Genomic DNA, 54,789 nt, shown 5'->3' on the forward strand with positions numbered 1-54,789 from the left:
CGGCTGCGCCTGACCGCGCGCCGCTTCGGCTGGGGGCTGGAGGTACGCGGGGCGGGCGACGACCTACGCGAGCTGGCCGGCCTGCTCGGGCTGGCCGGCGCCCTCCTCCAGCCGGTCGGGCAGCCCGAACAGCGGGAACAGGCGGTCGACGTCGAGGAAGTTGTTGAGCGACGTGATCCGGCCGCCGGAGACGCCGATGACGATCAGCGCCCACGGCACATGTCCTGAGCCGTCGGGGTCACGCCGGTAGTGCCCGAACGCGGGCATTCCGTTGGCGGCCGTCGGCACCAGCCGGGACCCGCGGCAGCCGCTGCCGGTGCCGGCCATCCAGTCCGCGATGTGCGCGGGGCCGCGCAGCCACAGCGGCAGCGGCGGCATCGACAACGTCGCGTCCTCGTGCAGCAGCGCGGTCAGCGCCGTCAGGTCGTACGCCTCGAACGCGCGCACGTAGCGGGCGAGCAGCGCCTGCTGCTCCTCGTCGAGCGGACGGCGCGCGTCGGCCTCGGTGTCGGCCGAGGCGATCGTGGCCCGCGCCCGCTGCAGCGCGCTGTTGACGCTCGCCACCGACGTGTCCAGCAGATCGGCGACCTCCTGGGCGGACCAGGCGAGCACCTCGCGCAGGATCAGCACGGCGCGCTGCTTGGGCGGCAGGTGCTGCAACGCCGCGACGAACGCCAGCCGCACCGACTCGCGGCCGGCGACCACCTCGGCCGGGTCGGCGACCTCGGGCAGCACCCGGTCGTCGGGCGCCGGGCCGACCCAGATCTGCTCCGGGCGCGGCTCGCCGGGATGGGTGGCCGTGCCGACGCCCGCCGGGCCGAGGTCCATCGGCCGGACCCGGCGCTGCGCGCTGGTGGCCATGCTGAGGCAGACGTTCGTGGCGATCCGGTAGAGCCAGGTCCGCAGCGCGGACCGCCCCTCGAACTTGTCGAAGTTGCGCCAGGCCCGGACGAAGGTGTCCTGCACCGCGTCCTCGGCTTCGAAGGCCGAACCCAGCATCCGGTAGCAGTAGCCGGTCAGCTCCGACCGGTACGCCTCTAGTTGTGCCTCGACGGGAACGCTCGCCACCTCGCTCACCCGGCTGAAACTAGCCCACATGCTGCATGAACGCGAGTACCCCGGGCGCGCGGCGATGAGTACGCCCCGTTCGCCCGGTCCACCGGTGGTCAGGTCAGCACACCCGAGGAGCACCGATGACCACCACGCAGCGCGACGAGACCCACGCCCCCGGGCGGTACGCCGACGTCAACGGCGTACGCCTCTACCACGAGACACACGGCAGCGGACGGCCGATGATCCTGCTGCACGGCGGCCTCACCTCGGGCGAGATGTTCGCGCCGATCCTGCCCGTGCTCACCGCGAAACACCAGGTCGTCGTGGTGGACCTGCAGGGGCACGGCCGCACCGCCGACGTGGACCGGCCGCTCGACATGGCGTTGATGGCCGACGACGTCGCCGCGCTGATCGACCACCTCGGGCTGGACCGGCCGGACGTGGTCGGCTTCTCCCTCGGCGGCGGCGTCGCCCTGCACGTCGGTTTCCGGCACCCGGAGAAGATCGGCCGGCTGGTCGCCGCGTCCGCGCACATCCGCCGCGACGCCGTCTACCCGGACATGCTGGCGCAGCAGGGTCAGGTCAACGCCGCGGCGGCCGAGTACCTGAAGGACACCCCGATGTACGAGCTGTACCAGCGGGTCGCGCCGCGTCCGGAGGACTTCCCCCGGCTGCTCGACAAGATCGGCGAGGCGATGCGGAAGGACTTCGACCTCGCCGACCAGGTGCGTGCCCTGCGGGTGCCGACGCTCGTGGTCGCCGCCGACGCCGACATGGCCCCGCCGAGCCACTTCGTGGAGGTGTTCGAGCTGCTCGACGGCGGCCGGCGCGACGGCGGCTGGACCGGCGAGGGCCGCCCGGCGGGCGGGCACGCGCTGGCGATCCTGCCCGGCCTGACCCACTACGACATCGACCAGTCGCCGCTGTTCGCCGCGGTCACCCTGGACTTCCTCGACCGGGACCGCTGACCCGCGCGTGTGCCGCGTCCCGTACCGGGGTACCGCTTCCGGAGGAACACCGGTGAGGAGGACGAGATGACCGACCCCAGGTACGCACCGATCGGGCTGGCCACCGCCGGGCAACTGGTCCCCGACGACGGACAGACCGGCGGCGGTGAGGTCGTCGGCGCCGACGACGCAGCTGCCGACGCCGCCCGGGCCGGCGCCGACGTGGACCTGTCCGGGGCCGACCGCGACAGCGACGGCACCCCGGTGGGCGCCGCCGACGCCGAGGCCGACCGGCGGCGCGCCGCTGGCGAGTGACGCTCTCCGCCCCGCCGCCCGCACGAGGTGGCGGGGCGGAGCCGTCCCTCACCGGTCGACCGGCAGTTCGACGTCGGGCAGGTGCCCGAGCGCCCGGATCGCGGTGACGGCGGCGTACCCGTCGGCCAGCCAGGCGATGTCGGTGCCGGGGACCGCGCGGACCGCGTTCTCCTCCACCGCCGTACGCACGAACCCCTCGCCACGCTCGGCGACGGACACCTGCACCTGACCGAACGGCGCGAGTGTCGCCTGCCGCAGCCCGGCCACCTGATCGGCCGGCAGGTCGGGCACGTTGAGGTTGAGCACCGTGCCCGGGTCCGCCTCGGCCAGCCAGGGCAGCAGCGTCGCGGCCAGCTCGGCGGCGGTCGCCCAGTGGCGGGACTCGTCGTCCACGCTGTCCAGCACCGCTATCGCCGCGCCACCGCTGCCCGCGCTCGCCGCCGCCGGGGTGAGCACGTCGAGCGACACGGCCAGCGCGCGGATGCCGTTGTTGCCGGCGGTCAGCGCCGCGCCGACGGTGCCGGAGTGCAGGACCGCGTGGCCGGCGTTGGCGCCCCGGTTGATGCCGGACAGCAGCAGGTCCGGCACCGGCCCGAACACGCCGAGCCCGGCCAGCACCGCGATGTACGCCGGTGAGGCCGCCACCGCGTACGCGGGCACGTCGGGCAGGTCGTCCAGCTCGGTCTCGCCGAACACCAGCCGCCCGTCCTCGGTCACCGCGGACAGCGCCGCGCTCATCCCGCTCGCCTCGTGCTGCGGCGCGGCGACCACCACGTTCAACCCACGTTCGTACGCGGCCCGGGCCAGCGCGCGGATGCCGGGGGCGTGCACGCCGTCGTCGTTCGTCACCAGCACCCGGGGTGGCCGGTCAGCCGTCATCGTCGCCACCGTCCAGCGGGGTCAGCCGCACCCGGCCGGCCAGTTCCCGTACCGCCTCGGCCCGGCCGGTGCCCAGCCCGTGCCGGGTCACGTTCAGCGCGCCCGCGGCGGCCCCGACGTGCAGCGCCTCCCGCATGTCGCCGCCCCGGGCCAGCACCGCCGCCACCCCGGCGGTCATCGAGTCACCGGCGCCCCGGTGGTCGGCCAGCTCCAGCGGCGGGGCGTGCACCAGCAGCGCCTCGCCGTCCTCCGGCAGCGCCAGCGCGGGCTCCCCGGCCCGGCTGATCAGCACCGTCCGCGCGCCCCGATCCTGGCAGCGCCGGCCGGCGTCGCGCAGCGCCTCCACGCTGTCGTCCTTGGCCAGGCCGTCGTCGAGCAGTTCCTCGTGGCTGACCTTCAGCACGCTCACCCCGCCGTCGAGCACCGCCTCCAGGTACGGCCCGGACAGGTCGGCCACCACGGTTCCGCCGTTGGCGCTCAGGTCGGCGGCGAGCCGCCGGTAGATGTCCGGGTCCACCACACCCGGGTCGGCCGGTCCGCTGAGCACGCTCACCGGGGCACGCAGCCCTTCGGTGAGCGTCACCGTGTACAGCTCGTCGATGTCGTGCCGCACCATCGGCACGCCCGGGTTCTCGGCGATCTCGGTCCGCTCGCCGTCCCGCCGGTCGTGCACGTACCAGCCGGTGCCGGACTCGCGCCGCACCATCCGTACCGTGACGTCCTCGTCGTCGAGCAGCTTGCGGACCGCGTCGCCGACCTCGCCGCCGAGGCCCACGCACATGGTCACCGGCACGCCGAGCGCGGCGATCATCCGGCTCTGCCACACGCCCTGCCCGCCCGGGTGCAGATGCAGCTCGGTCGCTTCGCCCTGCTGCTCGATCGTCACCGTCAACAGCGGGGCCGGGGCGAACACCATCACCTTCTGGTCCATCCGCCAGTGTTGCCCGCTGACCGGCCCCGGTAATCCCCCAGGTCAGCGCGGGCGCGCGGCGGCGCGGCGGCGCCGCAGGTACGGCAGCGCGAACAGGTAGAGGCCGCTGATCAGGAGCAGGGCGAGCGGGAGCAGCGGCACGTAGGAGACCCACACGATCGGGTCCTTCTGCGCCAGCGCCACGAAGGTGATCACGACGGTCACGGTGAAGGCGATGGAGAGCCAGCGGTGCAGTTGGCGGATGCGCGTATCCATTGATGCCTACCTCCCGGCGGTGGCCTCCCCGGCGGGGAGGCCCGTGCCGGAAACGCTAGGTCGGGGCGCCCGCCCAGGGCTTCTCGATTCCTGACCGGTCCGCGCCGCCGTGCGCACGGGACCTTTGCCCGGCCGCCCTACCCTGCCGACAAGAGCAGCCGAGCCACGGGGGGCAGGCATGCAGATCATCGAACACAGCGTCATCGGCACCCGCTCGGCCGTGCTCCGGCTACGCCGGCCCGGCAGCCGGTTGGAGTTCCTGGTGTTCCCGATGCTCCACGTGGCGAGCCCGGGGTTCTACGCAGCGGTCACGAAGCGGCTCCGGGAATGCGACCTGCTCGTCGTCGAGGGCGTCAGCGGCCGGTCGATGGTCGGCTCGGCGTTGACACTCACCTACCGGGCCATGCCGGCCAACCGGCGCTCCGGCCTGGTGACGGACCCCATTCCGTACGCGTCCCTCGGTGTCGAGGTGCTCAACCCGGACGTGTCGGCGGCGGAGTTCGCCGAGGGCTGGCGGGCGATGCCGCTGCGGTACCGCCTCCAGATGTGGCTGGTGATCCCGTTCGTGACGGTGATGCAGTTCTTCGGCGGCACCCGGCGTCTGCTCTCACCGGAGATCGAGGTGAACGACCTGCCGTCGGCCGCCGACGAGCGGTACGCCGACCACGAGTTCACCGAGCACGCCGAGCGCGCGTTCGGCGGCGAACGCGACGAGCGGCTGCTCGCCGCGTTGTCCGAGCTGATCCGTACCCGGTCCTCCGAGCGCATCGACGTGGCGGTCGTGTACGGCGCCGGGCACGTGCCGGCGATCGTGCGCGGGCTCTTCGAGCTGCACGGATACCGGCCTCGCGCAGCCGAATGGCTCACCGTTCTGGAGCGGTGACCAGAGCGCTCAGGCGGCGTCGGAGCGCCGCACGAACCCGGCGACGGCGAGCGCGCTCATCGTGGTGGCCGCGGCAGCGGCGAGCACCAGGAGGGTGGTCTCCACCTGCACCGTACGCATGTACTCGCCGCCGTTCGCGGTGGCCGACGCGTAGCGCACGGCCGCGAGCGGGTTGAGCAGCACCGCGGCGATGCCGGCGGTCCAGGCCGCCCTCGGTAGCCGCTCGTCGCCGGGACGGACGGTCCTCCGGGCGGCCCAGCAGCCGAGGGCCGCGAACGTGACGAGCAGCGTGACCGGCAGCAGCCAGAGCACGGCGGGCAGCAGGTCGCGGAGGGGCACCACGGCGTCGAGCAGCTCCACCGGGAAACTGGCGCCGTCGTGGGTCACCACGCCGATCCGGTGGCGGTAGGCCGCGAGCGCGACCAGCGTGCAGCCGATGTGGACGGCGATCAGGGCGACGAGGGCGGACAGTGCGGCGCGGCGGGCGGACACCGGGCCGAGGCTACCGCCCGCGCGCTCCGGCGGGGGGCCGCCCGCACCGCGCGGTCAGACACTCAGGGCGAGATCGGCGACCTCGGCCGCGCAGCCCCAGGACAGCGTCACCCCGGCGCCGCCGTGGCCGTACGCGTGCACCAGCCGCCCGTCCGCCGGGTCGATCTCGACCCGGGGGCCGCCGTGCCGGGCCGGCCGCAGCCCGATCCGCTCCCCCAGCACCGGCGCGTCCGCGAGTTGCGGCACCAGCGCCACGCACCGGCGGCGGATCGCCGCCGCCTCCTCCGGGTCGGGACGGGTGTGCCACACCCCCGCCTCGTAGGTGCCGCCGAGCACCACGTCGTGGCGGCGCGGATGCACGTACGTGATGCCGGCCGGGTCGCCCTCGTCGCGTACCGAGACGGTCAGGCCGGGGTTCGCCACCAGCAGGACGTGCCCGCGCGCCGGGTACACGGCCGGGTCGGCGGCGAGCCGCCCGGCGGCCAGACCGGTCGCGTTGACCACGACCGGCGCGACCTCGTACGCCTCGGCGAGCGTGCCCAGCGCACGGCGGACGACCCGGCCGCCGCCCGACTCCAGGCGCTCCCGCAGCCAGGTGAGGTACGGGGTCATCTCCACCGACGGGGCGGTGAACCGCAGCAGCGCGGTGTACGGCGGCTCCGCCGGCTCGGCCGTCAGGTCGCCGCAGGCGTCGGCCCACCAGGGCGGCCCGGCGTAGCGGTGGCGCAACCACATCCGGGTGGGCCGGTCGACCACCCCCGGCACGCCGTCGGCCGCCTGGCGGCGCAGCTCGGCGTGGGTGTCCCGGGCCCAGCGCAGCACCCGTGGGTCCTCGTCGGTGTGGCTCGGGTACCAGACGGCGGCGGCCACGGTGGACACCGTGTCGGCCGGGTCGTGGGCGGTCAGCACGGTGACCCGGGCACCCAGCCCCTGGAGCGTGAGCGCTGTCGTCAGCCCGACGACGCCGCCGCCGACCACCACCACGTCCGCCTCGGTCATGTTCCGCTCCCGTCACCCGTACCCGTGTGTTCCTGCCGATGGTGGCCGCCCGGACGCCCGGTGTCCAAGACGGATCGGGCGGCGCACGGGACAAATCGCTTTGTCCGTCTCGGTTACGCTCGTGGCGTTTGGCCTTGGGGAGGTCTCATGAGTGCGGATCCTTCGATGAGCGGCGACTTCACCCGCATGCTCGACGCGACGATGGCGGCACTTCGGACGGTGGGTCCGCCGCCGGCGGACGAGCCGGAGACACCGGCGGTCGGCGAGGCCGCCGACGGGCAGGTCCGCGCCGAGATGGGACGCGACGGCAAGCTCCACGCGCTGCACGTCGAGCCGCGGCTGATGCGGCTCGGCTCCGAGGAGCTGACCGCGCACATCGTCAGCGCGGTGAACGCGGCGATCGACGGGCTGCGTACCGGCGAAAATCCGCAGGTCGCGGACATGTCGCAGTTGCGGGAGCAGTTGCAGGAGGTACGGGACACCGCCGTTCCCCGGCTCGGGTCGTTCCTCGATGCGCTGACCGAGGCGCAGGAGCGGATGGCACGCGGCGGGCAGCGATGAGCGGCGGCGGCTTCGAGGTGCACCCGCCGCTGATCCGGGCCGCCGGGCGGGGCGTCACCGACGCGGCCAAGCGGTTCACCGGCGAGCTGGAGGCGTTCGAGGCACGGATGCAGGGCTACGGCGAGCCGTGGGGCGCCGACGACATCGGGTCGCTCATCGGCATCGCCTACACCGAGGTGGCGAACTACATCTTCGACTGCGTCGGCATGGCCGCCGACGAGTTCACCGCAGCCGGCGCCGACATCGCCGGGATGGCCGACTCGTACGAGCGGGTCGACGAGGACGGCGCGGGCGCCATGCGTTCGCTGGCCGGCGGGCTGGGCTGAGCCGTGGGACTGCAACTACCGGGTGAGCTGGTCACCGCGCTCGGCTGGATCGGCTACACCTGGCCGGCCGCCGACGAGGAGAAGCTCTTCGAGATGGGCCAGGCGTGGCTGGAGTTCGGCGGCCGGATCGGGGCGGCGGCCGGCGCGGCGGACGCGGCTGCCGCGCAGGTGTGGACGCAGAACGTCGGTCCGGCGATCGCGGCGTTCCAGAAGTGGTGGGGCGGCGAGCAGAACGGGCCGGTCGTGCTGCACGACAGCATGCCCGCGGCGATGCTGCTCGGCGCCGGGCTGATCATCTGCGCGGCGATCGTCCTGGCGCTGAAGATCGCGGTGATCGTGCAGCTCGCCATCCTCGCGTTCGAGGTCGCCCAGGCGATCGCCACCGCCGTGGTCACGTTCGGCGCCTCGCTGGCCGAGATCCCGATCTTCCAGATCATCACCCGGGAGATCGTCGGCGCGCTCATCGACCAGGTCATCGGAAGACTGCTCGATGCCTAGCCCGAGGCGCGGCCGGGGCGCCGCCGCGAAACCGGCGGCCGGCAAGATCGTCCGCAAGGCGGTCGAGAAGCTGGAGAAGCCGATCGTCCGGGTCACCGGGCCCAACCGGAGCCTGCCCACCAAGGTCATCCGGGTACAGCGCCGGGACTTCCACGCCACCGCCCAGTTCCGGCGCAAGATGGCCGCGCTGAAGAAGCTCAGCGACGACGGCAAGCTCTACAAGGCCACCAACCCGGTGGCCCGCGACAAGAACCTCACCGACGGGTACAAGGACCGGATCCGCCAGAAGATCTGGGACAAGTACTGGCCGCACGACAAGGACCTCGCCAACCGGCTCAGTCAACGGCTCAGCGACTACCACCCCGACCACGTGTGGGAACTGCAGCTCGGCGGGCCGGATACCGTCGACAACCTCAAGCTGCTGCATGGTAGAACCAACACGGACATCGGCTCCCAGATCTGGGGGCAGATCCAGAATCTGCCGGACGGAACCCCGATCCGAATAGAGGTAGTGGATTGACTTCCGATCTCGCGCAGCTTCTCGCCGAACTCCGCGCCGACCTGGCCGCGGACGAGCCGGCCAGTCTCGCGTACGGGCAGATCGGCGACCCGGCCGACGAGGGCGACGTGCCGGCGGAGCTGCCGGACGGCGTCCGCGAGTTCCTGCTCGTGGCCGACGGGCTGCGGGCCGGCGCGTTCGAGCTGGCCTCGACCGGCCGGCTGCCCGGTGTCCAGTACTTCCTCGACTACGCGCCCGACTTCTCCCCCATCGGCCAGGACAAGGGCGGCTGGCTGGTCGTCGGCACACGCAGCGACGAGCCGATCTTCCTGGAGCGCGCCACCGGGGCGGTCTGGTACTTCCCGCCGACCGGCACCGAGTGGTTCATGGGCGACAGTTTCGAGGAACTGGCGCCCGACCTCGACTCGTTCGTGCACTACTACGTGCTCGGCCCCGGCTACGCCGAGCTGGTCACCGACGACGACGGGTGGTACGCGTTCCTCGACCGGCAGGGCCTGCTCGACGAGGCCGAAGCCGAGGACGAGGACGAGGCGCAGCCGTGACAGTCACCCGCGAGCAGCTCACCGCGCTGTGGGGTGAGCGGGGCGTCATCTACTTCCCCGACCAGCGTTTCGACGCGATCCTCGGGCCGCTCGGGCCGGAGGTGTTCCCGCCCGACGGCGCGCTTCCGGTCGAGGTGCCGATCCTGTTCACAGTGGACGTCTCGGTCCCCGACGTCGAGCTGTTCTCCACGCTGTCGATCGAGCTGGGCGACCAGGGCCCCCGCCCGTACGTCGTGCTCGGCTCCGCGCCGGAGGACCCGGCGCTGCTGTTCTGCCTGGACGCGGGCACCGGCGCGGTGATCCTGCTCGACCTGGAGACACCGAACCTGGAGACGGTGAACAGCACGTTCGCCGCGTTCGTGGAGTTCCTCTACCGGCTCGGCCAGCTCATCGCCACCGACCCCGGCGGGCGGGAGCGGGCCGCGCGGGCGGCGGCGATCCGCGACGACCTGCGTCCGGTCGACCCGGTCGCGTTCGCCGAGCCGGAGTCGTGGTGGAACATGGCCTTCGACGAGCTGGAGTCGACCGCCTGAGGTCAACCGGCCGCCGGTGCGGCCCGGTCCGCGCCGGTCAGCCCGGCGACGAGCAGCAGGTACGCGGCCAACTCCACCGCCACCGTCAACGCCGCCACCGGTTGCGGCATCGCCAAGGTGGGCGGGATGGCGTACCAGGCGAACAGGGCGGTGCCGTCAGCCGAGACCGGCAGGTGCACGGCCTCGATGCCCGCGTCGAGCAGCGGCAACGCGAGCACCGCCAGCAGTGCCGCGCCGGTCGCGGCGAGCCGTCGGCCCCGCCCGGCCAGCAGCACGGCGAGCGCCAGCGCGGCGAGTGCGAGCGCCAGCGGCGGCAGCACCGCGAGGACGAGCGCGGGCACGACGTCGGCCTGGTCGTACCCCGAACCGTCCACCCGGGTCAGCGTGGTCTCGGTGCGGATCTCCAGGCCCGGGGTGACGGCGGCGACGGCGACGCCGATGTCGGTGACCCGGACTGCCGCGTACCCGACGACGGGTGCGGCGGCGACCGCGGCGGCGATCAGGTGCCGGCGCCGTCCACGGCCCCGGTACGCGACCAGCAGCACCGCCACCGCGACAAGCGCCGCCCAGCTCCCGGCGAGCGCCGCGTCGAAGCCGGCCGTCCGGTCGACGGCGCTGTCGCCGCTGCCGTACACCGTCCAGCCGAAGTCCCCGGTGCCCGGCCCGGCCGGCATGGTGCGGACCGCGTCCACGATCAGCGGTGCGAGCGCCGCCGGCACCGCCCAGCGCGGGGCGGGCAGTCCGGCGGCGACGGCGTACGCCAGCAGCAGCGCCAGGCTCAGCACCTCCGCGCCGCGCCAGAGCGGTGCGGCCACCAGGACGCCGACGACGTGGGCGACGGCGGCCACGGCCGCAGGGATCAGCAGCAGCGGAGCACGACGCACCGGCGGATCCTTTCACGGCACACCGGGCCGCCACCGCCCCGTGATCGTCAGCTGCCGGCCGGCACCTGGTCCTTGATGTCGTCGTACCCGGCCGCGCCCGGCGCCGGCGCCGGGGTGTAGATCACCCGGATCACGCCGGTCGGGTACGCCTCCGTCGCGGCCACCCGCAGGTGGTACGGCGCGTCGCCCTCGTCGAACAGCCGGCGGCCCTTGCGGGCGGCGACCGGGTGCACCAGCAGCCGCAGCTCGTCCACCAGGCCCGCGGCGAGCAGTTGCTGCACCACCGAGATCGAGCCGGGAATGAGGATGCCCTTGATGCCGGCGTCGGCCTTGAGCGCGCGCACGGCGTCGGTCAGGTCGCCCTGGATCAGCTCCGAGTTGCGCCAGGAGAACTCCAGCGGCTGGCGGGACACGACGACCTTGCGCATGTCGCCGAGCTGCTTGGCGAACGGCGCGTCCTCACCGCCGGCCGCCTCCCGGTCCGGCCAGGCGCCGGCGAAGCTGTCGTACGTCTCCCGGCCGATCAGCAGCACGTCGGAGGTGTTGTAGTCCTCGGTGACGGCGCGGCCCATGTTGTCGTCGAAGTACGGGAAGTGCCAGTCGGGGTCGATCTCGGCGACACCGTCGGCCGAGATGAACAGCGTGGAGATGACTTTGGCCATCGCGGTGCTCCCTACCTGTCTGTCTGGGATGTCGAAGGGTGGACCGCCGAGGCTTCGCGAACTCATCGCACCCGCTGTCGATTCTGCTGCCGAAACCCGATGGCCGGTCGCGGCGCGCCGCCGGTACGGTGCCATGACCGTGGCAGAAGGGGTGCGTGGTGACGGAGACGACGACGCTGTGGCGCCCGACCGGCCCACGGGAGCTCGACCTCGTCCGCGCCTCCGGCTGGCGGGCCTGGCCGCCGCGGCTGCCGGACCAGCCGATCTTCTACCCGGTGCTCAACGAGCAGTACGCCGTCATGATCGCCCGGGACTGGAACGTGCCGGCGTCCGGCGCCGGCTACGTGACGCGCTTCCACGTCGAGCGCGCGTTCGCCGCCCGCTACCCGGTCCGGCAGGTGGGTGGCCGGGACATCCTGGAGCTGTGGGTGCCGGCCGAGGAGCTCGACGAGTTCAACCGGCACATCGTCGGGCCGATCGAGGTGGTCCACGAGTTCCGGGCGGAGAACCGGCCGGCCTGACCGACGCCGGGCGGGCGGTCGTACCCGCCCGGCGCCGCGGTCCGCGGGTCAGCCCGGGGTGAGGACGCAGAACTCGTTGCCCTCCGGGTCGACCAGCACCCGCCACGGGATGTCGGCCCCGCCCAGGTCCGCGTCGGTGGCGCCGAGCGTCCGCAGGCGGGCGGTCTCGGCGTCCAGGTCGTCCGACGGGTACGGGCGGACGTCGAGGTGGACGCGGTTCCATCCGGTCTTCGCGTCGGCGCTGCGGGCGAACCGCAGGTAGGGCCCGACGCCCTGAGCGGAGCGCAACACCGCCTGCTGGTCGGTCACCTCGTGCACGGTCCAGTCGGTGGCCCGGCCCCAGAAGCCGGCCATGGCGCGCGGGTCGGCGCAGTCGACCACCACCTCGGCGATCGGCCCGGTGTCCGCGCGCCGCGGGTCCGGCTCGCGTACGCAGAACTCGTTGCCCTCCGGGTCCGCCAGGACCGTCCACGGCACGTCGCCCTGGCCCACGTCTGCGGGGGTGGCGCCGAGCGCGGTCAGGCGCGCGACCAGCTCCGTGTGGTGCGCGGGCGAGGTGGTCGCGAGGTCGACGTGGACGCGGTTCTTCGCCGTCTTGGGCTCGGTGGAGACGACGAGGTCGACGTAGAGGGCGCGGGGGTCCGGGTAGGTGAGGCCCGCGGGTTCGAGGTTCGTCACGCCGGGTTCCTCGCTGGAGATCTCCCAGCCGAGCACCTTCGCCCAGAAATCACCGAGCGCGACCTCGTCGTGTGCCTTCATGTTGATCTGTACGAGCCGGGTTGCCATGGCGGCGATGGTAGGTGCCGCGCCGGGTCGCCGTGGTCCCGGCAGGTGGTCAGGAATCGAGAAGCGGGCGCCCACCGCCGGGCCATAGCGTTGCTGCCAGGCGGTCGGCACCACGCGGACCGCGAGTCACGAGGGGGGATCGAGATGTCCGACGGGTTCACTGCCGAGGAACGCGCCGCGATGAAGGAGCGCGCGGCCGAGCTGCGCGCCGAGGGCAGGAAGGGCGCGAAGAAGGCCGACGACCTGCAGGCGGTGCTCGACCGGATCGCGCAGATGGCGCCGGAGGACCGCGAGCTGGCCGAGCGCGTGCACATGACGATCATGTCCGCCGCGCCGGAGCTGGCGCCGAAGACCTGGTACGGCATGCCCGCGTACGCCAACGCCGCCGGCAAGATCGTCGTGTTCTTCCAGGACGCGGGGAAGTTCAAGTACCGCTACTCGACGGTGGGCTTCCAGGAGGCGGCGAACCTCGACGACGGCGACATGTGGCCGGCGTCGTTCGCGCTGGTGCGGTGGAGCCCGGAGGTGGAGAAGAAGCTCGCCGAGCTGGTGCGTACCGCCGTGTCCTGACCGTGCCGTCAGGCGGACGGCGCGGCGCCGAGGGCGAGCGCGGCGGCGTCGCGGGCGCAGCCCCAGGACAGCATCACGCCGTTGCCCGCGTGGCCGTAGTTGTGCACGACGAGCGCGTCGCCGCGCCGCTGCGCCGCCACGCGCGGCGCCGCCCGGCCGGGACGCAGCCCGACTGTGTGTTCGAGGACCTCGGCGGCGGCCAGGGCGGGTTCGATCGCGACGCACCGGGCGAGGACGTCGGCCTCCTCGGCCGGATCGGGGGTGGTGTCGTCGCTGCGTCGCTGGCCGCCGCCGAGCACCACGTGGTCGCCGTGCGGGAAGATCGACGCCCAGGCCGGCGCCATCGGCGCCTCCATGAAGAACCGTTCCAGGCCGGGGTTGCGCACCACGATCCGGGGGCCGCGCACCGGGTACAGGCCGGTGTCGCCGGTCAGGGCCCGCGCCGCCAACCCGGCGCAGTTGACCACCACCGGGGCCAGCGTCGCCGCCTCGTCCAGCGAGCCGACCGGCTCCTGGCGCACCTCGCCGCCGCCGTCGCGGAGTCGCTCCAGGAGGTACGCGAGGTAGACCGGCATGTCGACCAGCGGCAGGCGGACGGTGAACGCGGTGCCGAAGCCGGCCGGCCGCTCGTCGTCGCCGAGCTGCCGGAAGCCCGGCGTCTGCTCGGCGTACGGGGGCGTCGCCCCGGCCGGCCGGGCGGCGAGCGTGCCGTCGCGCCACACCACGCCCGGCATGGGCTCGGCGCCGAGCACCCGCAGCGTCTCGTCGGTCCAGGCGCGTTGCGGGTCGCCGGGTGGCGACAGGTTCGGGCCGACGAGCGCCGACGCCAGCGCCGAGGTGGTGCGGACGGGCGGCGCCGCCGTGCGGACGAGCACCCGGGCGCCGCTCTCGGCCAGCCGGATGCCGGTGCTGAGCCCGCTCACGCCGGCTCCGAGGACGACGACGTCCGGATGTGCGGTCATGGCGGGCCCCCATCGCGTCGCGGCTGCGGTCGCCCGCCCATTCTGCCCGGCGATCCCGCTCCCGTTTGTCCCGTCCGGCCGCCGTCAGTCGCTCAGCGCTGCCAGGAGTCGAGGCCGCGGACCGCGGCGGCGGCGATGTCGTCGGACAGGCCGGGGTCGTTGCTGGTGCCCTCCCAGCCCTGGTCGTGCACGACGGTGACCGCGTCGGCGACCCGGATCACGATGATCTGGCTGGTGGCCTGCCCTTCGGCCGGGCTGCCGTCGAGGCCGGTAGCCGGTCGCGTCACCGTCACCAGCAGGGCTTCGTCGCCGGTCCGGGCCATCGGCTCGGACCGGACGGTGACGGTGCCGCCCGACTCCTGGAACGACCGGCAGGACTCCATCGCCCCGCGGACCCGGCGCAGGTAGTCGGCGGCGCCGGTGCCCTCGAACGCGAAGACGGTCTGGTGCAGCGTGCCGAAGGGGACGTTCTCCGGCGGGTCCGTCGGCTTCTTGTAGGCGCTCGTCATGGCGGCGCTCGCGGTGACCGACCGTCCGCCGCTGCGGAACTCCTGGTCGCACAACTCGGGCAGCGCGTCGGTGACCTCCATCGGCTGCGCCTCGGTCTTGCGCAGCTCCGGCGGCAGGTCGGCGAAAGCGGACGTCGGGATCGTCACGCGCCCGCCGGACGACTGCGACGTCTCCGGCGTCGCGGGGGCGGTGGCCGAGGTCGCGCTCGGGTCCGCGGCGCCGCCGTCGTCCCCACCGCCGTCGCCGCACGCGCTGGCCAGCAGCGCGGTGACGAGCAGGGGTACGCCAAGCATCCGCCTACGGCGACTCGGTGTCCTCATGTCGACCTCCGTCCCGTGCCCGTCCCGACGACGTTCCCGATGCCACGCCGCCCGAAACGGCGTCAGTCCCCTGCTCCCCCAACTGCCGGGCGCCCCGTGGCGTTCCGGCGCGCAGCCACCTCTTGACATGTCGTTAGGCACCTGACAATGTTGTCAGGTGCCTAACGACATGAACGCCTACGAGCTGGCCGCTCCGGGCGTCTGGGCGAAGAAATACTTCCTCGCCAGCCGGGCCCTGATGGAGTCCGTGCTGCGCCCCTACGATCTCGGGAACACCCAGTGGTACGTGTTGTACCGGCTGAGTGAGGGCCGGCCGGTCGGCCAGCGCACCCTCACCCGCGAACTGGAGGTCGAACGGGCGACCCTCAGCGCGGTGATCGCGGCGCTCGTCCGCAAAGGCCTGATCGAACAGGTGCCCGACCCGGACGACCAGCGTCAGAAACAGCTGCACATCACGCCGGCCGGCGTGAACCTGTGGAACTCGCTCCCCGATCCGATGGCGTTGATCGCGGAGGTCGCCTTCGGCGGGGTCGACCCCGCGGACATCGAGACCATGAATCGCGTCCTCAGCGGCGCGACCAGACGACTGATCGACTACCGGAAGGAGCACGGGTCATGACCGTTCTCGTGACCGGCGGAACGGGCCTGGTCGGCCCCCGCCTGCTCGGGCGACTCACCGCGGCGGGTGTCGAGTGCCGCACCCTCGTCCGTCCCGGAAAAGCAGTGCCCGACGGCGTACGGCGCGTCGAGGGTGACGTCCTCAGCCCCGAATCCCTGCCGGCAGCCGTGGAAGCCGTCACCGCGGTCATCCACCTGGCCGCCGTCTTCCGCACCCGCGACGACGAGCAGATCTGGGCCGTCAACCGTGACGGCACCCGCAACCTGATCGCCGCCGTCGAGAAGCACGCGCCGCAGGCCCGGTTCCTGCTGGCCAGCACCTCCCACGTCTACGGCGCCGACAGCACGCACCCCGGGCGTGAGGACGACCCCGTCGCGCCGACGCTGGCCTACCCCGCCAGCAAGATCGAAGCCGAGCAGCTGCTTCGCGCCAGCGGGCTCACCTGGGGCATCCTGCGCCTTCCCTTCATCTACGGCGACCGGGACGGGCACCTCGAATCGTTGCCCGAACTCGCGGCCGGCATGGGGTGGCACCCGGCACAGAGGCTGAGCGTCTGCCACCACGCCGACATCGCCACGGCGTTCGCACTGGCCCTCACGGGCGCGTTCGACAACCGCACCGTCAACATCGCCGACGAGTCGCCCCTGAGCATCTACGAGATGTCCCAGCTCGTCGGCTACCCCTACGGCTCCTCCGCCGAACCGCTCCGTCAGCCGTGGCGGGGGCAGATGGACGTCAGCCTCGCCCGCAGCCTCGGCTTCACACCGACGATCAGCACCATCTACGAGGCCGTCCGCAGCGGCGCGCTCTGACCCGGCGCCAGCATAAACAAAGGGTTGTTTGCGCAAACGTGTATTTGCGCTAACGTGAGGGCATGCGCTCCGATCCGGACCTCGATCTCGCCTTCGCCGCGCTCGGCGACCCGGTCCGCCGCGCCCTGGTGACCCGCCTCGCGCGCGGGGAGGCCACCGTGGGCGAGCTGGGTGAGCCGTTCGACCTGACGCCGCAGGCGATCTCCCACCACGTCGGCGTGCTGCGCCGGTGCGGCCTGGTCGAGCAGCGGCGGGAGGGCACCCGGCGACCCTGCCGGCTGCGCGTCGACCAGCTCACCCGGCTCGGCTCGTGGATCGACGAGCAACGCCGCGCCTGGGACGACCGTCTCGACGCGCTGGAGACGCACCTCTCCGACCCGGAGGCGACCCGGTGAGGACGCGCGTCGAACGGCACGGCGACGAGCTGATCGCCCGGCGGCACCTGCCCGCCGCGCCGGACCGGGTCTGGGCGGCCTTCACCTCGCCGGCGAGCATCGCCGCGTTCTGGGGCGGGTCGCACGCCAGCGTGCCGCCGGACTCGGTCACCGTCGACCTGCGGCCGGGCGGGGAGTTCGCCCTCGACACACGCGCGCCGGACGGCCGGACCGGGCGGCTCCGGTTCGTCTACGTCAGCGTGGACCCGCCGCGCGAGCTGGTCTTCGACGAGCCGGTCTCCGGCCTGCGTACGACCGTCACGCTCCGGCCCGCGCGCGACGGCACCGACCTGACGGTGCACCAGCGCAAGCTTCCGCCCGAGTTGCGTACCGACCAGGCCGCGGACGGGCTCGCCTCGATCCTCGACGCGCTCGCCGCCCACCTCCGACACCACGACGATGGAGACGACAGTGCCCCGAGCAACCCAGCGTGACCTGGTCGCGGAATACTTCGCCGGCTTCCGGGCGAGCGACCACGAGCGCATCCTCGCCACCCTCACCGACGACGTGGAGTGGGTCATCCACGGCCACCGCACCACCCGCGGCCGGGCCGAGTTCGACGGCGAGATCGAGAACCCCGCGTTCACCGGCAGTCCACGGCTCGACGTCGAGCGCGTGATCGAGGACGGGCCGGTCGTCGTGGTCACCGGCGAGGGCCGGGGCGCCACCGTGGCGCACGGGCCGTTCCGCTTCGCCTTCAACGACCTGTTCACGTTCCGGGACGGGCTCATCGCCCGCGTCGACTCCTACGTCGTCCCGCTGCCCGGGGCGTGAGCGCCGCCTGACGCCCCGGTGAAGGCCCGCCGGTACGCCGACGGCGAGGTCCGCATCGCGGCGGTGAAGTGGTGCCGGAACGTCACCGCCGTCTCGAACCCCACAGTGGCGGCGACCTCCTCGATCGGCGCGCTCGTCGTCTCCAGCAGCGGCAGGCTGGCCTGGACGCGCCGGTCGATCAGCCAGCGGATCGGCGTGGTGCCGGTGGCCCGCGCGAAGTGCCGCAGGTACGTGCGGGGCGACATGTGCGCCTGCCCGGCCAGCCGGGCCACGGTGATCTCGGCGGTCAGGTTCGCCAGCGCCCACGACATGCTCGCGGCAAGCCGGTCGTCGCTGGGGTCGGCCGGGACCGGCGCCTCGACGAACTGCGCCTGGCCGCCGTCGCGGTGCGGCGGTACGACCAGCCGGCGGGCGACCGCGTTGGCGATCGTCGGGCCGTGGTCGCGGCGTACCAGGTGGACGCAGAGGTCGAGACCGGCCGCGCTGCCGGCGCCGGTGAGGACGTCCCCGTGGTCCACGTACAGCACGTCCGGGTCGACGCGTACCGCCGGGTGCCGCCGGGCGAGCAGGTCGGCGTACCGCCAGTGGGTGGTGGCCCGGCGGCCGTCGAGCAGGCCCGCGCCGGCCAGGGCGAACGCGCCCGAGCAGATCGACACGATCCGGGCGCCGCGCCGGTGCGCGGCACGCAACGCGGCAGTCAGCCGGGGCGACGGGTCGGCGTGCACGTCGGCGACGCCGGGCACGATCAGCGTGCCGGCGCCGGCGAACACGTCGAGGCCGTGGTCGGTGTGCAGCGTGGCGCCGCCGACCAGCCGCACCGCGCCGGGTGCCTCCGCGCAGACGGTCAGCTCGTACCAGGGCACGTCGAACTCCGGGCGGGGCAGGCCGAAGACCTCGGTGACGATCCCGGTCTCGAACACCGACATGCCCTCGTACGCCAGCACCGCCACAGTGGCACGGTTCATGGCGGGATGTTAGCGAAGGGCGGCGCTCACGCCACTGGGGCGGCCGGACGGCGGTCGGCACGATGGGTGCCATGTCGAACGTCCTGCGCATTCCCGCCGCCCGCCCCGCCGACGCCGTCGCCCACTACGCGGCCCGGCTCTCCTTCCAGGCCGACGTCAGCGACGTGCACGCCGATCTGGAAGCGGGCGTGACCGGCCTGGTCGTGGTCGACTCGCGCAGCCTCGCGGCGTGGCGGCAGGGGCACATCCCCGGCGCCGTCCACCTGCCCACCGCGCAGATCGCCGACCGGGCCGCCGAGCTGATCCCGGCGGACGCCACAGTGGTCACCTACTGCTGGGGACCGGGCTGCGACGGCGCCACCCGTGCGGCGCTGGAGTTCGCCCGGCTCGGCCGGCCGGTCAAGGAGATGATCGGCGGATACGAGTACTGGGTGCGGGAGGGCTTCCCGGTACGCACCGACGCGGGGCTCGTCCGCCGGCCCGCCGACGACCTCACCGCGCCGGCCGGGGCGTCGTGCGGCTGCTGAGGGCGTGTCGGTTCCGTACAAGACACCGGGTGGCGGGCGTTCCTAGCATTGCCGCATGCGTGATCTTGTCTACACCGGATTCATGTCGCTCGACGGCGTGGTGGACTCCCCCGGCGGCGGCCCGGGCGAGGACCACCGCAGCGGCGGCTGGGTCGTCAAGGACGTCGAGTTCCTGCCCGAGGCGTTCTCCCTCAAGGGCGAGGAACTGGCGCAGACCACGGCGCTGATGTTCGGCCGGCGCAGCTACGAGGCGTTCGCGCCGACCTGGCGCGACTCCGAGGACCACGCCGCCTACCGGGACCTGCCGAAGTACGTGGTGTCGTCCAGCCTGCCCGACGACGCGCTGGTCGACGGCTGGGGACCGACGACGATCCTGCGCTCCACCGCCGACGTGGCCGCGCTCAAGCAGGGCGACGGCGGCGACATCTTCATCCACGGCAGCGCGGAACTCGCCCGCCGTCTCGCCGAGGCGGACCTGATCGAGCGGTACCACCTGCTCGTCTTCCCGGTGCTGCTCGGCGCCGGCAAGGGCCTGTTCACCCGGGCGGACCGGGACCGGCAGACGCTGCGGCTGCGCGACAGCGCCGCCTACCCCAACGGCGTCGTCAAGCTGATCTACGACGTGACCCGCTGAGCCGGGTCCAGCGCGATCGCGCCACCGGCGCCCGCGCGCAGCTCACCGGCCGTCCGTCCGACGTACCGGCGCAGCGCGCGGGCCAGGTGCGGCTCGTCCACGTACCCGAAGGTGGTGACCGCGTCGGCGGGCGGGCCGCCCGCGGCCAGCAGCACGGCGGCCCGGCGCGCTCGGTCGATCTGCCGCACCGCGCCCCGGGTCAGCCCGGTCGCCGCCCGGAAGCGGCGTTCGAGGGTACGCGGTGACGCCGGTGGACGGCCGCCGCGCAGGGTCTCGGTGACGAGCGGGTCGCGGACCACCACGCCGGCCCGGACCAGCCGCTCGACCAGGGCCTCGGCGTCGTCCGGGCCGGGTGTCTCCCACCAACCGCCGTCGAGGCGGAACGTCCGGCGGCTCACGTCGGGCAGCTCGGCGCCGCTGTCCACAAGCTCAGGCGTGGGTACGAGCCGCAGCGAGGTGCCGACCGCGAACTCGATACCGACGAAGCTCGCACCCTCGGGAACCGGCGCGGCGCCGGTGGCGGTCTCGGGGCCGGAGACGGCCGCGTAGGAGCGCCCGTCGCGCTGCCAGAACACGAGCCCCCAGCACGGCGTCGCCACCGAGGTCATCTCGTCGACCCGGTCGCTGACGCAGGTCCACACGGTGTCGATCCAGGCCGAGTCGGACGCGCGCGTGGTGAACCGCAGCTCCACGGCAGGAGCATACGGCGACGGTCAGCGGGCCGGGGTCTCGTCCCGGGCGGGGTAGCCGAGGATCTCGGCGAGGTCACCGGCGGCGGCCGTGTACGCGGCGTAGATGTCGTCGTCGAAGTGGTTACGCCAGTCGCCGGACGCGCCCTTGCGGTAGTGGGAGATCCGCCCGGGGGTCTCCTTCGACTTCTTCATCTTGGTGAAGCTGTAGCGGGCCAGCAGGGCCTCCAGCTCGGTCGGCGGCAGCGTGATCCCACAGTGCCGCAGAAGCTGGTCGACCTCTTCGGTCTGCCGCTCGCCGGTCAGGTCCTCGTAGCGGAACAGCCGGAACGTCTCGTCGCTCGGCGCGACCGCCCAGGACCGCATCTGCCCGAACTGCTTCTTGTCGCGCAGCCGGTCGATGACGTAGAGCATTCCCTCCTTCTTCGGCAGTTCCTGGAGGGCCTTGCGCGCCTGGGGGATGTCGCCCATCGGGGCGTGCGAGTTGCGCAGCGAGAAGTAGCTGGACACGACCACGTCGCGCGGGTCGCGGATCACGAAGAACGCGCGGTAGCTGCCGGCCTTGGGCACCGCCTCGAACCGCTTGTGGGAGAGGAAGATGGCCAGGCCGATGCGGCCGGCGGGCACCGGCGCGGTCGCGCCGCCGGAGTAGAAGCGCGGGTCGTAGGGCAGCAGCCCGCAGTGGCGGTAGACAGCCGGGTCACTGAACAACGCCTTGATCCACTGGCTGCCGGTCTTGCGGACGGTGCAGTGGAAGATGTTGTCGAACTCGCTGCGGGCCGCCACCGGAACGGTGAGTCGCATACGGGCGTTGCGCGCTTCCATCTGCGCCCGCCGGGCCTTGACGCGCAGAGAATTCGGCGAATTGTGCTTGGCGAATTCAACGGCCCGATTAATCATTTCCCAACCTCATCCGGACCCCGCGGAGCAGGGGCAGCACGAACACCTTTCCGCACGTCACGCAGGTGAAATCCGCAGACCTCGCCTGCTCCGCCCCGCGCCCCGACGCGCCGCTAGGAATATCCCCGACGGTCCGATTAATGTCAATCCCGGCCACCTGGGAGAACGCTGAAAATCTACAATTTCTCTAGGAATTGCGGAATAAGGGCGAGGGTCAGGTCGCGGCGCGCAACACGTCCGCCATCGTCTGCTCATCGCGACGGCGGCCCGACCCGGCGGTCCTCGCCGGGCGCGGCGACCTGGCCGGGCGGGCTGTTCGCGGTGACGCTCGTGGCGCACGGGTCGGAGTTCGGCTGGAGGACGCCGTGGCGGGACCTGCTGATCGGGTTGCGCCGCCATCCGGACGCGGACGTGCGGGAGGCGGCGTACACGCTCGACATGAGCTGACCAGGCCGGACGTCGCCCTATGCTCGGGGCGTGACGCTTCAGCGGATGGACCACGTCAGCGTCGTGGTGGACGACCTGCCGGCCGCGATCGCCTTCTTCACCGAACTCGGCATGGAGGTGGAGGGCGAGATGCCGGTCGAGGGGGCCTGGGTGGACCGGGTCAACGGCATGGACGGCGTGCGTGTCGACATCGCGATGATGCGCACCCCGGACGGCCACGGCAAGCTCGAACTGACGCGGTTCCGGGCGCCGGCACTCGTCGCCGCCGAACCGCCGGCCGCGCCGCCGAACACGCTCGGCCTGCGGTCAGTCATGTTCGCCGTCGACGACGTCGACGACACGGTGGCCCGGCTGCGGGCCCACGGCGGTGAGCTGATCGGTGAGGTGGCGGACTACGGGGACGTCTACCGGCTGTGCTACCTGCGCGGCCCGGCGGGCGTCATCGTGGCGCTGGCCGAGCAGCTGAGCTGACGCCTACCGCGCGTCGACCGCGGCCAGCACTGTCATCGCCTCGCGTTCGCGTACGGCCAGGTCGGCCAGGACCGCCGACGCGCGGGCCAGGTGGCCGGCGTCGCCGGTCCGCCCGGCGGTGGCGATGTGGTCGGCGACGGCGGTCCACAGCGGCGCGATGTCGGCGTACATCAGCTGCGCCCGGCGCAGGTGGGCGTCGCCGGTGACGGTGGCGGCCTCGGCGAGGAAGTCCCGGTACATGGCGCGGAACAGCGCGCCGCCGGTGCCGCCGCGTTCCATCAGCGTCGCGGCGAGCGGCAGGTCACGTGCCGGGTCGGCGGCGCGGTCCAGCCAGCGGGTCACCCGGGCGGCGGCGGTGGCGATCCCCCGGTGGCCGAGGTTGGCGATCGGCGGGTCGAGGAACGCCCCGGCGTTGGCGCGAACCGCCGCGCGGATCGCCGTGCCCAGGTCCGGCGGACCGCCGGGCGCGGTGAGCGTGTACGACAGGTGGCGCGCGGTCATCGGCCCCCGCGCGGCACGGGCCCGGGCCAGGCTGTCCAGCGTGGTGGTCACCGCGCCGCCCTGCTGGGCGGTGTCGACCAGGTGGGCGTGGGTGTCGTCGTAGCCGTACATCGCGACGGTGTGCCCACCGAAGTGGACCCGGGTGGTGAAGTAGTCCAGGTGGTACGAGTCCAGTTGCAGGCCGACCGGCTGCCCGGCGTCCAGCGCGTCGGTGACGTCGCGCCACGCCTTCGCCGCCGACGTCGTCTCCCGTACCCGAAGGTTCAGGCCGAGGCGGTGGGCGGCGGCGCGGGTCACGCACAGCGGCTTGGTGCGCCCGCCGAGGAACGGCACGTCCATGCTCTTGGCGTCCCAGTAGACGAAGCCGAGCCCCTCGCCGAGGCCGAACAGCATCGGCTCGGAGAGGTCCAGGCCCGCGTGCCGGGTCAGCACGCCGAGCGTGGTGGTCTCGCAGTGCAGTCCGGGGCGCGGCGTCACGTCGTCGAGGATCACGTCGCCTCCTGTTCCGCCGGCTCGGCTGCGGCGTTCGGGGCGGGCGGGGACAGCAGCGGGCGCAACGGCCCGTCGCCGGGGACGCCGGGCATCCGGCGGGCCACCCCGGCGAGCAGGTCGGCGGCCTGGACGCGCGGGTCGTCGCGCGAGTCGGTCATCACCAGCCCGGCCAGCGGCGACGGGCCGGCCGGGTCGCCCGCGGCCAGCGCCGCCTGGAGGCGGCGGAGCCGGTCCTCGGTGAGCGCGCTCTGCTCGTCGTGGATCACCAGCACCCGCCGCCGGCCGGCGCTCCAGTGCAGGACGGTCTCGGCCAGCGCCGGCAGCAGCGGCTCCAGCGGCGGCGGGATCGTCCGGTCGCCCGCGTACAACCGGGCCTGCACCGCTGCCACCCGGGCCGGGTCGAGCGCGTCGAGGACCGCGCCGGCCCGCGTGTCGTCGACGTGGCGCCGCAGCACGTCGCGCGCGGCGAAGAACCGCTCGACGCTACGGTCGTCCGCGCGGTCCCGCCGCTTGGTGCGCAGCATCTCGACCACTGCGGCGAGGAAGGCCGCCCAGTCGGGCCCGGCCGCCCGCCCGGCCCGGTGCAGCGCCGCCGCGGCCGGACGCCGGTCACCGGCGAGGCGGGTGCCCGCCGCGTAGGACGGCTCGGCCAGCAGCAGGTCGACGACCCGGGTGGCGAGGAAGAACTCCTTGTCGACCAGGTGCACGTGGGCCCGGCCGCGTAGCGCCGCCAGGAACCACTGCACCGCCTCGGCGGCTTCGCGGCGGCGCAGGAACTGCCGGGACTTGACCTCGTCGGGCGAGAACCGGAACCCGGACCGCAGCGTACGGATCAGCTCGGCGGCTTCGTCGCGGCCCAGGTCGACGCTGGCGTGGACGATCACCGGGGTGGCCGGGTCGAGCAGGTTGGTGCCGGAGAAGCCGGACTCGTCGCAGGCGATCTCCCGCACCGCGCCGGTCAGCGCCTCGCCGGGTGGCAGCCCGCCCTGAAGCGGCAGCCTCGCACCCGTCGAACCGGCCATGCCGACATGCTCGCCGACCTGGCGCGCCGGGGCCAGCCGATTCGGCGACGCCGGGACGGGAGCAGCGCGGTCGGCGGCGTCGAGCGCCTCCCGGAACGTCTCCCGATCCACGGCGGGACCGTACGCCGCCCCACCGACAAGCTGTCAGCGGCCGTGTCAGCGCCGTGTCAGGGCGGTGGCGGTACGGCCGCCCATGGTGGTCGCATGACGAGTTCAGCGATAGCGGTCTCCGGGCTGCGCAAGGCGTACAAGGACCGGGTGGTGCTCGACGGCATCGACCTGGACGTCCCCGCCGGCACGATCTTCTCCCTCCTCGGCCCGAACGGGGCCGGCAAGACGACTGCCATCAACATCCTGACCACGCTGATCCGCGCCGACGCCGGATCGGTGCGGGTCGCCGGGCACGACGTGGTCACCGAGGCCACGGCGGTACGCGCGGCGATCGGCGTGACCGGGCAGTTCGCGGCGGTGGACGAACTGCTCACCGGGCGGGAGAACCTGCAACTGATGGTCGACCTCGGGCCGCGCAACCGGGTGACCGGCAAGCGGGTCGTCGCCGAACTGCTGGAACGGTTCGACCTGGTCGAGGCCGCCGACAAGCTGGTGTCGACGTACTCCGGGGGCATGCGCCGCAAACTGGACCTCGCGATGACGCTGGTCGGCGAGCCGCGGATCATCTTCCTGGACGAGCCGACGACCGGGCTGGACCCGCGCAGCCGCCGGACCATGTGGTCGATCATCAGGGAGCTGGTCGCCGGCGGCGTGACAGTCTTCCTCACCACCCAGTACCTCGACGAGGCCGACCGCCTCGCCGACCGGATCGCGGTGCTCGACCAGGGCCGGCTGGTCGCCCAGGGCACGCCGGAGGAGCTGAAGCGCCGGATCCCCGGCACGCACGTGCGGTTGCGGTTCGGCATCGGCGCCGAACTCGACGCGGCGGCGCTGGCGCTGCCCGAGGCGGTACGCGACGAGGAGGCGCTGGCCCTGCGCGTGCCCACCGACGGCGGAACCGCCTCGCTGCGCGCCCTGCTCGACCGGCTCGACGCGCACGCGATCAGCGCCGACGACCTGTCCGTCCAGACCCCCGACCTCGACGACGTCTTCCTGGCCCTGACGGGCCGTACCCCGGAGGTGGCCGCCAAATGAGCCGCAACCATTCGGTCGTCATGCTGCGCCGCAACCTGACGCACCTGCGCCGCAACCCGACCTCGGTGTTCAACGCCGTGCTGATGCCGATCATCGTGATGCTGATGTTCGTGTACATGCTCGGCGACGCGTTCTCCGTCGGCGTCGACTACGTCGACTACGCGACGCCGGGCCTGATGCTGCTGGCGGTCTGCTACGGCCTCGGCGGCACCGCGACGTCGGTGAACTCCGACATGACGAAGGGCATCATCAACCGGTTCAAGGTCATGCACGTCTCTCGGGGCGCGGTGCTGACCGGCCACGTCGTCGCCACCGTGCTGACGAACGTCCTCGCGGTAGCGGCCCTGGTCGGGGTGGCGTTCCTGCTCGGCTTCCGCCCGGCCGCCGAGCCGCTGCACTGGCTCGGCGCGGCCGGCGTGGTGGTGCTGCTCAGCGTCGCGGTCAGCTGGTTCACCGTCGCGCTGGGCCTGTTCGCCAAGTCGCCGGAGTCGGCGGGCATGGCCTCCGTGCCGCTGGTCCTGCTGCCATTCTTCAGCAGCGCGATCGTGCCCGCCGACAAGATGGGGCCGGGCCTGCGGCAGTTCGCCGAGTACCAGCCGTTCACGCCGATCATCGAGACGCTGCGCGGCCTGCTCGAGGGCGCGCCGTCGGCCGGCGACGTGATCCCCGCGCTCGCCTGGTGCGCCGGCATCGCTGTGGTCGGCTACCTGTGGGCGCGGTCCACGTTCACGAAGCGAGCGTGACCTCGACCAGTCGCTCCCAGCCGGTCTCCCGGCCCTGCGCGACCGCCTCGGCGAACCCCGCGTCGCCGAGGCGGTCGCGCGCCGCCGCCTCGATCCGGGGCACGTCGGGGTGGGTGCGGTCGGGCTGGCCGCGTACCGCGGTGGCGGCGCCGAGCAGCCGCGCCGCCTGGTCCGGCCGGTCCAGCCGCACCGCCAGGTCCGCGACACCGACGAGCACCTGCGCGGTCAGCGGCGCGTAGCCCCCCTCGCGCGCCGCGCGGCACGCCGCCGCCCGATGGGTACGCGACAGCTCGACGTCCTCGGCCAGGTAACCCAGCAGATCCTGGGTGCCCGCCCGGACACTGGCCAGGTCCGCCTCGTCGCCGAGCAGCGCCGACACGGACCGCAGCTGCGCGTACGCCTCGTCCGCGTCACCGTCGTGGCGGGCCAGGTACGCCCGGACCAGCGCCAGTTCGGCCAGCGCCCCCGGCCAGGCGACCCCGGCGGCGAGCCGGTGCGCCTCGGCCAGCGCGTCGGCGCTCGCCGCCTCGTCGCCGCCCAGCCGGTACAGCCAGGACAGCCGTGCCCGCATCCGGATCACGTCCTCGACGGCGCCGACCTCGGTGACCGCCGTGACCGCCTGCTCGTAGTAGTCGCAGGCGGCGGCGACGTCACCGCGCACGGCGATCAGCTCGGCCAGCTCGCTGAGCGCGAATGAGATCCCGAAGCGTTCGCCCACCGCCCGGAACTCGGCGAGCGCCTGCCGCAGGCACGCCTCCGCCTGCGCCGCCTCCATGCCGAGGATGACCCGCAGCTTGCCCAGGTGCAGCCGGGCCAGCGCGCGTACCCACGGATCCTCGTGGTCGAGCAGCGACTCCCAGGCGGGCAGCAGCGCGTCCGGCTCCCGCAGCATCCGCTCCATCGGCACGACCAGGGCCAGCTCCGGGTGGCCGCCGCGACCCTCCCCGCTCAGCCGGTACGCCTTGTGGATCCACTCGGCCGCGTGCTGCGCGTCGCCCGGCCCGGAACTGAGGAACAGCACCACCAGTCCGTACACCACGGCCCGGGTGTCGTCGGGCACGTCGCCGGGCGCCTCGGTGGCCGCGATGATCAGCTCCATGCCCTCGGTGCGGTGTCCGCCGAGCCACCAGTACCAGCCGGCGCCGGCGGCGAGCCGCATCGCCTCGGGTCCCTCACCCGCGGCGAGCGCGCCACGCATCGCGGCGGTGATGTTGTCGTGTTCGGCGTCCAGCCGGGCGAGCCAGGTGAGCTGGTCGGCGCGGCGCAGCCGCGGCTCGGCGGTCTCGGCCAGCGCGGTGAAGTACGCCAGGTGCGCGCGGCGCGCGGTGTCCGCCTCCCCCGCCTCGGCGAGCCGCTGCGCGGCGTACTCCTTGATCGTGCCGAGCATCCGGTAGCGCGGCGCGACGTCGCCGGCGGCGACCAGCAGCGACTTCTCGGTCAGCGCGGTGAGCAGGTCGAGCACGTCGCCCGGCGCGACGGCACCGCCGGCGCAGACCCGCTCGGCCGCGTCCAGGCCCGCCCCGCCGGAGAACACCGACAGCCGGCGGAGCACCGCGCGTTCGGCGTCGCTGAGCAGTTCCCAGCTCCAGTCGACCATCGCGCGCAACGTCCGGTGCCGGGGCAGGGCGGTCCGGCTGCCGCCGGTGAGCAGCCGGAACCGGTCGTCGAGCCGGGTGGCGAGCTGGTCGACGGACATGGCGCGCAACCGTGCCGCGGCCAGCTCGATGGCCAGCGGCATGCCGTCGAGCGCGCGGCAGATCCGCGCCATGGTCGCCGACGTGTGGCCGTCGTACGCCAGGTCGCGGCGGACGGCGGCGGCCCGGTCCCGCAGCAGGCGCACGGCGGGCGACGACTCGACCTCGGTGGCAGTGGCGTCGCCGCGGGGCAGGCCCAGCGGCGCGACCGGCCACAACGCCTCCCCGGTGATGCCCAGCGGCTCCCGGCTGGTGGCCAGGATCTGCAGCCGCCGGCACTCGCCGAGCAGCCGGTACGCCAGCGTCGCCGCCGCCTCGACGACGTGTTCGCAGTTGTCCAGGATCAGCAGCATCTCCCGGTCCCGGATCGCCGCCACCAGCCGGTCGAGCGGTTCCGCGCTGCCCGCGTCGCCGAGCAGCGCGTCCCGCAGGCCGAGCCCGGAGATCGTCGCCTGCACCACGTCCCCGTCGGCGCTGACGGCCGCGAACTCCACCAGCCACACGCCGTCCGGCAGGTCGCCGGTCAACCGGCGCCCGGTCTCGGTGGCCAGCCTGGTCTTCCCGGAGCCGCCCGGGCCGGTGAGCGTGGTGAGCCGGTGCTCGGCCACCAGCGCACCGACCGCGGCGAGGTCGGCGTCCCGGCCGACGAAGCTGGTCAGCTCGGCGCGCAGGTTGGTCCGGCGGGTGTCCTCCCGGCGTACCGTCTCGCCGCGCAGCAGCGCGACGTGCAGCGCCGACAGTTCCGGTGACGGGTCGGCGCCCAAGGCGTCGGCGAGCGCGTCGGCGGTGCGCCGGTAGACGAGCAGCGCCTCGGTGTCCCGGCCGGCCGCGACGAGCGCGCGCATCAGCGCCATGGCGAGCCGCTCGCGCACCGGATGGGCGGCCACCAGGTCGGTCAGCTCCGGGATCAGGTCGGGCCCGGTCTCCGCGTCGTACCGGTCCTCGGTTGCGGTCAGGCGCAGCCGTTCCAGCCGGGTGGCCGCCGCGTCGAGCGCCGGGCTGTCGGGCAGGCCGATGTCGCGCAGCGCGTCGCCGCGCCACAGCCCGAGCGCCTCGCGCAGCAGCAGTACCCGCTGCGGCCCGTCGCCGTCGCGGGCCCGCAGCAGCAGGCGTTCGAACCGTACGGCGTCGACGGCATCGGGCTCGACGGCGAGCCGGTAGCCGTCGGGCAACCCGTCGACGACGCCCGCCGGCAGCGCCTTGCGCAGCCGGGAGACGAGGCGTTGCAGCGCGTTGGCGGCGTCGGCGGGCGGCTGCTCGCCCCAGATCCAGTCGACGAGCGTCGCCTTCGGGACCACCCGGCCGGGCTGGAGCGCGAGGGCGGCCAGCAGCCCGCGCAGCCGCGCGCCCGGCACGTCGGCCGGGACACCGGCGTCCGTGGTGACCTGGAACGGCCCGAGCAACCCGATCTGCACCCGGCCGATCCTGCCACGCCCGGCGATTCGATCCGGTCCGCCGGGCGCGGGGGTCAGGTGGCCAGGCGCAGGTGCCGGACCCGGCCCGGATCGCCGATCCGGGCCGGGACCACGCTCGCCGGTCAGCGGAAGGCCGCGTGACCGGTGAGCGTCTGCCCGATGATGAGCTGGTGCACCTCGGAGGTGCCCTCGTAGGTGAGCACCGACTCCAGGTTGTTCGCGTGCCGCAGCACCGGGTAGTCGAGCGTGATGCCGGCCGCGCCGAGGATCGTCCGGCACTCGCGGGCGATGGCGATGGCCTCCCGCACGCTGTTGAGCTTGCCCAGGCTGATCTGCCGGTGGTCCAGCGTGCCGGCGTCCTTCAGCGTGCCGATCTGCATCGCCAGCAGCATCCCCTTGCCCAGTTCCAGCGCCATGTCGGCGAGCTTGAGCTGGGTGGCCTGGTACGCGGCGAGCGGCTTGTCGAAGATCTGCCGGCTGCGGGCGTACGCGACAGTGGTCTGCAGGCAGTCGTGCGCGGCGCCGAGCGCGCCGAAGACGATGCCGAAGCGGGCCTCGTTGAGGCAGGTCAGCGGCCCCGACAGGCCGGCCGCGCCGGGCAGCATCGCGTCGGCGGGCAGCCGGACGTCGTCGAGGACCAGCTCTGAGGTCACCGACGCGCGCAGGGAGAGTTTGCGGGTGATCTCCGGCGCGGTGAACCCGGGCGTGCCGGCCGGTACGACGAAGCCGCGGATGCCCTCGTCGGTACGCGCCCACACCACGGCGACGTCCGCGACCGAACCGTTGGTGATCCACATCTTGGTGCCGTTGAGCACCCAGTCGCCGCCGTCGCGGCGGGCCCGGGTGAGCATGCCGGCCGGGTCCGAGCCGAAGTCCGGTTCGGTCAGCCCGAAGCAGCCGATCGCCTCGCCGGCGGCCATCCGGGGCAGCCACTCGCGCTTCTGCTCCTCGGAGCCGAACCGCCAGATCGCGTACATGGCCAGCGAGCCCTGCACCGAGACCAGGGACCGCAGGCCCGAGTCGCCCGCCTCCAGTTCGAAACAGGCCAGGCCGTACGCGACGGCCGAGGTGCCGGCGCAGCCGTAGCCCTCCAGGTGCATCCCGAGCACGCCGAGTTCACCGAGGTCCCGGGCCAGTTCCCGTACCGGCAGCCGGCCCGCCTCGTACCAGCCGGCGATCTCCGGCCGGATCCGCCGGTCCACGAAGCCGCGCACGGCGGCCTGGAGTTCCCGGGTGTCGTCGTCGACGAGCGTGTCCACACCGAAGTAGTCGAGGGCGGACGCGGGGACGGTCAGTGTCACGTACGGGTTCCTTCCAGGTGGGCGAGGACGCCGCGCGCCACGGCGACGGCCATCGCGTCGAGCGCGTCGGTGGTCATCGCCGCCATGTGCGGGGTGGCGAGGACGCGGGGGTGGTGCAGCATCGGGTCGTCGGCGGCGGGCGGTTCGGGCGCGAACACGTCGACCGCGTAGCCGCGCAGCCGGCCGGCGTCGAGCGCGGCGAGCACCGCAGCGCCGTCGACCACGCCGGCCCGCGCGGTGTTGACGAGCAGCGCGTGCGGCCGCATCCGGGCCAGCGCGGCGGCGCCGATCAGGCCGGTGGTCTGCGGCGTCTGGGGCACGTGCAGGCTGACCACGTCCGATTCGGCGAGCAGCCGGTCCAGGTCCACCAGGTGTACGCCGTCCGGCGGCTCGGTGACCGCCACGTCGTACCCGAGGACCGTCATGCCCATCCCGCGGGCGCGGGCGGCGACGCCCCGGCCGATCGCGCCGAGGCCGACGAGTCCCAGCGTGCGGCCGGTGAGCATGGTGCCGGTCAGTCCGGCGGCAACGACCGAGCCGGGCAGTGACCGGCCGGGCGGGAAGCCGCCGGCGGCAAGCGTGGTCACGGCGGGGGTGAGCTGCCGGGCGAGCGCGAGCGCGGCCAGCACGACGAACTCGGCCACCGACTCGGCGTTGGCGCCGGGCGTGCCGACGACGGGGACGCCGAGCCGTTGCGCGGCGGCCAGGTCGATGCCGTCCAGCCCGGCGCCGTGCCGGCCGACGACCTTGAGCCGGGGCGCGGCCTCCAGCATCGCGGCGGTCACCGGTGAGGAGCGCACCACGAGCGCGTCGGCGGTGGCGAGCGGCCCGGCGGCGAGCGCGGCGGGGTCGGTGAGGTGGGCGACGCGTACCTCACCGGCGGCGTGCAGCAGCCGCATCCCGGCCTCGGCGATGGGCTCGGTGAGCAGGATCTGAGGGGACATTGCCGTCCTTACCAGCCGGTGTAGCAGGTCACCGGCACGCTGTAGAAGTCGCGGGCGTAGCCGCCCTGCTCGCGGGGGCCGTGGTTGGACGCCCCGGTGCCGCCGAACGGCAGGTGCAGTTCGGTGCCGGCGGTGGGCAGGTTGACGGTGACGATGCCGGCGCGGGCGTCGCGCTTGAACCGTTCGGCAGCAGACAGGGAGGTGGTGACGATCCCGGCGGACAGCCCGTAGTCGGTGTCGTTGGCCAGCTCGATCGCCTCGTCGAGGTTCTCGGCGCGGATCACGCAGGACACCGGGCCGAAGATCTCCTCCCGGGCCACCCGCATGTCGTTGTGCGCGCCGACGAGCAGGGTGGGCCGCATGAACTGCCCGTCGTGCGTACCGCCGGCCGCCACCGCCGCGCCCTCGTCGCGTCCGATCCGGACGTAGTCGAGGTTCTGGTCGAGCTGGCCGGCGCTGACCACCGGGCCGAGCTGGCTGTCCGGGTCTAGCGGGTCGCCGACCCGCAGCGCCTGCGTCGCCTCGGCCAGCGCCGCGACGAACCGGTCGTGGATGCCGGCCGTCACGATCAGCCGGCTGGACGCGGTGCAGCGCTGGCCGGTGCTGAAGAAGCTGCCGTCCAGCGCGCAGCGCACCGCCACGTCCAGGTCGGCGTCGTCGCAGATTACGAGCGGGTTCTTGCCGCCCATCTCCAGCTGGAACCGCTTGTTGCCGTGGGCGATGCAGCGCTGGGCGACGTGCGCGCCGGTGCGGGTGCCGCCGGTGAACGAGATGCCCTGGAGTCCGTCGCTGGTGAGCAGTTCCTCCCCGACCACCGAGCCGGCGCCGACGACCAGGTTGAACACGCCGGGCGGGACACCGGCGTCGGCGATGATCCGGGCGAGCTCCCCGGCGCTGGCGGGTACCAGCTCGGCGGGTTTGAGCACGACGGTGTTGCCGTACGCGAGCGCCGGCGCGACCTTCCACGCCGGAATCGCCAGCGGGTAGTTCCACGGCGTGATGATCCCGACCGCGCCCAGTGGACGGCGGCGGACCTCGGCGTGCACGTTCGGGCGGGTGGAGGCGTAGACCTCACCGGTGGGCTGGAGCAGCTGGTGGGCGTAGTAGCGGAACGTCTGGCCGGCGCGGACGACCTCGCCGCGGGCCTCGACGAGCAGCTTGCCCTCCTCGCGGGCGAGCAGCGTGGCGAGGTCGTCGGCGCGGTCCAGGATGGTGGCGCCGATCCGGTCCAGCATCCGCATCCGGTCGCCGACGGGCAGCTTCGCCCATCCGGGACCGGCCCGGCGGGCCGCTTCGACCGCCGCGCGGGCGGTGTCCCGGTCGGCGACCGCGTACTCGCTGACGACCTCGCCGGGGCGGGCCGGGTTGAGGTTCGGCCGGCGTTCGCCGTCGACCCACTCGCCGTCGACCAGGTTGCGGTGGTACGGAACGGACACGTCTACCGCCCCGCGCCGGCGGCGGCGAGCGGCTCGCCCCGCGGGTCGGTGTTCTCCGGGAAGTGGCAGGCGACCTGGTGCCCGGCGCCGGTGAGCTTCGGCGTCTCGGTCGCGCAGATGTCCTGCGCCTTCCAGCAGCGGGTCCGGAAGCGGCAGCCGGACGGCGGGTTCAGCGGGCTGGGCACGTCACCGCTGAGGATCACCCGCCGGCGCTCGGTCTCGACCAGGGGGTCGGGGATCGGCACCGCCGAGAGCAGGGCCTGGGTGTACGGGTGGCGCGGCCGGTCGTACATGTCCTCGCACTCCCCCACCTCGACGACCGAGCCGAGGTACATCACCGCGATGCGGTCGCAGAGGTGCCGGACGACGGCCAGGTCGTGGGCGATGAACATCATGGTCAGGCCCAGTTCCTCCTGGAGTTCCTCCAGGAGGTTGACGATCTGCGCCTGCACCGAGACGTCGAGCGCGGAGACCGGCTCGTCGGCGACGATGAACTGCGGGTTGCTGACCAGGGCGCGCGCGATGCCCACGCGCTGGCGCTGGCCACCGGAGAACTCGTGCGGGTACCTGTCGTGCCACTTCTCGCTGAGCCCGACCATCTGCATGGTCTGCAGCGCCTTGGCCCGCCGCCCGGCCGCCGGCAGGTCGGAGTGCACGAGCAGCGGCTCCTCGATCAGCTCGCCGACGGTCATCCGGGGGTTCAGCGAGGCGAACGGGTCCTGGAAGATCATCTGCATCTGCCGGCGCATGGCCCGCATCCGCCGCCGGTCCAGCGTGGTCAGTTCGGTGCCGTCGAACGTGACGGTGCCCTGGCTGGGCTTGAGCAGCTGGAGAATGGCGCGGCCGGTGGTGGACTTGCCGCAGCCGGATTCACCGACCACGCCGATGATCTCGCCGCGCCGGACGTCGAGGTCCACGCCGGAGACCGCGCGCAGCCGGGCCGGCAGCATCGAGCCGCGTACCGGCACCTTGAAGTCGACGGCCAGGTCACGCACGCGCAGCAGCGGGTCGGGGGCGGTGTCGGGGGCAGGGGTCGTCATCAGCGCACCTCCGCGCTCTGGTCGGCGAAGCGGTCCTCGGTGGTCAGCCAGCCGCCCTGGTCCGCCGGGCGCATGCCCCAGCAGCGGGTGAGCTGGTCGCGGGCCGGGACGGTGGTCAGGCCGGGCGCCTGGTCCTGGCAGACGTCGCGGGCGTGGACACAGCGCGGCGCGAAGCGGCAGCCGGGTGGGATCTCCGACAGCTCCGGCGGGCGGCCGGCGATCGGGCGCAGCTTGCCGCCGCGGGCCTGGTCGAGGCGGGGCACCGAGCCGAGCAGACCCCAGGTGTACGGCATCTGCGGCTGGTGGAACAGGTCGACGGTCCCGGCGCGCTCGACGATCTGGCCGGCGTACATGACGTTGACGCGTTCGGCCATGCCGGCGACCACGCCGAGGTCGTGCGTGATGAACAGGACCGCGGTGCGCGTCTCCAGGGCCAGTTCCCGCAGCAGGTCCAGCACCTGCGCCTGGATGGTGACGTCGAGCGCGGTGGTGATCTCGTCGGCGAGGATCAGCCGCGGCCGGCAGGAGAGCGCCATGGCGATCATGACGCGCTGGCGCATGCCGCCGGAGAGCTGGTGCGGGTACGAGCTGAGCCGGGTCTCCGCCGCCGGGATCCGCACCATGTCCAGCAGCTCGACCGCCCGCTTGCGCGCGGCCCGGCGGCTCATCCCGAGGTGCAGTTCCAGCGCCTCGGTCATCTGCCGGCCCACGGTCAGCACCGGGTTCAGCGAGGTCATCGGATCCTGGAAGATCATCGAGATGCCCTTGCCGCGCACCGCGCGCAGGTCCCGTGCGGACAGTTTCAGCAGGTCCCGCCCCTCGAAGAGCACCTGGCCACCGGTCACCTGGCCGGCCGGCGGCACGATCAGCCCCATGATGGACTGAGCGGTCGCCGACTTTCCGCAGCCGGACTCGCCGACGAGGGCGACCATCTCCCCTGCGTCGACAGTGAACGACACCCCGTCCACCGCCGTCACCGAGCCCCGCGCGCCGCGGAATTCGGTGCGCAGGTCCCGGACCTCCAACAAGGCCATCGATCCCCCTGAGTTAGACTCCCGAACGCCACCATTCGTCATCCGGGAGTGTTGCACAGACGATGTTCGTCGTCTAGGCTCCCGGCAGCGACGAATTCCGTCACTAAGAGTTGGAGCGAGATGGCATCCAAGAGCTCGATCGAGAAAGATCGCAGCATCATCCGGGAGCTCGTTCAGGATCCACGGCAGACGAACGTCGCGCTGGCGGCGAAGGTCGGCCTCTCCGAGGGATCCGTACGACGCCGGGTGGAACGGCTTGTCACCGAGGGTCAGCTGCAGTTCGCCGCGATTCCCAGCGCCGCCTTCATGGGGCGGCCGGTGCACACGCTGTTCGAGATCCAGAGCGCTCCGGGTGCCACAGAAAGGCTCATCGACAAGCTCGCCGGGATGCCGGAGATCGCGTACGTCTACCACGTGACCGGCCAGTTCGACATCATCGCCGTCGGCTACTTCGCCTCCAGCAACGCCATGCGGCGGTTCTGGACGGAGCGGCTGGGCAACCTCGACGGGGTGATGGAGAGCCGGTCGGTGATGGTGCTACGGGTCGCCAAGCGCGCGCACGAATGGGCGCGCGACATCGCCGTCACGGGGGACGAGGAAGCCGGCTGGGACGCGGAAGCCGACCCCGGCACACCCGGCGCTGACACCTGACCGACCGGAGAAACCCGCAATGCTGCGCATCACGTTGACCCGTCTCTTATCGGTTATTCCAGTCCTTTTCGGGATCTCGGTGATCTCATTCCTGGTCATCCGCATGATCCCCGGCGACGTGATCAGCTCGATCATGGGTCAGGACTTCGGCGACCCCGCGATCGAGGCGGAGATGCGCCGCTACTTCGGGCTCGACATGCCCGTGTACGAGCAGTTCCTGAGGTGGCTCGGCGCCCTGGTCCAGGGCGACTTCGGCACCTCGATGCGCACCGGCCAGCCGGTGCTCGAAGAGATCATGCAGCGCCTTCCGTCCACGCTGCTGCTGGCCGTGTCGGCGCTGCTGGTCTCGATCCTCATCTCCATCCCGCTCGGCGTGCTCAGCGCCACCAAGCGCAACGGACTGCTGGACGCCACCACCCGGGTCGGCTCGCTGGTCGGGCTGTCGCTGCCGAACTTCTGGCTCGGCATCCTGCTGGTGTACGTCTTCTCGGTGTCGCTGGGCTGGCTGCCGTCCCAGGGCGCGGGTGAGGGTGAGGGCTTCTGGGGCACCCTGAAGCACCTCATCCTCCCCGCCGTGACGCTCGGCTCCAGCCTCGCCGCGATCAGCATGCGGATGACCCGCTCCAGCATGCTGGAGGTGCTCAACCAGGACTACGTACGCACCGCCCGGTCCAAGGGCCTCGGCGAGCGCGTGGTCATGACCCGGCACGCGCTGCGCAACTCGCTGATCCCGGTCGTGACGGTGCTGGGCATCCAGGCCGGCGCGCTGCTGGGCGGCACGGTCATCGTCGAGCAGGTGTTCGCCTGGCCGGGCCTGGGGACGATGGTCATCCGCGGCATCTCCCAGCGCGACTACCCGGTCGTCCAGGGCACCCTGCTCTTCCTGGCCTTCTTCTACGTCGTCGTCAACTTCCTCGTAGACCTCATCTACACCTACCTGGATCCGAGGTTGCGCAGTGGTCACTGACACCGCCCCCGACCGCCGCCCCGCCGAGGCGGCGTCCACTCGCCGGACCCCCCGCAGCCTGGAGTTGCTACGCCTGATCTGGCGCGACCGGGTGGGCGCCATCGGCCTGGTCATCGTGGTGCTGATGGTCGGCGCGGCGGCGCTGGCCCCGCTCATCGCCCCGTACGACCCGACCGCCATGTCCAACCAGCGGCTCGCCGCGCCCGGCGGCGACTTCCTGCTCGGCGCCGACGAGGCCGGCCGCGACCTGCTCAGCCGCGCCCTGTACGGCGCACGCACCTCGCTGACGGTCAGCCTGATCGTGGTGACCTGCGCGGGCGCGATCGGCGTCCTGCTCGGACTGCTCGCCGGCTTCTACCGGGGCTTCCTCGACGCGATCATCACCCCGGCCACCGACATCATGTTCGCCTTCCCCACGCTGCTGCTCGCGCTGGCGGTCGTCGCCGCCCGGGGCCCCGGCACCGAGAACCTGATCCTGGCCCTGATCCTCGTGTTCATCCCGAGCTTCGCCCGGGTCGTACGCGGCACGGCGATGTCGGTGCGCCGCGAGCCGTACGTGGAGTCCGGCCAGGCGGTCGGGCTCACCAACGCCCGGCTGATCTTCAAGTACATCCTGCCCAACTCGGTCGCCCCGATCGCGGTGCAGTTCACCACGAGCCTGGCCACCGCCATCCTGGTCGAGGCGTCCCTGGGCTACCTCGGGCTCGGCGTGCAGCCGCCCCAGCCGTCCTGGGGGTCGATGCTCTCCAGCGGCAAGGCGTTCATGGAGATGTCGATCTGGCCGTCGGTCGTCCCCGGCGTCTGCATCATGATCGCGGTGCTGGGCTTCAACCTGCTGGGCGACACCCTCCGCGACGTGCTCGACCCGCGACTGCGCGGCCGTTCCAGCCGCTGACCCCTCGCACCCCCGGCAAGGAGCAACGTGGAAACCATCGACGAACACCTGGTTCGTCAACTGTCGGAATGGTCGGCGGGCGCCGGGGCGCCCGCCGACCCGTCGCCGGACGTCGAGATCGACGCCGGCCTGCTGCTCGACTACTTCGACGCCCAGATCCAGAGCCGCCACCTCGACCTCGCGTTGCGCTGGCTGCAGTCGAAACGGGAGGGTTTCTACACGATCGGATCCAGCGGCCACGAGAGCAACGCCGCCGTCGCGCTGGCGCTGCGACCGACCGATCCGGCGCTGCTGCACTACCGGTCCGGCGGCTTCTACGCCGCCCGGGCCGGGCAGGTCCCCGGCTCCACCCCGATCACCGACGTGCTGCACTCCGCCGCCGCGTCCCGGCGGGACCCGATCTCCGGCGGCCGGCACAAGGTGTTCGGGCACCGGACGCTGAACGTCATCCCGCAGACCTCGACGATCGCCTCGCACCTGCCCCGCGCGATGGGCATGGCGTTCGCGCTGGAGCGGGGCGTCGGCGACACCGGTTACCCGGCCGACGCGGTGGTGGTGTGCAGCTTCGGCGACGCCTCGGCCAACCACTCCACCGCGGCGGGCGCGCTGAACGCCGTCGGGTGGGCCGCCCACCAGGGGCTCGGGATGCCGGTGCTGTTCGTCTGCGAGGACAATGGCATCGGCATCAGCACCCGGTCCCCGCACGGCTGGGTGGACCGGATGCTGTCCGCGCTACCAGCCCTGGACTACACCGCCGTCGACGGCGCCGATCCCGCGCGGCTGCTCGCCGTCGCGGGCGAGGTGGCCGATCGGGTACGCGCCGGACGCCGCCCTGCCGTGCTGCACCTGCGCACGGTCCGGTTCATGGGCCACGCCGGTTCCGACGCCGAGCTGGCGTACCGGTCCCGGTCGGAGATCCTCGCGGACTACGCCCGCGATCCGCTGCTGGCCACGGCGGCGGTGCTGGCCCGGCGCGGCATCCTCGCCCCGGCCGAGAGCCTGGCCCGCTACGAGCAGGCCCGCAAGCTGGTCATGGACCAGGCCGAGGCGATGCTCGGGCGGGTCGAGCGGCTGCCCGACGCGGCTGCGGTGACCGCTCCGCTGACCGAACGCCGGACCGACCGGGTCGGCGCGGCCGCCGGACGGGCCGGCGACGGACGGGACAAGGTGTTCGGCGGCAGGCTCCCCGAGTCGCGCGGACCGCTCACGCTCGCCCAGTCGGTCAACGCCGCGCTGCACGACGCGCTGCTCACCTGGCCGCAGGCGCAGGTCTTCGGCGAGGACGTGGCCCGCAAGGGCGGCGTCTACGGCGCCACCCGCGGGCTGCGCAAGGCGTTCGGCGCGAACCGCGTGTTCGACACGCTGCTGGACGAGCAGACCATCCTCGGGGTGGCGCTCGGCGGCGCGCTGGCCGGCACGCTGCCGATCCCGGAGATCCAGTACCTCGCCTACCTGCACAACGCCGAGGACCAGCTGCGCGGCGAGGCCGCCTCGCTGCGGTTCTTCTCCGACGGGCAGTACGGCAACGGCATGGTGGTCCGGATCGCCGGGCTGGCGTACCAGAAGGGGTTCGGCGGGCACTTCCACAACGACAACTCGGTGGCGGTGCTGCGGGACATCCCCGGCCTGGCGCTGGCCGTCGCCTCCCACCCGGCCACCGCGCCGGCGCTGCTGCGGCAGTGCCTCGCGCTGGCCGAGCAGGAGCAGCGGGTCTGCGTGTTCCTGGAGCCGATCGCGCTCTACCACACCCGTGACCTGCACAGCGACGGCGACGGCGGCTGGCTGGCCCGGTACGCCCCGCCGGACGAGTGGGCGGCCACCGAGGCGCCGCTCGGACAGGTCCGGACCGTACGCGACGGCGACGACCTGGCGCTCGTCACGTTCGGCAACGGCGTGCCGATGAGCCTGCGGGTGGCCGAGACGCTGGCCGCCGAGCGGGGCGCCGGCACCCGCGTCGTGGACCTGCAGTGGCTCGCGCCGCTGCCGGCCGCGAGTATGCTCGCCGCGCTCGACGGCGTACCCCGGGTGCTGGTGGTGGACGAGACCCGCGCCGGCGGCGGCGTCTCCGAGGCGGTGGTGGCCGCCCTGGTTGACGCCGGTTACCCGGGGCGGATCTCCCGCGTCAACAGCGTCGACAGCTACGTCCCGCTGGGCCCGGCGGCCGACCACGTCCTGCTCGGTGAGCACGACGTGCTGACTGCGGCCCGCGCGCTGCTCGACTGACGTACGGCACGACGAAGGCGGCCCACCGGATCGATCCGGTGGGCCGCCTCTCGTTCGGCCGCTCAGTACCCCAGGTCGGGCTGCCGCTTCAGGCCGGCCAGCTGCTCGCCGGCCAGGTAACGCTCCAGGTTGACGCAGAAGTCGGCGTAGAGCCGCTGGAGGTTGCCGGTGCCGCGGAACGACGTGTGCGGGGTGATGGTGGTGTTCGGCAGGTCCCACAGCCGGTGGTCGGCCGGCAGCGGCTCCTCCTCGAACACGTCCAGCACCGCGCCGGCGATCCGGCCGGACCGCATCGCGTCGACCAGGGCGTCCTCCACCACGAGAGCGCCCCGCCCGACGTTCACCAGCACCGCCGACTCCTTCATCGCCGCGAAGTGCTCGGCGTCGAAGAAGTAGCGGTTCTCGGTGGTCAGCGGCATGGCCAGGACCACCGAGTCGGCCTCCGGCAGCACGGCCATGTGCTCGGCGTACGGGATCACCCGGTCGAAGCCCTCGGCCGGAGTGCCGGAGCGGTTCACCCCGATCACGTCGACGCCGAGCGCGCGGGCCCGCCAGGCCACCTCGCCGCCGATGCCGCCGGTGCCGAAGACGAGCATCGTGCTGCCGATGAAGTCCCGGCCGGTGATCCGCACCCACTCCCGGCGCTCCTGCGCCTCCCGGTGCTCCGGGAACGCGCGGAAGCGCATCAGCACCGCGCCGATGGCGTACTCGGCGATCGGCACGTTGTAGGAGTTGGGCGACCGGGTGTAGAGCAGCCCCTCGGCGAGGCGGCGCTGCATCAGCTCGCCGCCCACCCAGTCGAACCCGGCCGCGGTGATCTGCACCCACCGCAGCCGGTCGCACTTGGCCAGCAGCTCGTCGAAGGTGTCCTCGTTCATCGCGCTGCGCAGGATCACCTCGGCGTCGAGCCACTCGTCGCGTACCGGCTCACCGTCCGGTACCGGGCTGAACCGGCACTGCGGGAACCGCTCCCGCAGCTGCGGGAGCAGGTCCGACAGGTTGGGCGTGAGCAGGATGTGCGGTCCCGCGACGGCGCCGGTCACGAGGACTCCTGCGCACGCTTCCGGTTGTTGTACGTCACGCCGCCCTTGGCCCAGTTGTCGTACGACACCTCGTAGAGCAGGACGTGGGTGTTCTCGCGCGGCGAGCCGTACTTGACCAGCACGTCGGTCAGGTCGGCGATCATCGCTTCCTTGGTGGCCTGGTCCCGCTTGCCGATCTCGGCACGGATGATTGCCATCTCAGTTCTCCTTGCTCGTGGTCGCGAAGTCCGGGTTGCGCTCGTACTCGGCCTTGACTGCGAGGTACGCGAAGGCGTGCGTGACGCGGGTCTTCAGCACCCCGTCGAACACCTCACGCGCCTTGTCGACGTCACCGTTGTAGTAGTGCCAGTTACCGAGGCCGTACCCCTGGGTGACGGTCTTGAGGCTGTTGCCGTCGCACATCGCCCACAGCTCGTCCGGGCCGATCTCGCCGGTGTAGAGCTTCATCCGGCCCTCGTAGCCGACCAGGTGCGGCTCGTCGACCAGGTCGACAGTGCGGAACCGGTCGAGCACCTCCTCGGCCTCGGCGGTCCGGCCGAGGCGCCGCAGCGCCATGTACTGCCAGTCCTGCGACGCGACCAGGCCCTCCTGGTGCCGGGACGCCTTCTCCGACTCGGCGAAGCTGGGCAGGCAGCCCTCCAGGTCACCGGCGAGGTACTGGGCGACGCCCAGGTGGTACCAGACGGAGGCGTGCAGCGTGGTGTTGTAGCGGCCGAGGATCTCCGGGTTCGCGGCGGCGTCGGTGTCGCTGAGGTGCTGCGGGCGCACGTCCTCGGGCCGGCCGAGGATCAGGCTGACGACGTCCTTCTCCACCTCCGGCTGGTACATCTCGTACTCGTCCTCGACGCCGGCGAGCTGGTCGGCGGCGGCGCGCAGGTCCGCGATCGCGCCGGCGTAGTCACTGATGGAGATCCGCCGGTGGCCGCGGAAACGCAGCAGGCGCGGGCTGTCCGGTTCCAGTTCGAGTGCCTCGGTGAGCAGCGCCACGGACTCCTCGTGCTTGCCGAGGTAGCCCTTCAGCCGGGCGGCGATGACGTAGCGATGGGTCAGGGGTACGGCCGTCATGGATTGCCTTTCGTCGCGGTGCGGCGGAGGGGACGCCGTGGGCCGGCGTCCCCTCCGCGACTCGTCAGCGGTCGAGCCAGAGGTGCCGGTAGAAGCGGTAGGTCGGCGTGGGGTCACCCCGGTAACCCATGACGTCCTTCTGCACGACGTCGAAGTCGGCGTTCAGGAAGGTCATGGCCACCGGGCCCCGCTCGGCCAGGATCTTCTCGGCCTGCTGGTAGAGCTGGGCGCGCTTGTCCTTGTCCAGCTCGGAGCGGGCCTTGACGATCAGGTCCTCGTACTCCGGGTCGGACCAGTTGCCGTAGTTCAGGCCGCCGCCCTTGAGGAAGCTGGCGGTGAACCGCTCGTCCGGGTCGTAGGTCAGGCCGAAGCCGGACTGGTACATGTCGAAGTCGCCGGACTTCGTCTTGGTGTCGGCGATGGTGGACTCCACCGACTCCAGCGTCACCTTGATGCCGATCTTGGCGAGCTGCTGCTGCTCCACCTCCGCCGAGCGCACCTGGAACGCCGAGGTGGCGATCACCATGAGCTTGGCGTCGAAGCCGTTCGGGTAACCCGCCTCGGCCAGCAGCGCCTTGGCCTTCTCGATGTCGGGCTTGCCGTACACCGGCTCCTTCAGCGCGCCGAAGCGGTCCGGCGGCAGGTAGCCGGCGTTGAGCGCGGTGCCGAAGCCGGAGTTGGCGACGTTCAGGATCTCCTGCCGATCCAGCGCCAGGTAGATGGCCTGCCGGACCTTGACGTTGTCGTACGGCGCCTTCGAGGTGTTCAGCCGCAGGTGCAGCGACAGCGAGCCGGAGCCGCCGTACCACTTGAGCTTCTCGTCGCGCTTGAGCGCGTCGATGAACTCGGGCGCGGGCCGCCACAGGAAGTCGACGGTGCCGCTGCGCACGGCGGCGGCGCGGGCGTTGTCGTCCGGGTTGAACGTGAAGTCCAGCCCGTCCAGGTACGGAACCCCGGACTCCCAGTACTTGTCGTGCTTGTCCAGCTTGATGGCCTGGCCGGTGGTCCGGGCCGCGAGCTTGAACGGCCCGCTGCCGCCGTCGACGCTGCCGTTGAGGTCGCCCTGCTTCTCGACCACGGTCCGGTCGACGATCGACGACGCGGCGGTGGACAGCAGGGTCAGGATGGCGGCGTTGGGCTTGGCCAGCTTCATCACGACGGTACGCTCGTCGGGCGCCTCGACCGAGGTGATGCCCTCGTAGCTGCGGGCGCGCGGCGCCCGGGTGGCCGGGTCCTTGATCCGCTCGATCGAGTACTTCACGTCGGCGGCGGTCACCTTGCGGCCGCTGTGGAAGTACGCGTTGTCGCGCAGCTTGAACGTCACGGTCTGGCCGTCCGCGCTCAGCTCCCACGACTCGGCGATCGCCGGCTTGATCTCGCCCCGGTACGACTGCACGAGCGACTCGTAGATCTGCTCGTTGATGACGAAGGCCGAGGTCTCCGACATCCGGTGCGGGTCGAGTTCGTTGGCGTCCAGCCGGATCATGATCCGCAGGCGGCCACCGGACTTCGGCGTGCCGGCGGCCTGCGTCTCGTCCTCGAGCTTGACGTTGCTGGTGAGGCCGTCGCTGGCGTTGCCACCGGACTTGCCCGACGGCGGCTCGCCGCCTCCGCAGCCGGCCGCGAGCGTCGTCACGACGCCCACCGCCAGCGCTCTCATCAGAATTCGGGTACGCATCAGTCTCCTTGGCAGTGTCACGATTAGCGCTTCATCGCGCGGCCGGCTTCCATGCCTCCCCATAGACCCGAAGCCAGTTGCCGCCGAGGATCTTGATCACGTCCTCCGGCGAGAATCCGCCGGCCAGAAGCGCCTCGGTGATGTTGGGGAAGTCCGCGGCGTCGTCCATGCCGATCGCCCGGCGCTCCTCCCATCCGAAGTCACCGAGCAGGTTCTGGTGCTCCTTCGAGTTCGCCTGCGCGATGCTCTTGAGCTGCGCGATCCGCATCTCCTCGGTCCACGTCTCGTCGTAGTCGGTGGCGACGGCGACGTGGTCGACGCCGGCCACCTCCACCACTCGGCAGACGTGCTCCACGAAGCGGGTCAGGTCCGGACGACGGGACGGGTCCTCCGGGTGGTACAGGAACCCCGACAGGGTGGTGATGCCCATGACGCCGCCCTGCTCGGCGAGGCGCCGCAGGTATCCGTCCGACTTGGCGCGGATGTGCGGCGACAGCGCGTCGCAGAAGGCGTGCGTGACGACGACCGGCTTGTCCGAGGCGTCCATCGCGTCCAGGCCGGTGCGCTCGCCGCTGTGCGAGACGTCGACCAGCACGCCCAGCTCGTTCATCGCCTTGACGAAGGCACGGCCCCGGTGCGTCAGCCCCGAGTCGGTGTCCTCGCCGCAGCCCGCGCCGAGCAGGTTCTGCCGCTGGTAGGTCAGCTGAAGGATGCGGACGCCCAGGTCGTGGAACGTGCCGAGCAGGTCGAGGTCACCCCCGATCATCTCGGTGTCCTGCGGGCCGAGGATGACGGCCTCCTTGCCCTCGGCCTTGGCCCGGTGGATGTCGTCCACGGTCAGGGCGAGCAGCACCTCGTCCGGGTGTGCGTCGATCCACCTGCGGCAGCGGTTGACCTCGCGCAGGGCGGTGACGGTGTCCGCGTACGGCCGGGTGACCGTGTGGTTGACCGCGGTGACGCCTCCTCGCCGGATCCGGTCGAGGTGGGCGTCGCTCAGCTCGATGACCGTGCTTCCGTCCACCACTGTTGCGGCGGCGTGCAGGTCGGCGGCGGAACGAACGGGTTGGGCGGTGGCGGCAGTCTTCACGTCATCTCCAGATCATCGGAAGATGCCGAGACTCTACGAGCCACGCCAGTTGTTGTCCATGAAATCTCAGCAACTCGTCGGTAGACAGCTTTGAAGCGACGAATTTCGTCGTTATAGCTCTAGCAAACCGATCGAGGGTGCCCGTCCGGCGCGAATCCGCCATAGCGCGAGAAGACCCTTATGGAAGACAAATGCGGCATGGTGCACAGTGGACCGGCGCGGGTCACACCGGACACGACAAGCGCCCGGCCGGAGCCGGGCGCTTCGTCGAGAGGTTCGACCTTCACGCGGTGAGCGCGATGTACTTCTCCTCCAGGAACTCCAGGATGCCCTCGGAGCCGCCCTCCCGGCCGAGGCCGCTCTGCTTGACCCCGCCGAACGGGGCGGCCGGGTCGCTGACGACGCCCCGGTTCACGGCCACCATCCCGGCTTCCAGACGCCGGGCGACGGCCATCGCCTCCCGCTCCTCACCGAAGACGTACGCCATCAGACCGTAGACGGTGTCGTTCGCCATCCGGACCGCGTCGTCGACGTGGTCGAAGCGGATCACCGCGGTGACCGGCCCGAAGATCTCTGTCGTGGTAATGGTGGAGCCGTGCACCACACCGGTCAGCAGCGTCGCGTCGTAGAACGCGCCGTGGCCCGCGGACCGTCCGCCGCGCACCACGGTGGCCCCCTGCGCGACGGCGGTCCGGACCAGGTCCGCCACCTTGTCCCGCTCGACAACCGAGACGAGCGCGCCCAGGTCGTTCGCCCGGTCGAGCCCCGGCCCGACCGACACCGCGGCGAGGGCGGCGTCCATCCGGGCGACGAACTCGTCGTGCACCGAGGAATGGACGTAGAAGCGGTTGGCCGCGGTGCAGGCGGACCCGCCGTTGCGCATCTTGGCCAGCAGAGCGCCCTCCACGGCGGTGTCCAGGTCCGCGCTCGGCAGCACGATGAGCGGGGCGTTGCCACCGAGCTCCATCGACGTGCTGACCACGCTGTCCGCGCAGGCGTGCAGCAGCTCACGGCCGACCTCGGTGGAGCCGGTGAAGGAGAGCTTGCGGACCTCGGGACGGTCGATCATCCGCTTCACCAGCGGGCCGGTCGGCACCGGAGTGACCAGGTTGACCACGCCACGCGGCACGCCGGCACGGCGCAGGACCTCCACGACGTAGGCGGCGGTCAGCGGCGTCTCCCGCGCGGGCTTGAGGATGGTCGTGCACCCGGCCGCCAGCGCCGGGCCGAGCTTGCGCGTGGCCATCGCGGCCGGGAAGTTCCACGGCGTGACCAGCAGGGACACGCCGACGGGCTGCCGGTCCACGACGATCCGCTTGTCCCCCGCCGGGGAGAGGCGGTAGTCGCCCGGCACCCGGACGGCCTCCTCGGCGAACCAGCGGAAGAACTCCTTGGCGTAGTTGGCCTCGCCGATCGCGTCCGCCCACGACTTGCCGTTCTCCCGCACCATCAGCTCGGCGAAGACCTCCACCTCGTCGGTGAGGATCTCGTACGCCCGGCGCAGCAGCTCACTGCGCTCGCGCGGCGCGGTCGCGGCCCAGGCGGGCTGGGCCGCCGCCGCGGCGTCCACGGCCGCCATGCAGTCCTGCTCCGTCGCGACGGCGAACCGGGCGATGGTGGAGAGGTCGGCGGGGTCGGTCACGCCGAACCGGCGGCCGTCGGAGCCGGGCCGCCACTGCCCGTCGATGAAGAGGTCCGCGAGCAGGTTCACCTGAGACTCCCATTCGCCAGGGCGCCGTCGTGGGCGCGTTCCAGGATGTCGAGCAGCAGCTCGCGGGACGGGTCCACCGGCGCGGCCGCGATCAGCCGGGTGGACCTGAGCCCCAGCTCGGCGATCTGCGGAAGCTGGCTGCGCGTCAGCCCGATCTCGGCGAGCGTGCGCGGCACGCCGATCTCCTGGTTGATCTCGACCACCCGGGCGAGCGTCCGCGTCGCGGAGGCGTCCGCGGCCGGGACCGCTTCGAGCGCCGCGCCGAGCGCCGCGAGCCGCTCGGCGACCGCCGGCTGCGCCGTCAGCGTGTCGATGACGTACGGGAGCATCAGCCCGGTGCCGAGCCCGTGCGGAGTCTTGGTTAGCGCGCCGATCGGGTACTGCAGGGCGTGGCACAGGTGGGTGCCGGTCGCGCCGAACGCCATCCCGCCGAGCAGCGAGCCCAGCGCCACCTCGTGGCGTGCCCGCCGGTCGCCGGGCCGGTGGACCGCGACCGGCAGCCAGGGGCCCAGACGCGCCGCCGCCTGCAACGCGACCGACTCACTCAGCACGTTGCGTCCGGTGAACACCGGGAGCACGCCCGACCAGTCGAGGTCGACCGGCCGGGCCGTGAACGACTCGACCGCGTGCACCAGCGCGTCGATGCCGGACCAGGCGGTCACCGTCGCGGGTGTCCCGAGCGTGAACTCCGGGTCGACCACGGCGGCCGACGGCACCAGAAAAGGGCTGGAGATGCCCACCTTGAGCTCGCGGTCGGGGTCGGACACGACCGCGACGGGTGTCACCTCCGACCCGGTGCCCGCGGTCGTCGGCACCGCCACCAGCGGCACGATCGGCCCGGGCACGAGGTTCTCGCCGTAGTAGCGGTGCGCCGGCCCGCCGTAGGCCGACAGCAGCGCGATCAGTTTGGCGGCGTCGAGCGCGCTGCCGCCGCCGATCGCCAGGACCACCTCCGCGCGGTAGTCGCGGGCGGTCGCGACCGCGGCGTCGAGGGTGTCGACCGGGAGTTCCGGCGTGATGTCGGAGTGGACCAGCACGTCCAGCCCGGCCCCGGTCAGGGCGTCCACCGTCTCGCGGAAGATCGGCGTCCGCACCAGGAACGGGTCGACCACGGCGAGTACGCGCCGGCCGTGCACCCGGACGACCTCCGGCAGGTGCCGGCGGGCGCCGTACCCGAAGTGGATCCGTGGCGGAAGGCGGAGCGTGCCGACGGCGGCGGAGCGGAGGTCGTCGCCGTCGCCGGTCGGCGCGGTCACCGCGGTCTCGTCAGGCACTGAAGCCACCGTCCACCGGGAGCACCGCCCCGCTGATGTGGCTGGCCCGGTCGCTCAGCAGGAACGACGCCGTCGCGCCGACCTCCGTCCCGGTGCCCGCCTTGCGCAGTGGGGTCGCCGCGATCCGGGCCTCGACCCCGCCGGGAATCGCCAGCCGGGTCTGGGCCAGCATCGGCGTCTCGGTGGGGCCGGGCGCGATCACGTTCACCCGGATCCCGAGCGGGCCGAAGTCGTGCGCGGCGGTGCGGGTCAGCCCGATGACCGCGTGCTTGGTCGCCTGGTACGCGCCCAGGCCGGAGCTGCCGCGCAGTCCGCCGATGCTGCTCACGTTGACGATCGAGCCGGCGCCCCGGCCGAGCATGACCCGCACCTGCTCGCGGACGCACAACCAGGTGCCCTTGACGTTCACCGCCATGATCCGGTCGAAGTCCTCCTCGGGGACCTGGTCCAGGCGGCCGCCCTGTGTCATCGCGGCGTTGTTGAAGGCGCCGTCGAGCCGGCCGAACCGCTCGACGGTCCGGTCCACGACGCGGGCGACGTCGCGGGCGACGGAGATGTCGCCGGTGACGTGGTCGACGTCGTGCCCGGCCGAGGCGAGTTCCAGGGCGATCTTCTCCAGTGGCCCCTCGGAGCGGGCGACGAGCATCAGCGAGGCGCCGTCGGCGGCGAACACCCGGGCGGCGTCGGCGCCGATGCCCGCGCTGGCGCCGACGACGAGGACGACCTTGCCCGCCAACGGGAGGGGGCGGTTCTGCGGGTCCGGCATGGCTTCTCTATCCCTCTTCTCGACGGCTGCCGGTGAGCAGCAAATGTTCGGATAGCGCAACCGAAGTTCATATTACGGAGCGCGGTCTCGTGTGTCCACAGGCGTCGTGACGGCGGAGCGCCCCTCCCGACCGGAGTCGGAAGAGGCGCTCCCCCACTGACGGCGCGGTGTCGCCCGGGTCAGCCCAGGTCCACTCCGTCGACCTGCGGGCCGAGCGGCGGCTGCTGCCAGCCGTGCTCGGTCATCCGCCAGTCCGGCCGCACCTCGCACGGCGCGCACTGCGGCCAGTAGAACTGCGGCTCGCGCCCGCTGACCGGGTTCTTGTAGTGGAACCACATCGGCACGATCCCGGGCCACGCGATGTAACCGGGGGAACCGCCCTGGAACCCGCGCGAGCGCTCACCCATGCTGCTGAGCAGCACGTCCGGCGGGTACCGGGTCACCAGCGTGCTGGGTGCCGGGTCCGGCAGCTCCGGGTTGCGCGGGTTCGCCGCGGCCCAGCCGCCGGCCCAGTTCGTCGACTGCCAGTAGAACTCGTCGATGGTCAGGCTCCAGATGCGCCAGATGCCGTTCTCGAGCACGAACTCGTCGTTGTACATCGCGCCGTTGAACGCGCCGGCGTTGGTCCTCGACGTCCGCGGCTGGAGCAGGCGGGCGCGCATCGTCGCCGACCGTCCGTCCTCGGACACGAGGATCACCGGTTGCGGCCGCCAGTGGTACGAGATGCTGGCGCGCATCGTCGACGGGTTGGTTCCGTAGACCGTCACCCCGGCCTGCCGGATCCGCTCCGGGCCCTGGAAGTAGCCGGCGAACGGCGACAGCTTGTGGCCGAACTCGGCGTGGATCTGCGCCATGTCGTAGATCCGGAGGTCGTCCAGGTAGGCGGTGTACGCCATCGAGACGTTCTCCGCCCCGTCGAACGCCAGCGACCGGGCCAGCCGGCGGTCGAGGTCGGCCAGGTTCCGGTTCGACGACGCCGCGCCGCCGGCGTTCTTCTGGCTGCGCGCCTGCACGTCGAGGAAGGCCGGCACCCGGGTCGGCGCCGGCGCGATGCCGCCGTCACCCCAGCCGGTGGAGTACGGGGCTATCACCAGCGGCGTGATGTTCATGTCCTTGAGCTTCCACAGCCCGCCCTGCTTGACGAAGTGGTTGTGGAACACGGAGATCTCCCACGACGCCTCGCGGGTGTTGGCGTCGCCGACCATGGCGAACTCGATGCCCCGGGCGGTCGCCTGCGTGCCGCTGGTGTGCACGTCGACGATCGTGTCGAACTGGATACGCTCGTTGAGGATGCCCTGGCTGAGGTTCTCCGGGCCCATGCGCTCCATGGCCTGGCGGACGCCGGCGGCGCCCCGGAACGTGCCCACGTTGTCGATGGTCACCGTGGCGCCGTTGGCGAACAGGTCGACCACGTCGGACCACATCCGCCGGTCGACGTAGTAGCCGTAGGCGTGCTGGAGGTTGCGGACCGAGTCCTCGCTGTTGAGCTTGTCGATGCGGGCCGCCACCTTGTTGACGGTCGTGCCGGCCGGCGGCGCCGGACCGACCGGCTCCGGGATCGGCACGCCCGCCTCGTCCGGAGTGAAGTGGTACGGGACGATCGGCAGCAGCTCGAGGTCCTTGTTGCGCCAGCCGGTGGCGTAGTCCCCCTCGTACTGCGGGTAGTAGTGCAGCAGGGAGATCCGCCAGCGGCCGTTCTCGAACACGTACTCGTTCTCGTAGATGCCGCCCTCGATCCGGGCCGCGCCCGCGCCGTCACCGAGGAAGCGGAAGCCGTTCCAGCGCGCCTTCGCGGACAGGCCGTCGACGGAGAGGTTCACCAGCGGCTGGTCGACGATCACGGTGTGCAGGGATCCCGGGTTGATGCCGTTCATCGCGCCGGCGTCGGCCTCCAGCCAGTCGCGGATCGCGGCGCGGCCGGTGACCGTCTCGTCGCCCCAGCGGAAGGTCGCGTCGGCGCTGAACAGCGCCGCCATGTCCGACCATCTGCCGTACTGCGCCAGGTGCGCGTACGTGCGCTGCACGTCCTTGACCTCGCGCAGCGACTCGACGCGGACCAGGTCCCGGGCGAGGGAGTTCAGGGTGATCGTCGGGGTGGTGGCCGCGGCCGGGGGCGCCTGGAGGGCGACCATGCCGGCGGCGACCAGCAGCAGTGCGGAGGCTGTCGCGGTCAGCCGTCTTGTCAGACGTCTCATCTTCACATCCCTGTCCGTTGCTGGCGTATGTGGAATCCCCGTGGTCGGCGGGCGGCCGTGGAGGTCACGACCGGAGGCAGTTGCCGGAAACGTACGGGACATGTTCGCAGGGCGCAAGAGCTATTACGCCAGATGAACTTTGCCCAACCCGCACCATCTCGCCACCGGCTGGGGACACCGGAGTGCGGCAGGCGCGCGGAGGCGCCCCTCCCCGCCGGATGCGGGAAGAGGCGCCTCGGGACGGTCGCGACGGCCGGGCCGCCGTCACTGACGGATCAGCCCACCTCCAGCCCGTCGATCTGCGGTCCGGTCGGCGGCAGCTGGTAGCCGTACCGCGTCATGCTCCAGTCCGGCCGCACCTCGCAGGGCGCGCAGTCGTACCAGAAGTGCGGCGGCACCCGCCCGCTCACCGGGTTGCGGTAGTGGAACCACATCGGCACGATGTCCGGCCACTGGATGTATCCGGGACTGCCGCCGCGGAAGCCGCGGGACCGCTCGCCCAGCGCGCTGTGCAGGACATCCGGCGGGTAGGTGTTCACCAGGTTGCTCGGCGGCGGGTCGGGCAGGCTCGGGTCACGCGGGGCCACGCCACCCCAGCCCTGGGCCCAGTTCGGCGACTGCCAGTAGAACTCGTCGATGTCCAGGCTCCAGATCCGCCAGATGCCGTCCTCCAGCACGAACTGGTCGTTGTACATCGCGCCGTTGATGTACCCGGCGTTGACGGTCGAGGCGTTGACGTGCATGAGCCGGGCCCGGACCGACGCCGACCGGCCGTCGTGCGAGACGTCGATGACCGGCTGCGGCCGCCAGTGCAGCACCAGGAAGGACTTCTGCGTCGGCGGTGGCGTGTTGCCGTACGTCGAGACCACCGAGCCGAGAATCCGTTCGCGCGTCACGTTCCAGCCGGCGAACGGGGACAGCTTGTGGCCGTTCACCGCGTGCACGGCCGCCATCTCCGGCCACCTGCTGTCGTCGATGTAGTAGCTGTAGGCCGCCGAGACGTTCTCCGCTCCGTCGAACGCGACCGAGCGGTTCAGCCTCCGCTGGAGGTCGGCCAGGTCCGCCTTCGGGCCCTTCGGCGCGCCGGCCGCCTTGCCGGGCTTCGGCGCCGGGGTACGCCCGGCCACGTCGAGGAACTTCGGCGGCTTGACGGAGGCGACCGGGCCGGTCCCGCCGTCGCCCCAGCCGGTGCTGTAGGGCGCCGTGACCAGCGGCGTCAGGTGCATCTCCTTGAGCTTCCACAGGCCACCCTGCTTGACGAAGCGGTTCGTGAAGACGGAGAACTGCCACGAGGCGCCGCCGGCGTCGTTGAGCATGCCGACCTCGATGCCCCGGGTGGTCGCCTTCTTGCCGTTGTCCTCCACGTCGACGATCGTGTCGAACAGCGGCCGGTCGTTGAGCACGCCCTGCGTCAGGCCCTCCGGCCCCATCCGCTCCATCGCCTGGCGGACACCGGCGGCGTTGCGGAACACGCCCACGCCGTCGATGGTGACCTTCGCGCCGTCGGTGAACAGGTCGACCACGTCGCTCCACATCCGGCGGTCGACGTAGTAGCCGTACGCGTGCTGCAGGTTGCGCACCGAGTCCTCGTCGTTGAGCGCGGTGATGCGGTCGGCCAGCTCCTTCGCGTTGAACCGGGTCTTCGGCGCGGGCCCGGTCGCCGCCGGGATCGGCACGCCGGCCACGTCGGGCGTGAAGTGGTACGGCACCACCGGCACCGGCTGGCGGTTGATGGTCCGGAAGCCGGTGGCGTAGTCGCCCTCGTAGAGCGGGTAGTAGCGCAGCAGCGAGATCTTCCACTCGCCGTTCTCCAGCACGTACTCGTTCTGGTAGATGCCGCCGTCGATGCGCGCCGCGCCGGCCCCGTCACCGAGGAAGCGGATCCCGGACCAGCGGCCCTTCGCGGTACGGCCGTCCGGCGACAGGTTGACAAGCGGCTGGTCGATCACCGTGGTGTGCAGCGCGCCCGGCCGGGCGCCGTTCATGTCCCCGGCCTCCGCCGCGAGCCATCCCTTGATGGCGTGGTGGCCGCTCACCACCTGACTTCCCCACTGCAGCGTGCCGTTCGCGCTGAACAGCTTCGCCATGTCCGCCCAGCGCCCGAACTGGGCCAGGTGGGCGTACGACCGCTGCACGTCCTTGACCTCGCGCAGCGACTCGACCCGTTCGACGTCCCGGGCCAGCGAGTCGATGCTCACCGGCGCGTTTCCGCTCGCCGCCGCGTGCGGCGCCCGTACCGCGATGTTCACGCCGACCACCAGCAGGAGCCCGGTCGCCGCCGCCGTCAGCCGTCTTGTCAGAGGTTTCATCGTCACATCCCTGTCCGTAGATGCCGTGCGAAGAGCTCTGGCATCGCCAGGTCCGGCCGGAGGGCGATGCGAGGAACGTACGTGACGTGTTCACCTACCGCAAGAAGCATTCCGGCATACGAACTTCCAGCCGCCCAGCGGGCCCCTGACGCCGTCGATCATGAAGTTGACCGCGATTTTCGCCCGTTTTCTCCCGGCCAACTTCATGATCAGCGCGTGGGTCCTCGCGCGCGGGGTGGGTGGCGCGCGCCGGGGTGCCGGTGATCAAGGAGTTAGGGGTGCGGGACCGGGCGGATCTGGACACAAAGTCCTTGGTCAACGAGTGGGGCGGCCGGAGAGCGCGGGCGGGGCGGGGAAGATCGGGCCCGTTACTCGTCTGCCGTCGGCGCGCTGTCTGCGGGGGCGCCGAGCTCGCTGGTCAGGGTGGTGGCGGTCGCCACCAGCAGCTCGATGGCGGCGGACAGCTCGGCGATGTCGCCGGCGCCGAGGAGTGCGACAGTGGCGCACAGCCCCTTCTCGTCGAAGACCGGGGCGGCCACCGCGAACAGGCCGCCGCTGTGCCGGGCCACGCTGTAGCCCTGCCGGCGTGCGGCGTAGACCTCGGAGTCCAGCCGGGCGCGCTCGGCCGGGGACATGCCGGCGGCCACCAGGTCCATCACGGCCTCGTCGGCGTACGCGAGGTACACGTGCGTCTGCGCGGCGCTCGCGTCGAGCTTGGTGCCGGGATGCACGGTGACCACGACCTGGCGGCTGGTGTCCTCCTCGACCAGGGTCACCACCGGCCCCTGGGCGCCACGGACGCTGAGCACCGCCGTCATTCGCGCGTCGGTGCTCAGCTTCCGCAGGTGGGGCCCGGCGATCTCGACGATCCGCTGGCGTCCCAGCGCCCGAATTCCCAGTTCCAGCATCAGTCCGCCGAGGGCGAACGTCCCGCGGCGCGTCCCCCGTTCGAGAATGCCGGCGGCAGTCATCGACGCGCAGTATCGGTAGGCGGTGGTGCGGTTCAGACCCGTCCGTTCGGCGACGTCCGCGGCCGTGAGCTCGACGACCCGGGGACCGAAGAGCGCGCAGATCTGTCCCACGCGCGCGACCGCCCGGATGTCCGAGTTCGAGGCTTCGTTCGGATCAAAGTTCGCCACCCCCGAAGCGTAGTTCACATGACGGACGAATCGCTACCGGGGGGTCACCTCAGCCGGCAAGCCAGTTGGTGAGCTTGGCGGTGACCTCGTTGAAGTTGTCGGCGTACCACTGGACGTCCTGCAGCACGGTCTTGCCGGTGTTGGCGTCGCCGTAGACTTCGACCTTCTTCGCGTTCTCCGACAGGTTCGGCTTGGCGGCGAGGTTCACCGGCGCGGTGCCGAGCGCCTCGGAGATGCCGGCCACCGCCTCCGGGCTGACCACCGTGGACAGGAACCGCTCCGCGGCCACCTTCTTCGGCGACCCCTTCGGCACGGCGAAGCAGTTGATCGAGGCCACCGTCACGTCCCACACCACTGTGATGTCCGCGCCCTCGTCCATCAGCGGCACGAGCCGCGCGTCGGCGAGCAGGAACATGTCGACCTGCTTGGAGCCGACCGCCTGCTGGAGCGCGCCGACGTTCGGGGCGAACGTGGTCACCTTGCGGATCGTGTTGAGCTTCTTCAGCGAGCGGTCGACGTCGAGCGGGTAGAGCGCGTCCGGCGCCACACCGTCGGCGAGCAGCGGGTATTCGAGGATGCCGTTCTGCAGGTTGGTCAGGATCCCGCGCTGGCCGGGGAAGTTCTGGACGTCGAAGAAGTCCTTGATGGTCTTGGGCGCCTTGCTCGGGTCCGGGAACGCCTCGGTGCGGTAGGCGAAGGGCGAGGCGTTGATGAAGTTGCCGATGTAGCACTTGCCGATCGTGCCCTCGGCCAGGTTGCTCTTGTCGACGCCGGAGAAGTCGAGCGGCTCGAACAGC

The 54,789-nt window shown here is 72.4% G+C and carries 60 protein-coding genes and 1 pseudogene (2 of these 61 running past the window's edge); 27 read left to right on the top strand and 34 right to left on the bottom strand.

The genetic code is table 11. The features are described from left to right. A pseudogene (locus tag KBX43_RS31590) lies at positions 1-33 on the top strand (hypothetical protein) (its annotated part extends 156 nt beyond the left edge of the window); the annotation flags it as partial. Between the two features lie 30 nt (positions 34-63). On the opposite strand, the gene KBX43_RS16900 reads toward KBX43_RS31590, so the two are convergent. Continuing rightward, positions 64-1,098 (bottom strand): sigma-70 family RNA polymerase sigma factor, encoded by a 1,035-nt coding sequence (locus tag KBX43_RS16900; protein WP_043325152.1) that lies wholly within the window; start codon positions 1,096-1,098, stop codon positions 64-66. 95 nt (positions 1,099-1,193) lie between these two features. Between KBX43_RS16900 and KBX43_RS16905 the strand changes: the two genes are divergently transcribed. Further along, positions 1,194-2,021, top strand: coding sequence for an alpha/beta fold hydrolase (locus KBX43_RS16905; RefSeq protein ID WP_210885404.1), 828 nt, complete (start codon positions 1,194-1,196; stop codon positions 2,019-2,021). A 66-nt stretch (positions 2,022-2,087) separates the two neighbouring features. Then, positions 2,088-2,315: a hypothetical protein gene (locus KBX43_RS16910; protein ID WP_043330397.1), complete on the top strand. Its 228-nt coding sequence runs from the start codon at positions 2,088-2,090 to the stop codon at positions 2,313-2,315. 48 nt (positions 2,316-2,363) lie between these two features. Here the strand turns inward: KBX43_RS16910 and surE are convergent, their stop codons facing one another. The 3 genes from surE to KBX43_RS16925 are packed head-to-tail and all read right to left on the bottom strand — an operon-like array spanning position 2,364 to position 4,380. Beyond that, positions 2,364-3,194 carry a 5'/3'-nucleotidase SurE gene (gene surE / locus KBX43_RS16915; RefSeq protein ID WP_210885406.1) on the bottom strand — a complete coding sequence of 277 codons (831 nt, stop codon included), beginning with the start codon at positions 3,192-3,194 and terminating at the stop codon, positions 2,364-2,366. Beyond that, positions 3,184-4,125, bottom strand: coding sequence for a 1-phosphofructokinase family hexose kinase (locus KBX43_RS16920; RefSeq protein WP_245254718.1), 942 nt, complete (start codon positions 4,123-4,125; stop codon positions 3,184-3,186). Before KBX43_RS16920 ends, surE begins: the two co-directional genes overlap by 11 nt. Positions 4,126-4,167: 42 nt before the next feature. Further along, positions 4,168-4,380: a hypothetical protein gene (locus KBX43_RS16925; protein WP_210871059.1), complete on the bottom strand. Its 213-nt coding sequence runs from the start codon at positions 4,378-4,380 to the stop codon at positions 4,168-4,170. A 178-nt stretch (positions 4,381-4,558) separates the two neighbouring features. Between KBX43_RS16925 and KBX43_RS16930 the strand changes: the two genes are divergently transcribed. After that, positions 4,559-5,263 carry a hypothetical protein gene (locus KBX43_RS16930; RefSeq protein ID WP_210885408.1) on the top strand — a complete coding sequence of 235 codons (705 nt, stop codon included), beginning with the start codon at positions 4,559-4,561 and terminating at the stop codon, positions 5,261-5,263. A gap of 9 nt (positions 5,264-5,272) precedes the next feature. On the opposite strand, the gene KBX43_RS16935 is transcribed toward KBX43_RS16930, so the two are convergent. Both KBX43_RS16935 and KBX43_RS16940 read right to left on the bottom strand, forming a co-directional pair. Further along, the gene (locus KBX43_RS16935; RefSeq protein WP_210885410.1) at positions 5,273-5,755 is read right to left on the bottom strand and encodes a hypothetical protein; all 483 of its coding nucleotides are present in this window, start codon (positions 5,753-5,755) and stop codon (positions 5,273-5,275) included. A gap of 54 nt (positions 5,756-5,809) precedes the next feature. Next, complete coding sequence (locus KBX43_RS16940; RefSeq protein ID WP_210885412.1) at positions 5,810-6,754, bottom strand: FAD-dependent oxidoreductase; 945 nt, start codon at positions 6,752-6,754, stop codon at positions 5,810-5,812. A 147-nt stretch (positions 6,755-6,901) separates the two neighbouring features. Here KBX43_RS16940 and KBX43_RS16945 point away from each other — a divergent pair, with 147 nt between their 5' ends. The 6 genes from KBX43_RS16945 to KBX43_RS16970 are packed head-to-tail and all read left to right on the top strand — an operon-like array spanning position 6,902 to position 9,734. Then, complete coding sequence (locus tag KBX43_RS16945; RefSeq protein WP_043325160.1) at positions 6,902-7,315, top strand: YbaB/EbfC family nucleoid-associated protein; 414 nt, start codon at positions 6,902-6,904, stop codon at positions 7,313-7,315. After that, on the top strand, positions 7,312-7,641 hold the full coding sequence (locus KBX43_RS16950; protein ID WP_043325161.1) for a hypothetical protein: 330 nt from the start codon (positions 7,312-7,314) through the stop codon (positions 7,639-7,641). Before KBX43_RS16945 ends, KBX43_RS16950 begins: the two co-directional genes overlap by 4 nt. Before the next feature lie 3 nt (positions 7,642-7,644). After that, on the top strand, positions 7,645-8,139 hold the full coding sequence (locus KBX43_RS16955; protein WP_043325162.1) for a hypothetical protein: 495 nt from the start codon (positions 7,645-7,647) through the stop codon (positions 8,137-8,139). Beyond that, positions 8,132-8,659, top strand: coding sequence for an endonuclease (locus KBX43_RS16960; protein ID WP_210885414.1), 528 nt, complete (start codon positions 8,132-8,134; stop codon positions 8,657-8,659). Before KBX43_RS16955 ends, KBX43_RS16960 begins: the two co-directional genes overlap by 8 nt. Further along, on the top strand, positions 8,656-9,201 hold the full coding sequence (locus KBX43_RS16965) for an SUKH-4 family immunity protein (protein WP_166457531.1): 546 nt from the start codon (positions 8,656-8,658) through the stop codon (positions 9,199-9,201). Before KBX43_RS16960 ends, KBX43_RS16965 begins: the two co-directional genes overlap by 4 nt. Beyond that, the gene (locus tag KBX43_RS16970; RefSeq protein WP_030499656.1) at positions 9,198-9,734 is read left to right on the top strand and encodes an SUKH-4 family immunity protein; all 537 of its coding nucleotides are present in this window, start codon (positions 9,198-9,200) and stop codon (positions 9,732-9,734) included. Before KBX43_RS16965 ends, KBX43_RS16970 begins: the two co-directional genes overlap by 4 nt. 2 nt (positions 9,735-9,736) lie before the next feature. Here the strand turns inward: KBX43_RS16970 and KBX43_RS16975 are convergent, their stop codons facing one another. Both KBX43_RS16975 and KBX43_RS16980 read right to left on the bottom strand, forming a co-directional pair. After that, a complete protein-coding gene (locus KBX43_RS16975; RefSeq protein WP_210885415.1) occupies positions 9,737-10,618 on the bottom strand; it encodes a hypothetical protein in 882 nt (293 codons plus the stop codon). 47 nt (positions 10,619-10,665) lie between these two features. Continuing rightward, positions 10,666-11,280, bottom strand: a complete 615-nt coding sequence (locus KBX43_RS16980; protein ID WP_210885417.1) for a dihydrofolate reductase family protein — start codon at positions 11,278-11,280, stop codon at positions 10,666-10,668. Positions 11,281-11,438: 158 nt separating this feature from the next. Between KBX43_RS16980 and KBX43_RS16985 the strand changes: the two genes are divergently transcribed. Beyond that, a complete protein-coding gene (locus tag KBX43_RS16985; RefSeq protein WP_043325166.1) occupies positions 11,439-11,801 on the top strand; it encodes a hypothetical protein in 363 nt (120 codons plus the stop codon). A gap of 48 nt (positions 11,802-11,849) precedes the next feature. On the opposite strand, the gene KBX43_RS16990 is transcribed toward KBX43_RS16985, so the two are convergent. Then, positions 11,850-12,587, bottom strand: a complete 738-nt coding sequence (locus KBX43_RS16990) for a VOC family protein (RefSeq protein WP_113973248.1) — start codon at positions 12,585-12,587, stop codon at positions 11,850-11,852. 144 nt (positions 12,588-12,731) lie between these two features. Here KBX43_RS16990 and KBX43_RS16995 point away from each other — a divergent pair, with 144 nt between their 5' ends. Beyond that, positions 12,732-13,157, top strand: coding sequence for an iron chaperone (locus tag KBX43_RS16995; RefSeq protein ID WP_043325168.1), 426 nt, complete (start codon positions 12,732-12,734; stop codon positions 13,155-13,157). Positions 13,158-13,165: 8 nt separating this feature from the next. Here the strand turns inward: KBX43_RS16995 and KBX43_RS17000 are convergent, their stop codons facing one another. Further along, the gene (locus KBX43_RS17000) at positions 13,166-14,119 is read right to left on the bottom strand and encodes an FAD-dependent oxidoreductase (RefSeq protein ID WP_187693335.1); all 954 of its coding nucleotides are present in this window, start codon (positions 14,117-14,119) and stop codon (positions 13,166-13,168) included. A gap of 92 nt (positions 14,120-14,211) precedes the next feature. Next, a complete protein-coding gene (locus KBX43_RS17005; RefSeq protein ID WP_210885419.1) occupies positions 14,212-14,922 on the bottom strand; it encodes a hypothetical protein in 711 nt (236 codons plus the stop codon). A 196-nt stretch (positions 14,923-15,118) separates the two neighbouring features. On the opposite strand from KBX43_RS17005, the gene KBX43_RS17010 reads away from it, so the two are divergent. From KBX43_RS17010 to KBX43_RS17030, 5 genes are all read left to right on the top strand, one after another. Continuing rightward, complete coding sequence (locus tag KBX43_RS17010) at positions 15,119-15,568, top strand: MarR family winged helix-turn-helix transcriptional regulator (RefSeq protein ID WP_043325171.1); 450 nt, start codon at positions 15,119-15,121, stop codon at positions 15,566-15,568. Continuing rightward, positions 15,565-16,380, top strand: a complete 816-nt coding sequence (locus tag KBX43_RS17015) for an NAD(P)-dependent oxidoreductase (protein WP_210885421.1) — start codon at positions 15,565-15,567, stop codon at positions 16,378-16,380. The genes KBX43_RS17010 and KBX43_RS17015 overlap by 4 nt, the downstream gene beginning before the upstream one ends. Positions 16,381-16,442: 62 nt before the next feature. Then, complete coding sequence (locus tag KBX43_RS17020; RefSeq protein ID WP_064447430.1) at positions 16,443-16,775, top strand: helix-turn-helix transcriptional regulator; 333 nt, start codon at positions 16,443-16,445, stop codon at positions 16,773-16,775. Beyond that, a complete protein-coding gene (locus tag KBX43_RS17025) occupies positions 16,772-17,248 on the top strand; it encodes an SRPBCC domain-containing protein (RefSeq protein ID WP_210885424.1) in 477 nt (158 codons plus the stop codon). Before KBX43_RS17020 ends, KBX43_RS17025 begins: the two co-directional genes overlap by 4 nt. Next, complete coding sequence (locus tag KBX43_RS17030) at positions 17,226-17,588, top strand: nuclear transport factor 2 family protein (RefSeq protein ID WP_043325175.1); 363 nt, start codon at positions 17,226-17,228, stop codon at positions 17,586-17,588. Before KBX43_RS17025 ends, KBX43_RS17030 begins: the two co-directional genes overlap by 23 nt. On the opposite strand, the gene ftrA is transcribed toward KBX43_RS17030, so the two are convergent. Continuing rightward, positions 17,561-18,553 (bottom strand): transcriptional regulator FtrA, encoded by a 993-nt coding sequence (gene ftrA, locus KBX43_RS17035; protein WP_210885435.1) that lies wholly within the window; start codon positions 18,551-18,553, stop codon positions 17,561-17,563. The genes KBX43_RS17030 and ftrA overlap by 28 nt on opposite strands. A 62-nt stretch (positions 18,554-18,615) precedes the next feature. Between ftrA and KBX43_RS17040 the strand changes: the two genes are divergently transcribed. Then, positions 18,616-19,080: a rhodanese-like domain-containing protein gene (locus KBX43_RS17040; protein ID WP_043325177.1), complete on the top strand. Its 465-nt coding sequence runs from the start codon at positions 18,616-18,618 to the stop codon at positions 19,078-19,080. Between the two features lie 55 nt (positions 19,081-19,135). Continuing rightward, on the top strand, positions 19,136-19,714 hold the full coding sequence (locus KBX43_RS17045) for a dihydrofolate reductase family protein (protein WP_064447426.1): 579 nt from the start codon (positions 19,136-19,138) through the stop codon (positions 19,712-19,714). On the opposite strand, the gene KBX43_RS17050 is transcribed toward KBX43_RS17045, so the two are convergent. Together KBX43_RS17050 and KBX43_RS17055 are read right to left on the bottom strand one after the other, a co-directional pair. Next, the gene (locus KBX43_RS17050; protein WP_043325179.1) at positions 19,696-20,406 is read right to left on the bottom strand and encodes a helix-turn-helix domain-containing protein; all 711 of its coding nucleotides are present in this window, start codon (positions 20,404-20,406) and stop codon (positions 19,696-19,698) included. The genes KBX43_RS17045 and KBX43_RS17050 overlap by 19 nt on opposite strands. A 21-nt stretch (positions 20,407-20,427) precedes the next feature. After that, positions 20,428-21,303, bottom strand: a complete 876-nt coding sequence (locus KBX43_RS17055; protein ID WP_210885450.1) for a sulfotransferase domain-containing protein — start codon at positions 21,301-21,303, stop codon at positions 20,428-20,430. 321 nt (positions 21,304-21,624) lie between these two features. On the opposite strand from KBX43_RS17055, the gene KBX43_RS31910 reads away from it, so the two are divergent. Next, on the top strand, positions 21,625-21,750 hold the full coding sequence (locus KBX43_RS31910) for a hypothetical protein (protein WP_255358599.1): 126 nt from the start codon (positions 21,625-21,627) through the stop codon (positions 21,748-21,750). Positions 21,751-21,795: 45 nt separating this feature from the next. Further along, positions 21,796-22,221: a VOC family protein gene (locus tag KBX43_RS17060; RefSeq protein WP_187693345.1), complete on the top strand. Its 426-nt coding sequence runs from the start codon at positions 21,796-21,798 to the stop codon at positions 22,219-22,221. Between the two features lie 3 nt (positions 22,222-22,224). Here the strand turns inward: KBX43_RS17060 and KBX43_RS17065 are convergent, their stop codons facing one another. Both KBX43_RS17065 and KBX43_RS17070 read right to left on the bottom strand, forming a co-directional pair. Further along, positions 22,225-23,214 (bottom strand): BtrH N-terminal domain-containing protein, encoded by a 990-nt coding sequence (locus tag KBX43_RS17065; protein ID WP_210885452.1) that lies wholly within the window; start codon positions 23,212-23,214, stop codon positions 22,225-22,227. After that, positions 23,211-24,347 carry a DUF3800 domain-containing protein gene (locus KBX43_RS17070; RefSeq protein ID WP_307851544.1) on the bottom strand — a complete coding sequence of 379 codons (1,137 nt, stop codon included), beginning with the start codon at positions 24,345-24,347 and terminating at the stop codon, positions 23,211-23,213. Before KBX43_RS17070 ends, KBX43_RS17065 begins: the two co-directional genes overlap by 4 nt. A gap of 93 nt (positions 24,348-24,440) precedes the next feature. Here KBX43_RS17070 and KBX43_RS17075 point away from each other — a divergent pair, with 93 nt between their 5' ends. Both KBX43_RS17075 and KBX43_RS17080 read left to right on the top strand, forming a co-directional pair. Next, positions 24,441-25,382: an ATP-binding cassette domain-containing protein gene (locus tag KBX43_RS17075; protein WP_210885454.1), complete on the top strand. Its 942-nt coding sequence runs from the start codon at positions 24,441-24,443 to the stop codon at positions 25,380-25,382. Beyond that, the gene (locus KBX43_RS17080; RefSeq protein WP_043325184.1) at positions 25,379-26,125 is read left to right on the top strand and encodes an ABC transporter permease; all 747 of its coding nucleotides are present in this window, start codon (positions 25,379-25,381) and stop codon (positions 26,123-26,125) included. Before KBX43_RS17075 ends, KBX43_RS17080 begins: the two co-directional genes overlap by 4 nt. Here the strand turns inward: KBX43_RS17080 and KBX43_RS17085 are convergent. The 6 genes from KBX43_RS17085 to KBX43_RS17110 form a co-directional block, all read right to left on the bottom strand. Then, on the bottom strand, positions 26,109-29,234 hold the full coding sequence (locus KBX43_RS17085; protein ID WP_210885458.1) for a BTAD domain-containing putative transcriptional regulator: 3,126 nt from the start codon (positions 29,232-29,234) through the stop codon (positions 26,109-26,111). The two genes, KBX43_RS17080 and KBX43_RS17085, sit on opposite strands and share 17 nt — an antisense overlap. A 122-nt stretch (positions 29,235-29,356) precedes the next feature. Then, positions 29,357-30,493 carry an acyl-CoA dehydrogenase family protein gene (locus KBX43_RS17090; RefSeq protein WP_374226011.1) on the bottom strand — a complete coding sequence of 379 codons (1,137 nt, stop codon included), beginning with the start codon at positions 30,491-30,493 and terminating at the stop codon, positions 29,357-29,359. A 38-nt stretch (positions 30,494-30,531) separates the two neighbouring features. Next, positions 30,532-31,479, bottom strand: a complete 948-nt coding sequence (locus tag KBX43_RS17095) for a hydroxyacid dehydrogenase (protein WP_064447416.1) — start codon at positions 31,477-31,479, stop codon at positions 30,532-30,534. A gap of 8 nt (positions 31,480-31,487) precedes the next feature. Next, positions 31,488-32,915, bottom strand: coding sequence for an aldehyde dehydrogenase family protein (locus KBX43_RS17100; protein WP_210885469.1), 1,428 nt, complete (start codon positions 32,913-32,915; stop codon positions 31,488-31,490). A 2-nt stretch (positions 32,916-32,917) separates the two neighbouring features. Then, a complete protein-coding gene (locus KBX43_RS17105; RefSeq protein WP_043325187.1) occupies positions 32,918-33,955 on the bottom strand; it encodes an ABC transporter ATP-binding protein in 1,038 nt (345 codons plus the stop codon). Then, positions 33,955-34,989 (bottom strand): ABC transporter ATP-binding protein, encoded by a 1,035-nt coding sequence (locus KBX43_RS17110; protein WP_199744090.1) that lies wholly within the window; start codon positions 34,987-34,989, stop codon positions 33,955-33,957. The genes KBX43_RS17105 and KBX43_RS17110 overlap by 1 nt, the downstream gene beginning before the upstream one ends. Positions 34,990-35,109: 120 nt before the next feature. Between KBX43_RS17110 and KBX43_RS17115 the strand changes: the two genes are divergently transcribed. From KBX43_RS17115 to KBX43_RS17130, 4 genes are read left to right on the top strand one after another with little or no spacing between them, the layout of a single operon-like run. Then, positions 35,110-35,640: an Lrp/AsnC family transcriptional regulator gene (locus KBX43_RS17115; protein WP_030499629.1), complete on the top strand. Its 531-nt coding sequence runs from the start codon at positions 35,110-35,112 to the stop codon at positions 35,638-35,640. Positions 35,641-35,659: 19 nt separating this feature from the next. After that, positions 35,660-36,607 (top strand): nickel ABC transporter permease, encoded by a 948-nt coding sequence (nikB, locus tag KBX43_RS17120; RefSeq protein WP_030499628.1) that lies wholly within the window; start codon positions 35,660-35,662, stop codon positions 36,605-36,607. Beyond that, positions 36,597-37,502, top strand: a complete 906-nt coding sequence (locus KBX43_RS17125) for an ABC transporter permease (protein WP_274477921.1) — start codon at positions 36,597-36,599, stop codon at positions 37,500-37,502. The genes nikB and KBX43_RS17125 overlap by 11 nt, the downstream gene beginning before the upstream one ends. 36 nt (positions 37,503-37,538) lie before the next feature. Further along, positions 37,539-39,725: a thiamine pyrophosphate-dependent enzyme gene (locus KBX43_RS17130; RefSeq protein WP_374226012.1), complete on the top strand. Its 2,187-nt coding sequence runs from the start codon at positions 37,539-37,541 to the stop codon at positions 39,723-39,725. A gap of 62 nt (positions 39,726-39,787) precedes the next feature. Here KBX43_RS17130 and KBX43_RS32100 read toward each other — a convergent pair whose 3' ends face one another. The 12 genes from KBX43_RS32100 to KBX43_RS17190 all read right to left on the bottom strand — a co-directional run. Further along, complete coding sequence (locus KBX43_RS32100; RefSeq protein WP_210885481.1) at positions 39,788-40,768, bottom strand: D-2-hydroxyacid dehydrogenase; 981 nt, start codon at positions 40,766-40,768, stop codon at positions 39,788-39,790. After that, positions 40,765-40,965, bottom strand: a complete 201-nt coding sequence (locus tag KBX43_RS17140) for a tautomerase family protein (RefSeq protein WP_018786431.1) — start codon at positions 40,963-40,965, stop codon at positions 40,765-40,767. Before KBX43_RS17140 ends, KBX43_RS32100 begins: the two co-directional genes overlap by 4 nt. Position 40,966: 1 nt before the next feature. Further along, positions 40,967-41,833 (bottom strand): tetratricopeptide repeat protein, encoded by an 867-nt coding sequence (locus tag KBX43_RS17145; RefSeq protein ID WP_043325191.1) that lies wholly within the window; start codon positions 41,831-41,833, stop codon positions 40,967-40,969. Between the two features lie 64 nt (positions 41,834-41,897). Continuing rightward, complete coding sequence (locus KBX43_RS17150; RefSeq protein ID WP_158559980.1) at positions 41,898-43,511, bottom strand: ABC transporter substrate-binding protein; 1,614 nt, start codon at positions 43,509-43,511, stop codon at positions 41,898-41,900. 31 nt (positions 43,512-43,542) lie between these two features. After that, positions 43,543-44,598 carry a dipeptidase gene (locus KBX43_RS17155; RefSeq protein ID WP_043325193.1) on the bottom strand — a complete coding sequence of 352 codons (1,056 nt, stop codon included), beginning with the start codon at positions 44,596-44,598 and terminating at the stop codon, positions 43,543-43,545. A gap of 283 nt (positions 44,599-44,881) precedes the next feature. After that, positions 44,882-46,309 (bottom strand): NAD-dependent succinate-semialdehyde dehydrogenase, encoded by a 1,428-nt coding sequence (locus KBX43_RS17160; RefSeq protein WP_307851545.1) that lies wholly within the window; start codon positions 46,307-46,309, stop codon positions 44,882-44,884. Next, positions 46,306-47,583 carry an iron-containing alcohol dehydrogenase gene (locus KBX43_RS17165; RefSeq protein ID WP_210885483.1) on the bottom strand — a complete coding sequence of 426 codons (1,278 nt, stop codon included), beginning with the start codon at positions 47,581-47,583 and terminating at the stop codon, positions 46,306-46,308. The genes KBX43_RS17160 and KBX43_RS17165 overlap by 4 nt, the downstream gene beginning before the upstream one ends. Continuing rightward, complete coding sequence (locus KBX43_RS17170; RefSeq protein WP_073827372.1) at positions 47,576-48,349, bottom strand: SDR family NAD(P)-dependent oxidoreductase; 774 nt, start codon at positions 48,347-48,349, stop codon at positions 47,576-47,578. Before KBX43_RS17170 ends, KBX43_RS17165 begins: the two co-directional genes overlap by 8 nt. 179 nt (positions 48,350-48,528) lie before the next feature. Further along, on the bottom strand, positions 48,529-50,544 hold the full coding sequence (locus KBX43_RS17175; RefSeq protein WP_210871867.1) for a nuclear transport factor 2 family protein: 2,016 nt from the start codon (positions 50,542-50,544) through the stop codon (positions 48,529-48,531). Between the two features lie 275 nt (positions 50,545-50,819). After that, positions 50,820-52,853 (bottom strand): nuclear transport factor 2 family protein, encoded by a 2,034-nt coding sequence (locus KBX43_RS17180; RefSeq protein ID WP_113973273.1) that lies wholly within the window; start codon positions 52,851-52,853, stop codon positions 50,820-50,822. A gap of 368 nt (positions 52,854-53,221) precedes the next feature. Next, positions 53,222-53,992 (bottom strand): IclR family transcriptional regulator, encoded by a 771-nt coding sequence (locus tag KBX43_RS17185; protein ID WP_158559983.1) that lies wholly within the window; start codon positions 53,990-53,992, stop codon positions 53,222-53,224. A gap of 49 nt (positions 53,993-54,041) precedes the next feature. After that, a protein-coding gene (locus KBX43_RS17190; protein ID WP_104115297.1) for an extracellular solute-binding protein crosses the window boundary here: on the bottom strand, positions 54,042-54,789 show its 3' portion. 326 nt of this gene lie beyond the right edge of the window; the window shows 748 of its 1,074 coding nt (coding positions 327-1,074); the start codon falls outside the window, past its right edge; its stop codon occupies positions 54,042-54,044.

Source organism: Micromonospora sp. C41, from assembly GCF_018070485.1.
Classification (GTDB): Bacteria; Actinomycetota; Actinomycetes; order Mycobacteriales; family Micromonosporaceae; genus Micromonospora; species Micromonospora chalcea.

Coding starts and splice junctions, on each gene's coding strand:
- KBX43_RS16945 (WP_043325160.1), top strand. CDS start 6,902: ATGAGTGCGGATCCTTCGATGAGCGGCGACTTCACCCGCATGCTCGAC.
- KBX43_RS17040 (WP_043325177.1), top strand. CDS start 18,616: ATGGGTGCCATGTCGAACGTCCTGCGCATTCCCGCCGCCCGCCCCGCC.
- ftrA (WP_210885435.1), bottom strand. CDS start 18,553: ATGAACCGTGCCACTGTGGCGGTGCTGGCGTACGAGGGCATGTCGGTG.
- KBX43_RS17095 (WP_064447416.1), bottom strand. CDS start 31,479: ATGTCCCCTCAGATCCTGCTCACCGAGCCCATCGCCGAGGCCGGGATG.
- KBX43_RS17020 (WP_064447430.1), top strand. CDS start 16,443: ATGCGCTCCGATCCGGACCTCGATCTCGCCTTCGCCGCGCTCGGCGAC.
- KBX43_RS17045 (WP_064447426.1), top strand. CDS start 19,136: ATGCGTGATCTTGTCTACACCGGATTCATGTCGCTCGACGGCGTGGTG.
- KBX43_RS16905 (WP_210885404.1), top strand. CDS start 1,194: ATGACCACCACGCAGCGCGACGAGACCCACGCCCCCGGGCGGTACGCC.
- KBX43_RS17015 (WP_210885421.1), top strand. CDS start 15,565: ATGACCGTTCTCGTGACCGGCGGAACGGGCCTGGTCGGCCCCCGCCTG.
- KBX43_RS17145 (WP_043325191.1), bottom strand. CDS start 41,833: ATGACGGCCGTACCCCTGACCCATCGCTACGTCATCGCCGCCCGGCTG.
- KBX43_RS17010 (WP_043325171.1), top strand. CDS start 15,119: ATGAACGCCTACGAGCTGGCCGCTCCGGGCGTCTGGGCGAAGAAATAC.
- KBX43_RS17060 (WP_187693345.1), top strand. CDS start 21,796: ATGGACCACGTCAGCGTCGTGGTGGACGACCTGCCGGCCGCGATCGCC.
- KBX43_RS16920 (WP_245254718.1), bottom strand. CDS start 4,125: ATGGACCAGAAGGTGATGGTGTTCGCCCCGGCCCCGCTGTTGACGGTG.
- KBX43_RS17115 (WP_030499629.1), top strand. CDS start 35,110: ATGGCATCCAAGAGCTCGATCGAGAAAGATCGCAGCATCATCCGGGAG.
- KBX43_RS17080 (WP_043325184.1), top strand. CDS start 25,379: ATGAGCCGCAACCATTCGGTCGTCATGCTGCGCCGCAACCTGACGCAC.
- KBX43_RS16940 (WP_210885412.1), bottom strand. CDS start 6,754: ATGACCGAGGCGGACGTGGTGGTGGTCGGCGGCGGCGTCGTCGGGCTG.
- nikB (WP_030499628.1), top strand. CDS start 35,660: ATGCTGCGCATCACGTTGACCCGTCTCTTATCGGTTATTCCAGTCCTT.
- KBX43_RS16930 (WP_210885408.1), top strand. CDS start 4,559: ATGCAGATCATCGAACACAGCGTCATCGGCACCCGCTCGGCCGTGCTC.
- KBX43_RS16995 (WP_043325168.1), top strand. CDS start 12,732: ATGTCCGACGGGTTCACTGCCGAGGAACGCGCCGCGATGAAGGAGCGC.
- KBX43_RS16990 (WP_113973248.1), bottom strand. CDS start 12,587: ATGGCAACCCGGCTCGTACAGATCAACATGAAGGCACACGACGAGGTC.
- KBX43_RS17140 (WP_018786431.1), bottom strand. CDS start 40,965: ATGGCAATCATCCGTGCCGAGATCGGCAAGCGGGACCAGGCCACCAAG.
- KBX43_RS17110 (WP_199744090.1), bottom strand. CDS start 34,989: ATGGCCTTGTTGGAGGTCCGGGACCTGCGCACCGAATTCCGCGGCGCG.
- KBX43_RS16960 (WP_210885414.1), top strand. CDS start 8,132: ATGCCTAGCCCGAGGCGCGGCCGGGGCGCCGCCGCGAAACCGGCGGCC.
- KBX43_RS17000 (WP_187693335.1), bottom strand. CDS start 14,119: ATGACCGCACATCCGGACGTCGTCGTCCTCGGAGCCGGCGTGAGCGGG.
- surE (WP_210885406.1), bottom strand. CDS start 3,194: ATGACGGCTGACCGGCCACCCCGGGTGCTGGTGACGAACGACGACGGC.
- KBX43_RS17150 (WP_158559980.1), bottom strand. CDS start 43,511: ATGCGTACCCGAATTCTGATGAGAGCGCTGGCGGTGGGCGTCGTGACG.
- KBX43_RS17005 (WP_210885419.1), bottom strand. CDS start 14,922: ATGCTTGGCGTACCCCTGCTCGTCACCGCGCTGCTGGCCAGCGCGTGC.
- KBX43_RS16925 (WP_210871059.1), bottom strand. CDS start 4,380: ATGGATACGCGCATCCGCCAACTGCACCGCTGGCTCTCCATCGCCTTC.
- KBX43_RS16900 (WP_043325152.1), bottom strand. CDS start 1,098: ATGTGGGCTAGTTTCAGCCGGGTGAGCGAGGTGGCGAGCGTTCCCGTC.
- KBX43_RS17170 (WP_073827372.1), bottom strand. CDS start 48,349: ATGCCGGACCCGCAGAACCGCCCCCTCCCGTTGGCGGGCAAGGTCGTC.
- KBX43_RS17105 (WP_043325187.1), bottom strand. CDS start 33,955: ATGACGACCCCTGCCCCCGACACCGCCCCCGACCCGCTGCTGCGCGTG.
- KBX43_RS17055 (WP_210885450.1), bottom strand. CDS start 21,303: ATGATTAATCGGGCCGTTGAATTCGCCAAGCACAATTCGCCGAATTCT.
- KBX43_RS17180 (WP_113973273.1), bottom strand. CDS start 52,853: ATGAAACCTCTGACAAGACGGCTGACGGCGGCGGCGACCGGGCTCCTG.
- KBX43_RS16910 (WP_043330397.1), top strand. CDS start 2,088: ATGACCGACCCCAGGTACGCACCGATCGGGCTGGCCACCGCCGGGCAA.
- KBX43_RS17075 (WP_210885454.1), top strand. CDS start 24,441: ATGACGAGTTCAGCGATAGCGGTCTCCGGGCTGCGCAAGGCGTACAAG.
- KBX43_RS16980 (WP_210885417.1), bottom strand. CDS start 11,280: ATGGCCAAAGTCATCTCCACGCTGTTCATCTCGGCCGACGGTGTCGCC.
- KBX43_RS16950 (WP_043325161.1), top strand. CDS start 7,312: ATGAGCGGCGGCGGCTTCGAGGTGCACCCGCCGCTGATCCGGGCCGCC.
- KBX43_RS17175 (WP_210871867.1), bottom strand. CDS start 50,544: ATGAGACGTCTGACAAGACGGCTGACCGCGACAGCCTCCGCACTGCTG.